Here is a 56,106-nt window from a genome sequence, read left to right as displayed (position 1 = left end):
GGTACGTTGCGTGTGCAGAGCGCACCCATTGACGCAAAATGAAGCTGTGTGAAAAGTGTGGTTGCCTATTTTTGCATCAACTGTTGGCGATGCTAAGAATTTCGGCACATAAGTGTCAAACGAGTATTTTCACGCGTTTGCATTAGCGCTACTAATGCAGGCATGCGTGTACCGCCCCTGCATCTGCTGCGCTCCTTCTCCGAGGCCGCCCGTCTCGGTAGCTTTTCGCGTGCCGCGGAAGGGCTGAATGTCACGCAATCCGCCATTAGCCAGCAGATTCGCCAGCTCGAGCAGGAGGTGGGGACCCCGCTATTCCAACGGGTCGGACGCCAGATTTCGCTCACTGACTTCGGCCGGGTTTATCTACGACTAATTGGGGGCCCCCTCGCAGCGCTGGAGGAAGGGCATACGGCGCTACAGGCCATGACGGGGCGCAGTTCCCTCGTGCTGCGGTTGTCGCGATCGTTCGGCTCGCAGTGGCTTGCGCCCCGGTTGCCCGACCTGGCGCGCCGTCACCCCGAGATTTCGGTGACCTGCATGTTCCTCAACCCTGGCGATATACCGTCGATGAGCAGCGGCGATGCCATCGTTCTGGGCACCAACCGGCAGGGCGAACTGTCCGATTTCATCGTCGAGCCACTGTTCACCACCACCTTGTGCCCAGTGGTTTCGCCGGCTTTCGGGTCGGTCGATGTGGCCAAACTGTCCGAGTATCCGATCATCCATACCCTGCGCCGGCATGATGACTGGCAGACCTGGTGCCTCGCGGCAGACCTGCCCTATGTACCGCGCGACCAAGGCTGGTCGTTCGAAAGCTCCAGCATGTCCTATAGCGCTGCCGAGCATGGGCTGGGCATTGTCATGGCCGAACTCGAATTCATCGCCGACAACCTGGCGCAAGACCGGTTGCGGCAAATCTCGCCGATCACCGCCATGTCGGGGCACCATTTCCAGATCGCTTATTCCCGCAGCCGCTATACGCGCCCGGCATTGCGGAAATTCCGCGATTGGATGGCTGAGCAGGCGCCATCAAACCGGCAGCTTTAGGTTTCCAGGTGATGGATGGCAGCGAACACCGGCGGTGTGGGCAGGCAAAAGCCTATGAAGCCAATTCCTTGGCCAAAAGGTCGAACACCAGTCGCACGCGACGGCTGGTGTTCAATTCGCGATGCGAGACCAGCCAGATCGGAAAAAGCAAGGGCTCAAGGTCCGGTAGGACCCGTCGCACCAACGGCTCAGCGTCGCCGATATTGCCATCCTGGATGCCGATGGCGATGCCGCGTTTCACATATTCCCACATCACCAGATAGTTTTCGGTGAGGATGGGGAAATTGCGCTCGGTCAGGCCGAGCCCCATGGCGTTGAGCCCCTTGAGGAACATCCCGGTGCCATCGATGCTGATAAAATCGGCATGCCGCAGGTCGTAAGGCAGCTTGGGATTGCCGATGCTTTCGAGATAGGCGGGCGTGGCGTAGAGGCGCGCCGGGACGTCACGGATTTTCCTGGCGATAAGATCCGGCTCCGTCGGGGCGAAGTTGCGCAGCGCGATATCGGCCTCCCGTCGCCGCAGATTGCTGGCGCTGGACGAGGCGACGATCTCGATATGAATGCCCGGATGCATGGTCCGCAGCTTGGCGATGACCGGCGGCAGCAGCATCGCCGCATGGGTCTCGCTCGCCGCGATGCAGATTGTACCCTCGATCGACTGGGAGTGGCCGGCGGCAACCAGGGAGACCTGGCTGGCCGCAACGCCCATGGCACGGACGTGATCGAGCAAGTCGAGGCCGCTGGGAGTCAGGGCAAAGCCACGCCCGACCCGTTCGAACAGGATGACGCCGAGTTCTTCCTCCAACGCATCGACCTGACGGCCCAGAGTTGGTTGGGCCATGCCGAGCGCCCGCGCCGCCGCCGATAGCGAGCCTTCCTCCGCGGTGACAAGGAAGGCCCGCGCCCGGTTCCAGTCGAATTTCACTGATCGCCAATCCATGCACAAATGCATATCAGAAGGACGCATCTCGTCAATTTATCTATGGCTCGGACAGGCGTAGAAGGTCCGTCATGTGCTGCAGCGTGCAGCCAAATTCAACACTGAAACATCTCGATTGTATCCACCCCACGCGAAATCTCGCGGCAGGGAACGCTTGGGCTTTGGCCCGGAAGTCAGGACAAAAAATGAAAGCCATGGTCTACAATAGCTACGGCCCGCCAGACGTCGTGCACCTCGCCGAAGTGGCCAAGCCGGTGCCGCGCGACACCGAAATCCTCATTCGCATCCGCGCCACGAGCGTCACATCAGGCGATTGGCGGGCGCGCAGTCTTGAGATGCCCAAGGGTTTTGGTCTGCTGGGCCGGCTGGTGTTCGGAATTTTCGGCCCGCGGCAGCCGATCCTGGGCACCGAACTGGCAGGGGTTGTCGAGACGGTGGGAAGTGCCGTGACGCGTTTCGCGGCCGGCGACGAAGTCTTCGCCTTCCCGGGCGCAGCTTTTGGATCGCACGCTGAATACCGGACAATGCCGGAGGATGGTCTTGTTGCGCTCAAGCCCGCCAATCTGTCATTCGAGGAAGCGGCGGCGCTTTCGTTCGGCGGCACCACCGTGCTTGGTTCGCTCCGAGACAAGATCGGCATCAAGGCTGGCGATAAGGTCCTCGTTGTTGGCGCGTCGGGCGGCGTCGGGACTGCCGCCGTCCAGATCGCAAAACACCTCGGCGCCGAAGTCACCGGCGTCACCAGCACCGCCAATCTCGAACTGGTCCGTTCGATCGGCGCCAGCAGGGCGATCGATTACACGTTGGAGGATTTCGCCATGTCGGGTGAAAGCTGGGACGTCATCGTGGATACCACGGGAACCGCGCCTTTTTCGCGGTGCGAGCCCGTGCTGGCGCCGGGTGGACGTCTGCTCGTCATCCTCGGGTCGTTCGCGCAGGTCGCGGGGATAGGCCGTCCCTCCAAGGCAAGTGGAAAGTCGGTTATTGCGGGCGTCGTCAAGATCAGCGCGGCGGATTTGCACGATCTCGCCGAGATGGCCACGACGGGCGCCTATCGGCCGGTTATCGATCGAAGCTATCCGCTGGAGCATGCGGCCGAGGCGCACGCTTACGTCGATACCGGCCGGAAACGCGGCAATGTCATTCTCACCGTTGATTGAACATGCGGCTCATACGCCGAGGCGCGTTGCGGAAGTTGCCAACTACGGGCTACTTTTGACGCTGCTTTGCTAACAGAGGCCGACGCGATGCCTGTTTCCGTTTCCTGTCACTGCGGAAGAGTGAGGTTCGAGGTCGATGCTGACCTGGGCGAGGTGGTTGAGTGCAATTGCTCGATGTGCGTTCGATCCGGTTTCTTGCACTGGTACGTCGACCCGGATCGCATACGATTTCTCACTGAGAGCAGGGCGTAAGCACATACTGGTGGCGTGCGATCACTGGAGGACAACACTTCTGCGCTAATTGCGGCACAGCGCTGCTGCGCACCTCTACGATGTTCCCGCCACCCATATCCGTGAACGCGCGATGCATCGAGGGTGTCGATCTCACCAAATTGGACATCCGACAGTTCGACGGTAAGCATGCATATCCTTAGGCACCAGATTAGGTCGTAAGGGGCCTGGCGGTAAGCAATGTCCGCTTCCCTGGCAGCGCTTTGATGGCCCACGCCTATCCAGATATCAATCTGGCGGCGCGGCGGAACTCGGCTTCAGCATCAGCGGAGAACCGGAACGTGTCGAGGAAATCGGCGATGCTGTAGCTGGGCAAGGTCGCGTGTATCCCCGCCATGATAACCCGCGCCTCTGGGAGTCGGCCGGCAAGGGCCAGGCAATGCGCCGCAATGGCCATGATGGTGGGGTGGGCGTTCGGCCGGGCAGCAGCTTTGAGCGCCCATTGTGCCGCTTCTTCGAACTGACCCAGGCGGACATGAGCCATGGCGCGGGCGCCGAGCATGCCGAAGAGCAGCGGATCGAACGGGCTGAGCTGGCGGGAGTGATCCGCTGCCGAAATCGCGGCCTGCGGATCGCCCGATTGCGACAGTACGAATGACAAGGCGTAATGGCCCAGGGCAAAATTGGGGCTGAGATCGATTGCCTGTTCCAGCTCGACCAGCGACTGATCCTCCTGGCCGCGCATCCAGAGGGCCCGCCCCATGGCCCAATGCGCCGCGGGATCATGATCATCGGCAATCATCGCCTCGCCGGCAGCGGCATAGGCCTGGTCGCGGTCCTCGGCCCGGTCGCCCCAGTGCTGGAAGCCGCTCTGCCAATGCGTGAACGAAAGGCCGGCATAGGCGCGCGCAAAGGTGGGGTCGAGCCCGACCGACTGCTGGAAGAAATGCCGTGCGGTCTCGTTCTCGGTCTTGGTGAAGCGATACATATGCCAAAGACCGCGGTGATAGGCCTCCCAGGCGTTGAGTGAGCTGGGCGGCTTGAGGATTGCCAGATTGCGCTCCACGGTTTCGATTTCGCTGGCTATCGAGGCGACGATTTGGTTGCCGACCTCGTCCAGCACCGCCAGCGCGTCGCGAGCGACCCGCTCGAAGCGTTCGCTCCACACAATCCGTCCAGAGCGAACCTCGATCAGCTCGATCGTCAGGCTCAAGCTGTCGGACCGAACCTCGATCGCGCCACTGGTGACATAGTCCACGTTGAGCTTTTGAGCGGCTTCGATCGGTCCCAGCCCGCTTTCCGCCAGGGCGTAAACCGATCCTCGTGCGATCACGAACAGGCTGCGCAGCCGCGCCAGCCGGGTGATGATGTCCTGGGTCAAACCATCCGCCAGCCCGCCTCCGGGCGGGCCGTGGTGGGTACGTTGGACGAAAGGCATGATGGCGAGCGAGGCACGGTGGCGCCGGCCGATCTGTTCGATCGTTAGGGTCTCTTTGGGGGACGGGTCTGCATCGGCTATCGAGGCAACAACCGTGCCTTGCATGTCCCGCCAGGCGGTCCGCAGCCGGCTGGTATCAAGCCCCTCTGCTTCAAGTACATTCACCGTCGTGCGCAAATGGGCCTCGGCCGCGTCGGGCGTACCGGACTGCCGGAGGTGCGCAAGCAGCAGGACATGCGCACGCTCGTCGAATGGCGAGAGCGCCACCCAGCGCTCGATCAGGGCCAGCCGGTGGGATGCGGGCCGGCTGGGTTCCGCGATGGCCCGTTCCAGCAGGCTGATATGGGCCCGGCGCCAATGCCGCCTTTGGCCGGTCAGCCAGGCCTGGAAGCCGGGGCTGCGATCGAGCGCCAGGCCGTCGAGAAACTCGCCGGCCCATAGCTCGATCACCTCCTGAGCGGGACGTTGCGCTGTTGTTTCGGATAGTGCTCCAAGCGCGGCCACATCAAGGCTGCACCCCGCCATATCCAGCCAGACTCGATCCTCCGCCGTCCGCACGCGCACATGCCCTGGCTCGTCGAGCAGCCCACGCAGCTTGCTCAGGCACCAGCGCAATTCTCCGCGCGGATCATTGGGCACCTCCCACAACAGTTCGCAGAGATGACTGCGGCTAACCGGGCGAGGCGACAACGCCAGATAGGCGAGCAGCGCGCGGGTCTTGCGTGAAGCGGGCAGGTCGGCGGCGACGCCGCCGCGCAATAGGGTCAGGGGCCCGAGCATGGTTATGGCAATGCTCGTGGTTGTTTCCAGGCGATCCGATGCGGCGGTTTCCATGCGCGTTTCCACGCCTGCTCCCACGATAGTCGGCTATAGTTCATCCTAGCATTGATTCAGCAAAGGCGCATCCGGCCTCATCCGGCTGCCGAAAGGGAGAAAGCAACATGCAAGATACAAAGATTCGAACCACCAAGGGACGTGGACGGTTATTCGACAGCATTCTCGAAACGGTGGGTGATACTCCCGCGATCCGTGTCAATAACCTGGCCGTTCCGGGCGTCTCGCTCTACGTGAAGGCCGAGTTCTTCAATCCCGCCGGATCGGTCAAGGATCGGCTTGCCCTCAACATTATCGAGGCGGCCGAGCGCAGCGGTGCCCTCAAGCCGGGCCAGACCGTGGTTGAGGCCACCAGTGGCAACACCGGCATCGGGCTCGCCATGGTCTGCGCCCAGAAGGGTTATCCGCTGGTCGTCACCATGGCCGACAGCTTTTCCATAGAGCGTCGCAGGCTGATGCGCATGTTTGGCGCCAAGGTGGTGCTGACGCCCCGGGCCCAGAAAGGGTTGGGCATGTACAACAAGGCGGTCGAATTGGCCGAGGCCAATGGCTGGTTCCTGGCACGGCAATTCGAGACCAGCGCCAATGCCGATATCCATGAGGCTACTACGGCGCGCGAGATCATCAATGATTTCGCCGGCTCAAGGCTCGATTATGTCGTCACCGGCTATGGCACTGGCGGTACGGTTGCGGGCATTGGCCGGGTGCTTCGCCGCGAACGCCCCGAGACCAGGATCGTTCTGGTCGAACCCGATATCGCCCAATTGCTGGGCAGCGGCGAACCCCAGGCCCGTGGCGTCGGCGGCGCGCCAGCGACAAGCCACCCCGCCTTCACCCCGCACCCGATCCAGGGCTGGACGCCCGACTTCATCCCGCAGGTTTTGCAGGAAGCGGTCGATCGCAAGGGGTATGACGAGCTCATCCCAGTCGCGGGCGTCGACGGCATGCATTGGGCGAGGCAGTTGGCCCAGAAGGAAGGCATTCTGACCGGCATCTCGGGCGGGGCAAGCTTTGCCGTGGCCCACCAGGTGGCCGAGCGGGCCGAGCCGGGCTCCGTCATCCTGTGCATGCTGCCCGATACCGGGGAGCGTTACATGACGACGCCATTGTTCGAGGCGATCCCGACCGAGATGGACGAAGAGGAACTCGCTCTGTCCCGCTCGACCCCCGGCTACCAATTGGCCGCTGCGTGATGGACGGGTTGTTGGAACGGATCGAGGAGACTCTCGATCCCGAGGATTGGGGTGCGACAGAGGCTCTGTCGCACCAGATTGTCAGCGACGCCGTGAGCTATCTGCGCGACATACGCGAGCGGCCGCCGTGGCAGCCCATGCCAGCCGAGGTTCGGGAGGTCTTTGCCGAGCCGCTGCCACGCGGGCCTTCTCCGCTTGCGGTGGTCTATCGTTCGGTGACGGAAAACCTGATGCCCTATCCGATGGGCAATGTGCATCCGCGCTTCTGGTCCTGGTATATGGGGTCATCCAACATTGCCGGTGCTCTGGGAGATTTCCTGGCGGCAGTGCAGGGGTCCAATCTTGGTGGCGGCAACCACGCCGCGGCCCTGATGGACCAGCAAGTCGTGGGCTGGTGCAAGCAGATGGTCGGCTTTCCGGCCAGCGCCAGCGGTACTCTGGAAAGCGGTGGCTCGATGGCCAATCTCATCGGGCTGACCGTCGCGCGCAACGTCAAGGCCGACGTCGACGTTCGTGAGTGCGGGGTTGCCGCCATGCCCCGGCAACTGCGCTTCTACGCTTCCGATCAGGTGCATTCCTGCCACCGCAAGGCCTTGGAGGCATTGGGGTTGGGCAACCAGGCCCTGCGCCGCATTCCCAGCGACGATGCCATGCGCATCGACCTTGCCGCCCTCCGCATGGCGATTTGGGAGGACCGGGTCGCCGGCTTTCGTCCGGCATGCATCATCGGCACGGCCGGCACCGTCAATTCGGGCGCCATCGATGATCTGGACGCGCTGGCTTCGCTGGCGGTCGAGGAAGAATTGTGGTTCCACGTCGATGGCTGCATCGGCGCGCTGGCGGCCATTGCCCCAGCCAATCGGCATCTGGTGGCCGGCATAGAGCGTGCCGATTCTGTGGCGCTCGATCCACACAAGTGGTTGCATGCCCCGTTCGAGGTGGGCTGCGCCCTGGTCCGCGATCCACAGGCGCATCACGGCACGTTCGCGGTCACGCCCGAATATCTGGAATCCTCGCCGCGGGGCCTGGCTGCCGGAGCTTGGCTGCACGAATATGGTCTGCAAACCACACGCGGTTTTCGCGCGCTCAAGGTTTGGATGGCGATCAAGCAGCATGGCATTGAAAAGTTCGGCCGGCTGATCGACCAGAACATTGCCCAGGCCCACTATCTGAGTGACCTCATCGATGCCGAACCCACGCTGGAGCGTCTGACGCCAACGACGCTCAACATTGTCTGCTTTGCCTGCCGGACCGATAATCCTGATCCGGAAGCCATCAAGACCCTGAACGTGGAGATCATGCTGCGGCTCCAGGAGGAGGGCATCGCCGTACTGTCTGACACGACCATCAAGGGACAGCATTGCCTGCGGGTCGCAATCACGAACCACCGGACCCGGTGCACCGATCTCGATGTTCTTGTACGAGAGGTCGTGCGGCTCCAGTCAGAGGTCTCGACCTCGCCTTGACCGAAATGCGGTCCAACAGAGCTGGTCGCGAAGACGTTAGTGAATCCTGATCCGGCCGGATCCTCGTATCGGCGATTCAGTGAACCCGCTGAACGCTCATTTGCAAGATGCGCTCTGTAAGCAAGGCCCGAACAATGTCGGCCGCCGGCACACCCAGGCAGATTGTTGCCTGGAGCTTTCCAGCCAAGTCGGCATGTATTACCCCGTCCTCGACATAGTAAAAGGCCTTGTAAGTTTGACCATGGTCTCGAACTTTCAGGATTTCTACTGTGACGTCCCTCATTTTTAAACTCCCTACCGAGAGATACTTGCGCGCCACAGAGTGGGGGAATGCAAGTCTTGGTCCGCCATCGGACTAAAGCAAAGACCAGCGGCTTCAATGCGGCCGTGTCATAGCGGCCCGTTGGAACCGTCGCCGATCGCCGATGTGGTGACGAGATGGGCGGGCTGCCTGGGTTCGCAATTCGAGGAGCAGAAAACGGCCCTGCTTGCCGTCGCCTAGGCGCGCAGCACGATCACCTTGGTGTTTACCGGCGTCCGCGAATAGAGGTCGATCATGTCCTGCGTGAGAAGGCCGATACAACCGCTTGAAATGCCTTTCCCAATCGTTTCCGCCACCCGTGTGCTGTAGAGCGTGTAAAGCGTGTAAACGCCGTTCTGATAGAGATACAGCGTGCGGGCGCCGAGCGGATTGTCGAGGCCCGGCGGCATGCCGCCGGCATATTTGGCGGCTTCCGGTTGCCGCAGGATCATCTCCCTGGGCGGCGTCCAGACGGGCCATTCGGCTTTGCGCCCGATATAGGCGTCGCCGTTCCACAGGAACCCGGCCCGGCCAACGCTGGCGCCATAACGTGTCGCGTTTCCGCCGTCTTCGATGCGGTAAACGTAGTGGTTGCGGGGATCGACGATAATTGTGCCGGCTGCTTCCTTGCTGTCGTAGCGCACTGTCCGGCGAAGGTATTTCGGGTTGATCTTATTGACAGCGACGGCCGGGATCGGGAATCGCTCGTCAGGCACGGGTCCGTAGACCCGCTCCGCCTCGGCAAGGCTCATATCGCTGCCGGATGTCGCGCAACCGGCAAGTGCCAGCGCGCTAATACCGACAGCAGAGCCGAGCAGAAACGACCGGCGGCTGAGAGCTCCCGCCCAAAGCCCGGGCCGAGCTACCTCGCCCACGTCGCCGGCATCGGCAATCCCATTATCCACGATCATGACCTGAACTCCCCATTCCTGACCAAAGAATACCGGCGTGTGTACCCACTGAACGTTGCCGGCTGAGACTGACCCCACACGGCTCAATTGGCAAGCTTGGCTTTCGCCGAGCGGGGCCGAAATCAACCACCGTGCGGCAGTCGAAAATGAACTTGATTGTAGAAGTCATATTATCTATAGGGGGACTTATTCGCGCGGGCTCCGCCGCGCGATCCAGAGATAGATCGATATGAACAAGACCCTTGGCGCGATGGCGCTTTTGGCCACGCTTTCGTTTGCCCCGGCTGCCGCCGCGAAAGAAGTGACGGCGCAAATCCAGATGGTCAATTACGATGGCCATGAGGCTTATCTGGCGGTCTATCTGGTCAATGCCGAGGGCCGCTACGAGACCACGCTATGGGTCTCGGGCAAGGATCCCAAATATCATTCCTATCTCCCCCGCTGGTGGCGCTATCTGTCGCGCGCGCCCCAGGAACTGGATGCCATTACGGGCGCCAGTGCCGGCGGCGGCGACCGTGTCGCCCTCAAGCTCGACCTCAAGGACGAGTGGTTCAATGCCGACTATGCCATCCGCGTTGAGTCGGCGGTAGAGGCGGGCGCGGCGCACGAGGAAGACGTGCTGTTCGACCTCAAGGACACCAACAACGGCGAACGCATCGACGGCACCGGCTACGTTCGCGTCATGCGCGCCGGCTGGGAATAAGCGGGGCGGACGCGCGCCATGTGGCGCTGGCTGCATTCCCTGTTCGGCATTGGCGGCATGCTGCTGGTGGCCCTGCTGGCGCTGACCGGCGCTATCATGTCGGTGGTGCCGGCGGTGGATGCGCTGGGCCCTTATGTGCGGCCGGCAGGTGACCTCAGCGTTGCCCAGGCGCTAGCAGTATTGACCCCGAAGTTCGACGAAATCGAAAAGCTGCAACGCACCCCAGCGGGCGCTTTCGTGCTCACGCACCGCCAAGACGGCACGGTCCTGCGCGACTATGTCGACGTCAGCACCGGCGCCGTGCTGGGGCCGCAGCAGGACAGCGCGTTCTTTGAATTCGTGAAGGACCTGCACCGCTCGCTGCGACTTGGCAATGCCGGACGCCTCGTGGCCGGGATCGGCGCCGGTCTGATGACGCTGCTCTGCGTTACCGGGGCAACGCTGCTGATCAAGCGTTTTGGCGGCATCCGCGCCGTCTTCGGCCCGGTGCGTGGCAAGCCGATGGAAAAGCTCCATGCCACCAGCGGGCGCATCGCCCTGGTACCGCTGCTGCTGACCGGCCTGACCGGACTCTACCTGACGCTGGTGACGTTCCTCATCATTCCGAGCGGCAACGAGACCCCGCCGCGCTATCCCGAAAGCCTTGAGGAACTCGATCCCGTGCCGGCCAGCGATCTGGCCGGCTTACAGCAGATCGCCTTGTCCGACCTCCGCCAGGTGACCTATCCGATCCCGGGCGACTGGTTCGATGTCTATGCGCTCAAGACCAGCTCGGGCTTCGTCTTCGTCGATCAGTTCAGCGGCGAGACGCTCGACACCCAGCCGTATCATCCAGCGACCGTCGGGCTGGAATGGGTAACCTTGCTGCACACCGGCGAGGGCGCCTGGCTCTGGGGCCTCATCCTCGGCCTGACGGCATTGAGCGTGCCGATCTTCGCGGTGAGCGGCTTCACCATCTGGCTCGCCCGTCTGCGCCAGGGCGGCGCTCGCGTGCCTGACAATGCAACGGCAACGAACGCCGACATGATCGTACTGGTCGGCTCGGAGACAGGAACGACCTGGGGCTTCGCACGCCACCTGCATGAAAAGCTGAGTACCGCCGGACGCCGCGTGCACCTCGCCGCGCTCAACGATTTGCGGCCGGCCTATCCGAAGGCGCAGGGTCTGCTGGTGCTCACCGGCACCTATGGCGATGGGCACGCGCCCAAATCGGCCAATCGGTTCAAGCCAAAACTGTCGTCGTTCGGTGGCCACTTGCCGGCCTTTGCCGTGCTGGGTTTTGGCGACAAGTCGTTCGAGCACTATTGCCGCTTCTCGCTCGATGCCGATGCGGCGATTGCTGCGAGTGGTGCCCAGCGCCTGTTGCCGCCCGCCCAGGTCGATCGTGGGTCCGCTCACGCCTTCGCACAATGGGGTCAGGACCTCGGCGCGGTGCTCGAACTGCCACTGGCGCTGAGCTACGTGCCGCCTCGGCCGGCAACCCAGCCGCTGATGCTGGTCGAGCGCATCGACTACGGCACCAGCGTCGACGCGCCCACCGCCATCCTGCGTTTCAAGTCCGAGAGCAATGGCGTGCCCCATCACGTGGCCGGCGACCTGATCGGCGTCATCGCGCCCGGCACGCAGGTCGCGCGGTATTACTCCCTCGCCTCCAACGCTGCCGATGGCTGCGTCGAAATCTGCGTCCGCCATATGCAAGCCGGCCTCTGCTCTGGCTTCCTGCATGGCCTGACCGTGGGCGCGCAGATCGACGCCTATGTGCGCACCAATCCCGAATTCCACCTGCCGCGCCGCAAAAGCCCCGTCGTCATGGTGGGCGCCGGAACCGGCATAGCGCCATTTATCGGCATGATCCGCAGCGAACGCGGCACCAGGCCCATCGAACTCTATTGGGGCGGGCGCAAGCCGGACTCCGATTTTCTCTACGAAACCACGACACGGCAAATGCTGGAGACGGGCCGCCTGGCCCGCTTCGACGCGGCGTTCTCGCGCGGTGCCAGTCCCGCCTACGTGCAGGACCGCATCCGCGCCAACGCCGCGGGCCTGCTCGAACGGCTGCATGCCGGCGCCACCATCATGGTCTGCGGCAGCAGCGCCATGGCGGCGGGGGTGCGCGCCGAATTCGACATCATTCTGGCGGGCCTCGACAGCGACGTCGCGACCCTGCGGCGGCAGCGCCGCTACCTCGAAGATATCTACTGACCAGTTTTCAACGGCACCGCAGAGGGCGGGCCGCAACCAAGGGGGATAATCCCATGACGAACCTCAAGACCCTGCTCGGCGCCATCGTGCTGAGCGCCGGCCTGATGACCAGTGTGGCCGCTTTTGCCGCCGACAACGTGCTGGTCGACGCCGAATGGTGGAAAACCGCCACGCTCGCCGACGTTGCCGCGGCAATCGGTGGCGGCGCCGACGTCAATGAAGTCGATTCCGATGCCTATACGCCCCTGCACATGGCCGCGCGCCAGGGCGTCGACGGCGATGTCATCAAGGCGCTGGTCGATGCCGGCGCCAATGTGAACTTCGTCGGCCACGACGCGCGCGTGCCCCTGTTCTATGCGCTGGGCAGCGGCTCGCTTGAAACCGCCAATGCCTTCTTCGCCTATAATCCCGACCTGAACGTCAAGGACGAGTCGGGCAATACGCTGCTGACCTACACGGCACGCGCCACCAAGAGCACCGAACTGATGGACCTCCTCATCGCGAAGGGCCTCGACCTGCAGGCGCTCAACATCAACGAGGCGAACGCCGCATTGGCCGCCGCCGAACGCAATCCCAACCTCAACGTCGTTGAATACGTCGTGGGCCTCGGCGTCGATCCGCTGCTGGTGGATAATCGCGGCTGGAATGGCGTGCTCAACGCCTCGTTCCGCAACCCCAACCTCGATGTGCTGAAATTCTTCGAAGCCAAGGGCGCCGCTGTCGACGCCGTTGCCAAGGATGGCCGCAACGCCGCCCTGATCGCCTCCGAGCGCAACACGCTTGAAGTGCTCGAATATGTCGTCGGCAAGGGCGTGGACGTGAAGGCTGTCGATGCCAAGGGCCGCAATGCCCTTAACATCGCCGCCACCATGAACAAGCCCGACGTGATCGAGTACCTGGTTGCCCAGGGTGTCGACGTCAACGCGGCTGATGCCGAAGGCAAGACCGCGCTGATCCATGCGGCCGAAAGCAACAGCCTCGACGCCGTCAAGGCGCTGATCGCTGCCGGTGCCGACGCCAAGGTTGCCGATGCCGATGGTAATACCGCGGTCATCGCCGCCGCCGCCCGCGAAGAGGACACGCTGCCCGTGCTCGAAGCGCTGGTTGCGGCCGGTGGCGATATCAAGGCCGCCAATGCCGATGGCGCCACCACGCTCATTGCCGCCGCTGGCTCGAACCAGAGCGTCGACGTGCTCAAGTACCTCGTCGACGCCGGTGTCGATGTGAATGCGGTCGATGGCGAAAAGCTGTCGGCACTGCTGCATGCCGCCTCCAAGGCCAAGGACACCGCCGCGATCGAGTTCCTGATCGCCAGCAAGGCCGACAAGTCGCTTGCCGACGATTTCGGTGATACCGCTGCCGATTACGTGGCGGACAACGAAGCCCTCGCCGGCACCAACGCCGCCGACCTGCTGAAGTAAGCTCTGACGAGGCGACCTCCGGGTCGCCTCGTTTCCCAAGGATTGTGCATGACGATCTGGCGACGACTGCTTGGACTGAGGCGCCGACCAGCCGCGCCACCACGATTGGTGACATTCGGCGGCGACACCATGGGCACGCGCTACAGCGTCAAGATCGTCGCACCTGCGGAGTTGATCGCGGCGATCGAGATAGAGGCACACGCTGCCGTCGCCGCAGTCGACGCGCAAATGTCGACCTGGAAGCCGCAGTCCGATCTCAGCCGGTTCAACGCAAGCGAGCCGGGAAATTGGTTTTCGGTGTCGCCCGATCTAGCCAAGGTCGTTGCCCTTGGTCTCGAAATCAGCTCTTTTACGGATGGCGCCTTCGACATGTGCGTCGGCAGCGCCGTCAACCATTGGGGTTTTGGCCCCGACGCCGCACCGGTCAACGTCCTGGCGCCCCCGACCGCTCTGCCGGGTTTCGGCAGCATCGCGGTTCGGCTCGATCCGCCCGCATTGCGCAAATCCGCGCCCGTCTATCTTGACCCGTCCGGCATCGCCAAGGGTTTCGGCGTCGATGCGATTGCCACGGTGCTCGAGCGGCACGGCATCCCCGCCTACATGATCGAGATCGACGGCGAACTACGGGCCAAGGGCACGAGGCCCGACGGCACGCCATGGCGCGTCGGCATCAGCCAGCCGGAACCGGGTGCAACGGGCGTCCATCATATCCTTGCCCTGTCCACGACCGCGATGGCCACATCTGGCGACTATCGCCGCTATTTCGACGTGGCGGGCCAGCGCTATTCCCACACCATCGACCCACGCACGGGTCGCCCGACAACCAGCACGGTGGCCTCGGTCACCGTGGCGGACGCCGATTGCGCCCGCGCCGACGCGCTGGCCACGGCCCTGCTGGTGCTTGGCGCGGAGAAGGGCCCCGAAATGGCCCAGCGTCTCAAGCTCGATGCCCTCTTTCTGATCCGCCATGAAGGCGGGCTCATTGAAAAGATGACGGGCCGTTTCGATCGGTTCTTTGGCTGAACCGCGACGTGATCAGAGCCGACACACCACCAACCATGGAGCGTGCCTGCTGCGGTCTTCATCCATCTTTGGTCTTCCGTCGAAAGAATTTCTCCGTCTCGCCTGTTCCCCGGAACGGCGAGACAGGATCGTCGGGGAAAACGCAATCGACAATCTCTATTGATTGAGTAGACTTAGATCACTTCAGAGGTGATCTATGACTTTCGTCGAGCCTGCCAACCCACGTATGGCGATCAATCCGCGCCGAACCCGGCATCGCCGGACCATCGACGTGCTCGCCCTGGCCGGCACCAGCCTGGCTTTCCTGTTCGTTCTCGCCATCGCCTTTGGCGCCATCGGCGCCTAAGCGCCAGAGGAGACCAGCATGGCATCCGAGTTCATCGGCCATACCTCGAACCGCGAAGGTTCTGACATCGTTCCGGCTTCGGGGCCGGTCATCGACAAGGCCTATATCCGCAGCCACGTGCAGGCAGCGGAGGCGGCGGGCATAGACCGGCTGTTGATCGGCCAGTTCGCGCAATGGCCGGATAATAACCAGATCGCCGCTTATGTGTTCAGCCAGACCGAACGTATCGGCGCTCTGCTCGCCCATCGGCCCGGCCTGATGACGCCGACTTTGGGCGCGTGCCAACTGGCGACGCTGGACCAGTTTTCCGAAGGTCGCGTCTGGGTTCACATCATCACCGGCGGCTCCGATGCCGATCAGGTCCGCGACGGCGATTTCGAGGATCACGATACGCGCTACGCCCGCACCGACGAGTATATCGAGGTGCTCAAGAAGGTCTGGGAAAGCGATGCCCCGTTCGACCACCAGGGCCGCTTCTACAAATTCCAGGGCGCTTTCAGCCAGGTCAAACCGTTTCAGAAGCCGCGCATTCCGATTTCGTTCGGCGGCTCTTCCGACGCAGCCATCATGGTGGCCGGCAAGCATGCCGATATCTATGCGCTCTGGGGCGAGCCGCTCGACGGCGCGCGCGAGACCATCGCCAAGGTCCGCGCCGCTGCCGCAGCCAATGGCCGTTCGCCCGACGCCGTAAAGTACACCATTGCCTTCCGCACCATCGTCGCCGAGACCGAGGACCAGGCTTGGTCCGACGCCGCCGATATCCTTGAGAAGGTGAAGGCCGGCGTTGCGCGACAGGCCGGCGGCAATGGGGAGAAATTGCCCTCCAACACCGGGTCGGTTCGCCTGCGCGAGGCCGCCAAACGCGGCAAGGTGCTCGACAAGCGGCTCTGGACCGAGGTGGCTGAAGCCAGCGGCGCGGGCGGCAATTCCACCGCCTTGGTCGGCACGCCCGAACAGGTCGCCGAGGCCATCCTCGATTATTACGACGCCGGAATTTCCAATTTCCTCGTCCGCGGCTTCTACCCAACCCAGGACACCGTGGCCTATGGCCGCGATGTTGTTCCGCTGGTCAAAGCTGGAATTGCCGAACGTGAAGCGCGAAAGGTTGCTGCAGAATGAGCGCCCCCCTCGATATCGTCGATGTCCACATGCACCTTTGGCCGCCGGCCTGGGGGCCGGGTGGCAAATATGCCAAGCCGGCCGGCTCGTTTGCGCCGGAGATTTACCGCAAGATCACGACGCCCGCGGCGCTGGTCGATGAGTTCAAGGCGGCCGGTGTCTCGCTCGCCGTGGTCACCGCCACGATCGAGAGCCTGTTCGGCGCCGAAGGCCCCGTGGATTTCGCCGCCATCGCCGAGGCCAATGATTGGCTGGCCGAACTTGCCGCCGCCGAACCATCGCTTGCAAGCTTTGGCGTGACCGACGTGTTTGGCGGTGAGCAGGGCGCTCGCGAAGCTGAGCGTGCCATCGTCGAACTGGGCCTGTCTGGCCTCGTCATCGATTCTTCGCGCGGTGGCAAATTCCTGGCCGATCCGTCAGCCCGTCCCACGCTGGAAGTGGCCGCCCGTCATCGCGTGCCGGTCTTCGTGCATCCGGTCGCCCATCCCAATTCCGATGTGCTGATTGCCGGCGCCGGCATGCTCGGCAATTCACTGGGCCGCGGGTTGATGAATGGCGTCGCGTTCCTGTCGATTATCCAGTCGTCCATTCTGACCGAACTGCCCGACCTGCAGCTGATTTTCGCCACGCTCGGTCTGGGCGGCATCGTGCAGGCGGCGCGCGGCGGCATTTATGGACGTGCCGAACGCCAGCAGCAGCCACGGCCGAACATCTATTTCGACACCATGGGCGCTGATCCGGCGATCGTGCGTACGCTGGTTGGCTTTTTCGGTGCCGAGCGGGTTGTGGCCGGCACCGACTGGCCGATCCTGCCGGCGCTGAGCCAGAGCAGTCTGGCCGCCAGTCTTGCCGAAGCCGGCCTGAACGAGGCCGAGCAACGCCTCGTGGCGGGCGGCAACGCGCGACGGCTGCTGGGTCTGCGCTTCGCTGATGGGGCCAGTAGCGGTTAGCTGCGCAGCAGCGGCAGCAATTGATCGCCTTGCCGCTTGATCTCGGCCAGGTAGGGTGTGTCGGAGAGCACGAAGTGCGTGATGCCCAGCGCCTCGTATTTGCGCAGTGATCGCGCAACATCCTCGGCCGAACCGACCAGCCAGGTGGTGCCGGCACCGCCGCCGCCGAACTTGCCCGGCGCGGTATAGAGATTGTCGTCGAGCACATCGCCCTGGTTTTGCAGATCGAGCAGCCGCTGCTGACCCACCGCGATTACCCGCTTGTGGTCGTTCCAACCCGCACCCTGGCCCTTGGCCATTTCGGCCACCTTGGCTTCGGCATCAGCCCAAGCCTGTTCCGTGGTATCGCGCACCAGCGTGGTGATCCGCAGCCCGAATTGCAGTGGCGGTAGGTCGCGATCCAGCGTCTCGCTCAAGGCCTTGAGGCGCGCGATGCGCTCGCGAACACCGTCAAGCGGTTCGCCCCAGAAGAGCTGTACATCGGCTTCGGTGGCGGAAACCTGCTCGGCCGCTTCCGATGCGCCGCCGAAATAGAGCCGGGGATGCCGGCGGTCGCCGCGCACCACGATGGGCGGCACCACGGTGGAATCGGTGACGCCGAAATGCTCGCCCGCCGAGGTCACATTTTTCTCGGTCCAAAGCCGGCGCACCAGCCGCATGAACTCCTTGGTGCGGGCATAGCGGTGGGCCTGGTCGCCCTCACTGTCGCCATAGGCCGCGAGGTTATCCTTGCCCGAGACGATGTTGATGCGGACGCGACCGCCGCTCAGATGGTCTAGCGTTGCCGCCGCGGAGGCGAAATGCGCCGGACGCCAATAGCCGGGACGGATCGCGATCAGCGGCTCGAACGTGGTGGTGCGCGCAGCCAGCGCGGTCGCCACCGTGAATGTGTCGGGCCGGCCCCAGCCGGTGCCGAGCAGGGCGCCGGTCCAGCCGTGATCTTCGAGCGCTTTGGCGTGGCTGGTCAGCGTGTCGAAACTGTTGTGGTTTTCGCTCGTAGCGTCGCCGCGGTGGCCGGGCTCCACCACATTGGGGATGTACCAGAGGAATTCGGAATTGGTGCTCATGCCGTGGCTTCGCGCTCCGCGTCGGCTCGATTGCGCTCGACAAAGCTGTTGCCGGGGCGCTTGAGGCCCAGGTTTTCGCGCAGCGTCCGCCCTTCATATTCGGTGCGGAACAAGCCGCGCTTTTGCAGGATCGGCACCACCTGGTCGACGAAATCGGTGAGCGCGGTGGGTAGCACCGGCGGCATGATGTTGAAGGCATCGGCCCCGCCATTGTCGAACCACAGCTGCATGGCGTCGGCAACCTGTTCGGGCGTGCCGACCACGGTGCGGTGGCCGCGCGCCGTAGCGACGGCGAGATAGAATTGCCGCAGGGTCAGGTCATTGCGCGACACCAGGTCGCTGACCAGTTTCAGCCGGCTCTTGTTGAGCTCGGTGCTTTGGGGCAGGGGCGGCGCGATATCATCCAGCGAGTAGCCAGACAGGTCCATGCCCTGATAGTGCCGCTTGAGGATGTTCCAGGCCACGGAGGGATGCACCAGCGACTGGATGTAGTCGTAATTGTCCTGTGCCTCTTTCTCGGTGCCGCCCAATACCGGGAAGATACCAGGCGCCACCAGCACATCGCCAGCCTCGCGGCCATAGCGGCCCAGCCGGCTCTTGATGTCGCCGTAGAATTCCTGGGCATCCTCCAGGGTCTGGTTGGCGGTGAAGATCATTTCGGCCGTGCGCGCCGCCAGTTCGCGGCCGGCCTCGGAGGCGCCGGCCTGCACGATGACCGGATAGCCCTGGATCGGCCGACCGACGTTGAGCGGTCCGGCAACGGTGAAGTGCGCGCCCTTGTGGTTGAGCTGGTGCACCTTGTCGGGGTCGACATAGATGCCGCTTTCCTTGTCGCGGATGAAGGCGTCGTCCTCGTAGGAATCCCACAGGCCCTTGACCAGATCGACAAATTCCTCGGCCCGCGCATAGCGATCGGCATGGGCCGGGTGGCCGGGGATGGAGAAGTTCTTGGAGACATCGGAGCCCGTCGTCACCACGTTCCAGCCGGCGCGGCCCTTGGAGATGTAGTCGAGGGACGCGAAGCGCCGGGCCAGCAGATAAGGGTCCTCGTATGTGGTCGAGGCGGTGGAGACGAAGCCGATATGCTGGGTCACCTGGGACAGCGCTGCCCACAGTGTCACCGGCTCGAAATGGGCGCCGGTGCTCTGGCGGCGGATGGCTTCGACATCCTTGCCGCGCTCCCAGCCGGCCGGGCTATCGGCGACGAAGACGAGGTCGAACAGCCCGCGTTCGGCGGTCTGCGCCAGCTCGCGGTAATGATCGATATTGAGCCCGGCGTCGGCCTGGGAATCGGGGTGACGCCAGGCGGCCACGTGATGACCGGTGGCCATGATGAAGGCGCCAAGGCGCATCTTGCGGGTATTGCTCATGACAAATGCCTCTTCCGATAAGGTTCAGTGGACGCCAAGTCGCGCAAGCAGGTCGGCCCGGATGCGGGCGAATTGCGGATCGCCATGGTCGCGCGGCTCAGGCAGTTCGATGGCGATGTCGGAGATGATGCGGCCCTCTTCGAGCACCAGCACCCGGTCGGCCAGGCTGATCGCCTCGTCGACATCGTGCGTCACCAGCAGCACCGCCGGTTGATGCCGGGCGCAGAGCTGACGCAGCAGGTCGTGCATCCGCAAGCGGGTCAGGGCGTCGAGTGCTCCGAACGGTTCGTCCGCCAAAAGTAGCGCCGGATCGCGTACCAGCGAGCGGGCCAGGGCGACGCGCTGCTGTTCGCCGCCGGAGAGCTCCACCGGCCAGGCAGTCTCGCGGCCGGCAAGACCCACTTCGGCCAGCGCGGAGGTGCCGCGGGCGGCTGCACCGGCGTCCGAAAGGCCCAGGATCACATTGTCGAGCACTCGTTTCCACGGCAGGAGCCTGGCGTCCTGGAACACTACCGACTTGTTCACTGGCGCTTCCAGCCGGCCGGTGCCGACCACGTCGTGGTCGAGATCGGCGAGTGCCCGCAGCAGGGTGCTCTTGCCCGAGCCGCTGCGGCCGAGCAGCGCGACGAACTCGCCGCGCCTTATGTCGAGATCGATGCCGTCCAATACGGTGCGGCCATTGAAGCCGCGAACCAGGTCGCGGATGGCGACGGCGTTGTCGGTCAGTCGGCTAGCGTGCGGCGCCATGACAGGGTCCTCTTCGCAATCAGTTTGACGATGCCATCGGAGGCCAGGCCCAGGATGGCGTAGACCACGAGGCCCACCAGGATGATGCTGGTCTGCCCATAGGTGCGCGCCAACTCGATCATGTAGCCGAGCCCGCTGGTGGCGTTGATCTGTTCCACCACGACCAGCGACAGATAGGCGGCGGTAACGGCGAAGCGCAGGCCGAGCAGGAAGCCGGGCAGGGCGCCCGGAAGCACCACCTGCCGGATGAATTCGGTGTGACCCATGCGCAGGGTTTCGGCCAGTTCGACGTAACGGTTGTCGATGCTGCGCAAGCCGTTGTGGGTGTGGATATAGATGGGAATGATGACGCTGAGGGTGATGACGGTGACCTTCATGCCCTCGCCGATACCGAACCACAGGATCAGTAGTGGAATGAGCGCGAGGGTCGGCACGGCGCGCTTGATCTGGATCGGCCCGTCGATGATCGCTTCGCCCCAGCGCGACAGTCCCGAGACCAGCGCCAGTACCGTGCCGATGACAATGCCGAAAGCCAGGCCCTGAATGGCGCGCCAGGCCGAGGTGATGAGGTTGGACTGCAGCCGGCCGTCCGCAATCAGATCGACCGCGGTTACCCCCACCGTCCACGGCGCGGAAAGCGTGCGCTGGTCGATGAAGCCTGTTGCCGATCCTAGGGTCCAGAAGGCGATCAGTAGCGCCGGCCCGAGCAGGCCCGCATAGGGGATTTCCTTGCCGGGGCCGAGCCGCCGGGAGCGGGCGCGCTGGTCGACGAGTGCGCCTGACGCAATGGGTTTGCGGGCTATTCTGGCGGTCTTTGGGGCCGTACCCGTATCGGCATAGAATGCACTCATGGCTGAACCTCCTCTGGTTTTAGAGTAAGCGGCGAAAAGGTGGGAACCGGCTTTTCGCCTAAAAGCTTGCGACAACAAGGATCTAGAGTGGGCGATTTGATGCGATCAAATCGCCCACTCTAGGTGTCAGGGCGCTTTCAGCGCGTCGGCGGCGATATGCTCGAAGCGGCGGTCGAAATTCAGTTCCGCATCGAACACCGGATTGCCGGTGGCGGCCGCGAGCAGTTCAATCGTACCCTGATGGCGCTTGATCACGTCGTCCCAGCTCTCGGGGATGTCGTATTCACCAGCGAGATCGACGAGATACTGCCCGTCCTCAGGCGTCAGCCCCTGGTCGGCGACGTAGTATTTGGCGATCCATTCCTCGGGATGCTCGTAGATCCATTTCTGCGCCAGCGCCCAGACCCGCACATATTGTGCCAGCGCCGCGGCCTTGGCCGGATCGTCCAGCACCCATTGCGGCGCATAAAGGTGGCCTGGATCGTCACGTAGCCCGTGCTTGATGGTTGTCGCGCCGTCCGCGCCGTACTGGGCTAGATAGCGCTTGATATAGACCCCGCCGATCGGGGCCACATCGATCTGCTTGCTGGCGAGGGATACGGGATAGACGTCGCCGGTGCTCGGCAGTTCGATAAGCTGGACGTCGTCCTTGGTCAGGCCCGCGGCTTGCAGCGCTCGCAGCACCAGCACGCCCTGGGCCTGCCCGGGTGAGTAAGCGATCTTTTTGCCCCGGAAATCTGCCAAGGTCTTGACCTCGACGCCCGGGGCTATGCCGAACTCGTAGATCGGATGATCGAGGAAATCCTTGCGGAATTTGGACGCGATGATGCGCACGCGCAGGTTGGTCCACGTCGCGTGGATTGCCGGGATTTCCGCCACCGAACTTACGTCAAGCGCCTGGGCCCGGAACGCCTCGGTCGATTGCGGCCCGCCGCTGATATTGGCCCATTCGACCTTGAAGGTGAGCTGGTCGATCAGCCCCGAAATTTCCAGGGCCTTCTGGGTTTGCGGATCGCCCACCCGCAGGACAGTGCCCTCGGGCACGGTTTGGAGCAATGGGGCCGGCGCAGGCTGGGCGATAGCTGGCTGCAACGCCGCCGATGCGAGCAGAGCAAGCAGCGCGGCCGGCACGATGCGACGAAGTCGGAGAGTAAGTTTCATCAGGTGACACGTCCCGTTCAAAAGCGACGGTCAACATTCACCTGTTTAGTCCACTTAATCTATAGACATTAAAGATATAGATTGTCGAATTCGGCCCCTGTGCCGTAGTGCGGGTTCTACAGTTCACCCGCTGAAGGAAAAAACCTGGTCATGACGCTTCCGCAATGGCCCGCTCCCAATAGGGCGGTGATCCGAATGCTTTGCGTAGATGGGCGACAAATAGCCTGACTTTGGCGGTGTGCGAGCGGCCCGGCATGTGGATCGCATGCACGGATGCGGCCTGCCTGGCTGGTTGGGCAGCATTGGGCAATATTTCGACCAGCTGCCCCGCGGCAATGGCATCGCTCACCAGCCAACTGGCAAAGTGCACGATCCCGAGGCCAGCCACCGCGGCCTGGATCAGCGCGCCAGTGTCATCGGAGCGGAACGATCCGTGTACGGACAGCGCCTGCTCGCGATTGACCCCGGAAAAAATCCACCATCCCGTAGGATTACGCTGCGATGCCACGGTGAGGCATTGGTGGTTGAGTAGGTCGGTGACCTGCTCGGGACGACCGGCGCTGGCCAGATAATCGGGGCTCGCGCACAGCATCCGCCGTACTGGCGCAATCGATGTCGCCACCAGATCGCTATCCGGCAACACCCCGAGACGGATCGCCACATCCACCCGATGCTCGGACAGGTCCACGATCTCGTCGCCGGTATGCAACTCGACTTCCAGCAAGGGGTACTGTTTCAGAAAGCTGATTACCGCAGGCGCAACGTGTTGACGGCCGAACATGGCCGGCGCCGTCACCGTCAAAACCCCGCGTGGCTCGCCGTCCAGCGCCGCGAGCCCGTCCCTGGCATCCGCCATTTCCGCCAGAATATGCAGAGCCCGTGGCAAAAACTGCTGTCCGGCATCGGTCAGCGTCAGCCGGCGGGAGCTGCGGTTGAACAACCTGGCCTGGAGCTCTCCCTCCAGGAGTTCGATACGGCGCGTTATGGTCGAAACGGCAATGCCTTGAGCCTTTGCCACGCCGGAAAAGCTGCCGGCCTCTGCCACCGCGGCAAATGTCATCAAGGTTTCCAGCATCGGCTATCCTTTGCGTAATTCGCAAAATGTCTTTGCTTTCTAGATGATTGTTCAACATCACGCAATTGGTGACATTGGCCGGGCACATCGAGCCGCCCGTTGGCGGTTCCCGGAGATTTGACAATGCCCCGCCAATCCACCCGACTTTCCTTCGCCGCGCTGGCTCTCGCGAGCATTACGCTCGCCACCGCCCCGAGCTTTGCTGCCGGCCCGCTGCAGACGACCTCGGCCCCCGGCTACTACCGCATCATGGTCGGCGCCTATGAAGTCACCGCGCTTTCAGATGGCACCGTCGACCTTCCCGTCGATCAGTTGCTGACCAATATCACCCCCGATGCCGTCAAAGCCGATCTGGCCGCTTCGTTTGAAACGACACCGCTGGAAACCTCCGACAATGCATTTCTGATCAATACCGGCGACAAACTGATCCTGGTCGATAGCGGCGCTGGCGGCCTTTTCGGACCAACGCTGGGGAAGCTTTTGTCCAATCTGGAGGCTTCAGGCTACCGGCCGGGCCAAGTCGATGAAGTGCTTCTCACGCACCTGCATCCTGACCACGTCGGCGGTCTTGTGGCCGAGGGCAAAGCTGCCTTCCCCAATGCCACAGTCTATGCCGCCAAGGCCGATGCCGACTATTGGCTGAGCCAGGCCAATCTCGACGCCGCTCCTGACGAGCAGAAAGGCTTTTTCCAGGGCGCTATCGCCTCGCTTCAGCCTTACGTTGACGCCGGACGCTTGCAGACCTTCGAGGGGTCCGCCGAGATCGCGCCAGGCGTGCATTCGATGGCCTTGCCTGGCCATACCGCCGGCCATAGCGGCTATCTGGTGGAAAGCGAGGGTCAGAGTCTGCTGATCTGGGGCGATGTGGTCCATGTCGAAGCCATCCAGTTCGCCCATCCGGACGTCACCATCGGGTTTGATAGCGACGCCGGAGAAGCTGCCGGCGAGCGGGCCAAGGCGTTCGCCGATGTGGTCGAGCACGGCTATCTCGTCGCCGGCGCCCATTTGTCCTTCCCCGGTCTCGGTCACGTCCGCAAACAGGGCGACGCCTATCAGTGGGTACCGGCCAACTATTCGGTCATGCGCTAGTCCCGCCGCAAACCTCCGGCCGCCGCGGCGGCCGATCCCCCCATTCGCACTCGAAGGCTTTGCCATGCTCAAATTCTACTATCACCCCACTCCGAATTCGATGAAAGTCGCGCTGTTGCTCGAAGAACTCGGCCTGCAATACGAGGCCATTTCGGTCGACATCTTCAAGGGCGAACGGCACGATCCCGCCTTCCGTCAGATCAACCCCAATGGCAAGGTCCCGGCCATCGTCGATGACGGCATTGCCGTCTTCGACTCCCATGCCATCCTGCTATATCTGGCGCAAAAGCACGGGCGGTTTCTGCCGGCCGATATTGCCGCAAACGCCGCCGCTCTATCCTGGCTGCAGTTCGTGGCGACTGGCCTGTCGCCGTTCTCGGGCCAGGCGGTGCACTTCCTCCATTACGCGCCCGAGGTGCTGCCCTACGCGCAAAACCGTTACGTCAGGGAAGTCGAACGGCACTATCAGGTCCTAGACGATCATCTGGCGGCGTCTAAATTTCTGGCCGGCGCCGACTATTCCGTCGCCGACATGGCCCTGTGGGGCTGGGCCAATTCCGCCGGCTTCATCCTCGGCGACAAGGGCCTGACCGATTATCCGAAACTCAAGGACTTCGTCGACCGCGTCGCCGCGCGTCCGGCCATGGCCGGCGTCGTCGCCTTGCGAACCAAGCATCAGTTCAAGAGCGAACTCGACGCCGAGTCCCGCAAGGCGATGTTCCCGCAAAACTCAACCATTGCGGTCTGATATCCAACTCCTGCTGGCCGGTCACCTGGCCAGCAGGATGACACTTGATCTGTCGCGATCCGCGGCGGCATGAGTGCCCGCCAGGCGCTGGAGACGTTCGGGGTTTTCTGATCGGATCGAATCGATCCCCGGCCGCCGCTGCTTGGAGCGACCGCTGCGGGCATCGGGCCCGACGTCGATTGCAGCATCGCTGCGGCGGGCGTACAAATTGCCAGATGCGGGCTGCCAACGCGGCGGTTCGCATGGAACTGCGCCTACGGAGACGGGGAAGGATCGCTCCCAAGGCGCCACGACAGGACCATGACAGGTAAGCGCTCTAGGGTGCTCGCCGGACGCAACGACGTCAAACTCATTGGGAGGTTCTATGAATAAGCTGTTTCTCGCGGCGCTGGTTTCCGGCGCCCTGGCGTTTCCCGCCTATGCAACCGACTACACCATCATGGCACCGGCGGCTCCTGGCGGCGGCTGGGACTCGACGGCGCGCACCATGCAGGAAGCGCTGCAGGCCGACGCCATCTCGCCCAGCGTACAGGTGACCAATGTCGCCGGCGCCGGCGGCACGATCGGGCTGGCCCAGTTCGTCAGCCAGGCCAATGGCGATCCGAGCCAGTTGATGGTCACCGGCTATGTGATGGTCGGCGCGATCCTCGCCAACCAGTCCCCGATCAGCCTTGCCGACGTGACCCCGATTGCCCGCCTCACCGCCGAGGCCGACGTCATCGTCGTTCCCGCCAATTCCCCGATCAAGACGCTCGATGATCTGGTCGCCCAGCTCAAGGCCAATACCGGCGCGGTGTCCTGGGCCGGCGGTTCGGCCGGCGGCGCTGACCACATCGCTGCGGGCCTCATCGTCAAGGCCGTCGGCCTCGACCCAACGCAGGTCAACTACATCGCCTATTCGGGCGGCGGCGAGGCTTTGGCCGCGATCCTGGGCGGCCAGGTCACGGTCGGCATTTCCGGCGCCAGCGAATTCCTGCCCCAGGTCGATGCCGGCGCGCTACGCGTGATCGCTGTTACCGGTGAAAACCGCATCGCCGGCTATGACGCTCCAACCCTCAAGGAAGGCGGCGTCGACGTCGCCATGGAAAACTGGCGCATGGTTGCGGCAGCCCCCGGCATCACCGCCGAGCAGAAGGCCGCGATCTCGGGCGATATCGAAAAGATGGTCAATGGCCCGGCCTGGCAGGCAGCGCTGACCACCCGTGGCTGGACCAATGCCTATCTCAGCGGTGACGCTTTCGATACGCAATTGCAGGCCGATATCGCTGCCACCAGCGGCATCCTGAAAGAAATCGGCTTGGTGCAATGAGCACTGGCGATTCCAGCCTGAAGCGCCGCCCCGATGGGGCGGCGCTTGTCATCGCAGCGGTGCTGGCGGCAATTGCCGCCATCGTCGTTTGGCAAACCATGCAGATGCGGGTGATGCCGATCCAGGCCAAGATCGGCCCGACGGTGTTCCCCTATATCATCGCCGGCGGCCTTGCCGTGCTGGCGGTGGGCACGGCCATTTCGGCTTTTCGCGGCAGTTTTCCGGAACGGACGCCGGACAATTATCGCCCCATGCTGTGGATCGTGGGCGGATTGGTGGCGCAGATGCTGCTGCTGTCCACGGCCGGATTTTCTATCGCCACCGGCCTGCTGTTCGCGCTGACGGCCAAGGGCTTTGGCCGTGGGCCGCTGTGGCAGACCGTGCCGATCGGCGTGGTCTTTGCCTTTGTCATCTGGTTCATCTTCTCGCACGGCCTGCAGCTGTCGCTGCCCAAAGGTCCGCTCGAGCGTCTCATTCCCTGATCGGAAAGCGGCACCATGGATACCTTCGGATTGCTCCTGCAGGGCATGCAGGGCGCGTTGCAGTGGCAGAACCTGATCTATGGGTTCATCGGCGTGACCCTGGGCACCGCCGTCGGCGTGCTGCCCGGCATTGGGCCGGCGCTGACCGTGGCCCTGCTGCTGCCGGTAACCTATCGGCTCGATCCGACCGGATCGCTGATCATGTTCGCCGGCATTTATTACGGCGGCATGTATGGGGGCTCGACCACCTCGATCCTGCTCAATACGCCGGGCGAAAGTGCCTCGATCGTCACCGCGCTCGAGGGCAACAAGATGGCCCGCGCGGGGCGGGGCGGTCCGGCGCTGGCAACCGCGGCCATCGGCTCGTTCGTCGCCGGCCTGATCGCCACGCTGGCGCTGGCTTTCGTCGCGCCCTGGATGGTCAAGGTCGCCCTGTCGTTCGGGCCGGCGGACTATTTTGCGCTGATGGTGCTGGCCTTCATCACCGTCTCGGCAGCGTTCGGCAATAGCGCCCTGCGCGGCATCACCGCCTTGTTCATCGGGCTGGGCCTGGGCGTGATCGGCATCGATCTGCAAAGCGGGCAGGCGCGGCTGGCCTTTGGGGTGCCCGACCTGCTCGACGGCATAGAGGTGACCACGCTGGCGGTGGCGCTGTTCGCCATCGGCGAAACGCTGTCCATCGCCGCCACGCCCAACCAGATCAAGGAAGAGGTGCTGGCGGTCAAGGGCTCGGTGTGGATGACGGCGCAGGACTGGAAGCGCTCCTGGGGCGCCTGGCTGCGCGGCACGCTGATCGGCTTTCCGGTCGGCGCCATGCCGGCGGGCGGCGCCGAGATCGGCACCTTCTTCTCCTATGGGGCGGAAAAGCGGCTGTCCAAGCATCCCGAGGAATTCGGACACGGCGCCATCGAGGGCGTGGCCGGGCCGGAAGCGGCCAACAATGCATCGGCGGCCGGCACGCTGGTGCCGCTGCTGACGCTGGGCCTGCCCACCTCGGCGACCGCAGCCATCATGCTGGCCGGTTTCCAGCAGTTCGGCCTGCAACCGGGGCCGCTGCTGTTCGCCAACAACGCGCCGCTGGTGTGGTCGCTGATCGCGAGCCTGCTGGTGGCCAATTTCATGCTGCTGGTGCTGAACCTGCCGCTGATCGGCATCTGGGTGCGCCTGCTGTCCATTCCCAAGCCGTGGCTCTATGGCGGCATCCTGGTATTCGCCACGCTCGGCACGATCGGCGCCAATGGCGCCATGTCGGGGCGGCTGGGGCCAATTCCGTTCTCGTTCGAACTCGGCCTGCTGCTGCTGTTCGGGCTGCTCGGCTATGTGCTGCGGCGTTTCGACTATCCGATTGCGCCCGTCGTCGTCGGGCTGATCCTGGGGCCGATGGCGGAGCAGCAATTGCGCCGGGCGCTGGCCATCAGCCAGGGCGATCCGATCATCCTGGTGCATTCGCCCTACGCCATTGTGCTCTATTCAATCGCCGCGATAGCGCTGATCCTGCCGATCATCCTGCGCATGCGGGGCCGGGGCCAGATGCTCGGTCAACTGGCGGCCAACGAGGATTGATCTTTCCCACCTCTCCCTCGAAAGGGCAGAATAGAACCCGTGGCGTCGGGCAGGAAACGTCCCACCCACCGACCTTCCCGCGGACTTGATCCGCGGGCCCCTGGCAGCTCGGCACATGTGGAGAAAGGCCCACGGGTCAACCGCGGGGGGAGGTGAAGCGCCCTAGCTCAGTCTCTTCCCGGCGTCGGCCAGTAATTTGTTGACGGCGCTGCGGCCTACGACCGGCAGTTCGATCAACACATCCAATCCGCCACCGGGACGATCCTGCAGCGCCAGCGAGCCGCCATGGGCTTCGGTCACGCGCTTGACGATCGACAGGCCAAGGCCCGATCCCACCTTGGCAGCGCTATTGGCGCCCCGCTTGAACCGCTCCTGGACCATATCCTTATCGTCATCGGCAATGCCCGGCCCGCGGTCGGCGATCGACAGGGACAGGCGTGCCATTCTGACCGACGCCGTGATCTCGATGGGTCCATCGGAATAGACCAGCGCGTTATCCACGACATTGCGCAGCATTTCGCGCAGCGCGAGGCGATCGCCGCGGATTTCGGCGTCAGAGCCGTCGCTGTCGATCGCGACACGGACGCGGCGGGCCTGCTCAGGATCGAGGCGCTGCAAGACATCGTCCAGGATGGCCGAAAACGGCGTGGTATCGGTCTCCTCATTGTCGAGGCGATGGGAGATCGTGGCGTCCATCAGCAGTTGCGAGACCAGTTGGCTGGCCTGCACCGCCCCGAGGTGGATTTTCGAGATCCGGCGCCGCAGCGCTTCGGGGTCTCGCTCATCCATGGCGACCTCGGCCTGGGCGCGCAGCGAGGCCAGGGGCGTGCGCACCTCATGAGCCGCCTCCGCGACGAGCCCGGTAACCCGGTCCACCGCATTGCCCAGGCGCGTCATGAAGGCGTTGAGGGCTGCGACGAGATGGCTGACTTCGATCGGCACAGGGATGTCGAGCGGCGAGAGATCGTGCGGCGCCCGGCCGCGCAGTTCGGTTTCCAACTGCTGGAGCGGCGCGAACATGCGGCCAATGCCATACCAGACCAGCGCCACCGCCAGCAGCGTCAGGGCAATGACGGGGATGATGGCGTTGCGCAGGATTTCGGCGGCCAGCGCGTCGCGCTCGTTGCGGGTTTCTGCAACGCGAATGGTCACCCAGCCGGTGGCGCTGGCCGAGGAAACCAGGCGGCCGAGGCTGACGACGCGAACGGCCTCGTCATGGAACACGGCATCGATGAATTCGGGTTCGGCCGAATGCGTTTCGGGTAGGTCGTCGGTGAGGTCGCTATAACCGGTGACCGGCTTTCCGCTTGGGTCCTCGATGACATAAAACACGCGGTCGCGGCCGGAAAACATGGCGAAGGAGGCGAACGGCATTTCCACGATCACCGCGTCGCCCTCGAGCTGGACGGCGCCCGCTATGGTCAGCGCCGAAGCCGTCAGCAGCCGGTCGAAGGCCTGGTTGGAGGCGCGCTGGGCATAGTCCCAGATGAAGACGATGAGCACCATGGCGGCGACCGGCAGGAGCAGCAGCGCCAGGGTCAGGATGCGGCGGCGGATCGAGAATGTGCCGAGGCCGGCAGTGGCGGCGCCGCTCATGGCTTTTCCAGCGGCACAGTGGCGCTACCGGGCGCAACGATTTCGCGCCAGGTGGCGAGAAAGCGGTCGCGGCGCTGCTGGTCGAGCGAGACCAAAAGGCTGGGGCCAATGGCGATCGGCTGCAGTGCGCCCCGGCCGCGCGCCGAGATGGTGGCGCTGGTGAAGCCATCGGGGAAGGCGCCGGCCAGCGCGCCCAGCGCCGTGGGGCCTGCGGCGATCGCCTGCCCGGCGGGCGACAGGGCAAAATCCACGAAGGCCTTGCCCAGGTCGGCTCGCGGCGCCGAACGGGGAATGAGCATGGAGCGGGTCAGCACCAGCACATAATCGTCGGGCACCACGACCTGGATATTCTGGCTCTCCGCGCGCCGCGCGAAGGCATAGGAGCCGAGCACGTTATAGGCGAGGGCCAGTTCCCCCGAGTCGACGGCGTCGAGAATGCGCGGGCTGGAGCCGCTCAGGCGCACTTTGGCGCGTCCGAAGGCGCTGGCGAGGCGCCAGAAGTTGGAGGAAATGAACTGGTCGTTCGCCGCCAGCAGGTAGCCGACGCCGCTTTCGCCGATGTCGTAGGTGGCGATCTTGCCGGCGAAGCGCGCCGTCTGCGTTTCCAGCAGTTCGGCCAGGCCAAGATGAGTACGCGGCACGTCCTCGGCCGAAATCAGGGCCGGATTATAGACGATTACGGCCGGCTCGAAGGTGAACCCGAAAACCTCGTTGCGCCACCGCGCCCAGGTGGGCAGGGCATCGAGCCAGGGAGAGTCATAGGCCAGCGCGTAGCCGTCATTGGCGAGCTTCATCTGCAGGTCGGCGGCGGACGACACGATCAGGTCGGGATCGAGCGCCAGCGTCCCCGCGACCAGTCCCTGAAACAGCGGCAGCGTATCGGTCTCGTCATAGACCACCGCGATATCGGCATGCTCGCGCTGAAAACCCTCGATGAAATGGCGGAACAAGGGTTCGTCCGTCGTGCCCACGATGGTCAGGGTGGCGGAAGGCTGGCCGTTGGGAGCGGGGTAGGTGCTGGCCGCCATGACGGGGGCAACAGAGAGCATCGCGATGACAATGGCACCGCGCCACAGGCGGGCGCTATCCATGGCGATTGATCGCCTTGTAGCCAACGCCGCGCGCCGTGCTGATCTCCAGTTCCGCATCGCCCAGTTTGCGGCGCAGGCGCGAGATGTAGAGTTCCAGCGCATTGGTGGATACGTCGTTGTCGAGATTGAACAGCTGGTTCATCAGGCGCTCCTTCGGCACCACCCGGCCGAGGCTGGATACCAGGATTTCCAGCAGCCGGAATTCGCGCCGGCCGATCTCGATGGCCTTGCCGTCGATGGTGACGACGCGCCCGGCGACATCGATGGCGACATTGCCCACATTGACGATGCTGCTGGTCATCCCTCCAGTCCGACGCATCAGGGCGCGCAGCCGTGCCTCCAGCTCGCGCAGGTCGAAGGGTTTTACGAGATAATCGTCAGCGCCAAGGTCGAGCAGGCTGACCTTGTCGTCGATTTCGGAGCGGGCGGTCATGACCAGGATGGGGGCATCGAACCCCGCCTTGCGCAGCAGGTTGATCAGCTCGAAACCGCTGCGGTTGGGCAGCATCAGATCGAGCGCCATCGCGTCGAAATTCTCTCCGCGCACCGCGGGCAGCACGTCGTTGCCATCCTTGACCCAGGTCACGGCGTGCCCGGCCTGGGTGAGCCGGCTTTCGACGGCGTCGCCCAGGTCGTCGTTGTCCTCGACGAGCAGTATCTGCATTTCCGACCTCCCGGCGACGGCGCTTTGGCTCTGCCGCTGACCGAGATTATCGCCTTATGCCGCCAGAGTGTCAGTGTTCTTTAGCATGGTGTCGAGGGGCAGGGGCGGGCCGCGTTCGGCCCATCCACAGGCGCTGCCTTCAGCGGCGTGCCGCGCGCAGGACGCTGGCGGTGAGGATCACGATGCAGCCGAGGGCCAGCGCGATGCCGCCCCATAGGCCCGGAAATCCGAGCCAGAGCACGGCGGCGGTGACGATGGCGATGAGCACTACGGACCACAGGGCCAGGCTGCCGTCATCGATGAACATGCCGATCAGTTCTTCGGCGGCGATGCGCAGGAATTTCATTGAACTGCTCCCTTGGCGCGGGTCTGGTGCGCGGCTTGCAGGATTACCCAGGAGGCGATGGCAAAGACGGCGAAGATGGCAAGCAAGGCGAGGTCCGCGCCCGGCCACTCGGCGCCAAGGCCCTCACCGGTCCAGAACACGCCAAAGCTGGTCAGCATCAGGCCGACGACGAATTTGAGGGTGTTTTCGGGTACCTGCGACAGTGGCTTGTGCAAAGCGAGGCCAATGGCCATCACCACGACAACGGCGGCGAGTGCGCCCAGGCCCGCATAAAGCGTCAGCCCGCGCGTAGTGCCGACGGCAATGACAATGAAGATCACCTCGATGCCTTCGAGCAGCACGGCCTTGAAGGCGGCGAGCCCAGCCAGGTAGTTGGCGCGGCGATCGCTTGCCTGTTGGGCCAGAGCGGCGGTTTCGGCGGCGAAGGCTTTCTCCTCGTCATGCAGGGCGATGACGCCGGTGGAGCGCAGGATGGCCTTGCGCAGCCATCGCATGCCGAACAGGATCAGCAGCACGCCGACCACGAACTGCACATAGGCGATGGGGATCAGCGCCAGCAACGGCCCGAACACCAGCACCAGCGCGATCAGCACCAGCAGGGCCAGCCCCGTGCCGATAAAGGCGGGACGCCAGCCGCGGGTCAGGCCGACAGCGAGGACGATGGTGAATGCCTCCACCACTTCCACGAAGGAAGCGAGGAAGGCGGCGGTCACCGTGGAAAAGACGGTAGCGGTCATGCAAAATTCCGATCCATGCGTGAAGCTAAGCGGCGAGAACGAGGCAGCGATTGGGTGGCAGGGAGAACGCGAAGCTGGAGCCAATCTCCGGCGCTTCCGGCCAGTCCAGCCGGACCCGGGCGGGTCCGAGATCGACCGACAGGCGCCAGCAGCGGCCCTGGAAGGCGCGCGACAGCACCTTGCCCTGAAACTGCGAATTGGGATGATCGTTGGCCGGCCGCGCATCTTCCGGGCGGATCACCAGCACACCGGCGCCGTCCCTGGCGCTCGAGGTCTGAACCGCTTTGGCGCCGGCATCGGCCAGCATGAACTGGCCAGCCTGCACGGCGCCGCGCACCAGGGAAAACCCGCCGATGAAACTGGCGACGAAACTGCTGGCCGGCGTCTCGTAGATGGCCTGCGGTGTATCGAGCTGGGCGATGACGCCCTCGCGCATCACTGCGATCCGGTCCGACACCGCCATGGCCTCGGCCTGGTCGTGGGTGACATAGAGCACGGTGACGCCCTCGCGCCGCACCAGTTCCATCATTTCCACGCGCATGTCTTCGCGCAAAGCGGCATCGAGGTTGCTCAGCGGTTCATCGAACAGCATCAGCGCCGGTCGCGCGGCGAGGCACCGGGCGATAGCCACGCGCTGCTGCTGGCCGCCCGAGAGATCGCTCGGATAACGGTCGCGGAACGCCGATAGCCGCGTCACCTCCAGCGCATGCTCGACCCGCGCCTTGGCGTCGGTGGCCGACAGGCGCAGGGCTTCGAGGCCGAAGGCCAGATTGCCCGCGACGGTCATATGCGGCCACAGCGCATAGTCCTGGAACACCATGCCGATGCGCCGCTTCTCCGGCGGCTCGGCACTGGTGCGGTCCCAGACCGTGCGATCATTGATGGCGACGCGGCCGCTATCGGGATTGAGCAGGCCGGCGACGATGCGCAGCAGCGTGGTCTTGCCCGAGCCGCTGGCGCCGAGCAGCGACACGACTTCGCCGGCACGGACCTCAAGATCAAGATCGTGCAGCACGATGCGCCCGCCGAGCGACTTTCGAATACCCGAACAGCTCAGGGATGACGTCATGACGTGGCCTCCAATGCCAGGTGCAGGCGCGCGGGATCGGCCTTGGGGACTGGCGCGACACGGCGTACCATCAGGCGTCGGAACACCAGCCAGGCGATCGCCGCGATGCTCCCAGCAGCGATCATCGCCACCAGCGCGATCGAGGCCGCCAGCCCGTCCTTGTCGTGGCTGAACAGCTTGAGGATTACCGTCGGCGCCGGTGGTCCACTGACCGGGATCAACATTTGCGAGATCGGCAACTCGAAAACGGTGCGGATGAAGGTCAGCACGAAGGCGGTCAATACACTGAGCGATACCAGCGGCAGGGTGATGGCAAGCAAGCGCCGCACCGGGCCGATGCCATGCAGCCGCGCCGCATCGCCCAGGGTGGGAGTGAGCTGGCCGACGGCGGTCATGATGACGACGAGGCAATAAGGCAGGGCCGCCGCCACATAGCCGGTGATCAGCAGCGAGGCATCGCCGTAACGCGGCATGGCCCAATCGCGGAAGCCGGGCAGGCGGTTCCACACCAGGATATAGCCGAAGCCGAGCACGATGCCGGGAATGGCGACGGCGCCGAGCGACAGGCCGATGACGGCGGAGCGCGCATTGGCGGTGCCCCGATCGAGTTGGGCGGCCAGCACGAAGCTGATGGCGGCTGCGACCAGCGCGCTCATCGCCGCCCACAGCAGCGAGCGCAGGATGGCGTCGCTGGCGGTGGTGCCCAGCGACAGGGCCTCGGCGATGTTGGCGAAGGTCAGATTGTCCAATGACAGGCCGCGGCCCAGCGTGCGGCTGGCGGCGCGGATGGTGATGGCGGCGAGCGGCAGGATGAGTGCCAAGAGGGCAACCAGCAGGCCGCCCGCGGTGGCCACCCAGCGCCAGGCGCCCAATTCATAGAGCGGCGCGGGCTTTGAGCGGCCCGAGATCAGGCGGGCTCCAGCGCGGCGGCGCAATAGGCGATCGGCCAGCACGACGAGGAAGACCAGGCTCATCAGCACCAGCGCCTGCGCGCCGGCCATCGGGAAATCGACCGGATAATCGCTGGCCGCGACGTAGATGCCATAGGTGAGCACGCCAAAACTCGACAGGCGGGCAATGGTCGAAGCGAGGCCGAAATCGCTCAACACCTCGGCAAAGATCGCCATGGCGCTGAGCGCGATGGCCGGCATCAGCAAGGGGCCATTGACGCGCAGCCACACCTTGAGCGGGCCGGCACCAGCGAGCCGCGCCGCATCCTCATACTCGCGGCCAAGGCCCATCAGGGCGGCGCCGATGATGAAGCTGGCGAGGGGGAAAAGGCTCAGCGTATGCACGAACACCAATCCGCCCAGCCCGAAGAAGGCTTGGCCCAGTGCTGGCGGCAGCAGGCCGATCTGCGCCAGATAGCCGCCAGGCGACATCAGCAGAACCCAGGCCAGCGCCTTGAGATAGGACGGCGTGAGGAACACGAGCCACGGCACCGCCGCGACCAGCGGGCGCAGCGGCAGGTTGCAGCGTACCACCAGCACGGCGAAGGCGCCGCCCAGCATGGTTGTCGTGACCGCTACAGTGGCGGCCAGTTCGAGCGAATTGACGATCGATTGTGCTGCCCGCGGCGAGGAAAATGTGCGCAGCAGCGGATCGAGGCTGAAAGCGATGCCGGTGGCACGCGGATCGAACAGTGCCGGCAATACGGCCTGCAGCAGCACGGTCGCCAACGGCAGGCCGACCAGCAGCGCGAACAGGCCATAGACCAGCAGATTTGGCGAGCCGGAGACGAAGTCGCGGACGAATGCCGCGACCCCGCTGGTTCTGGTGGTGGGCAGGGACAGGCTCACGGAACGAAATTGTCCCGGTACCACGACTTCCACTCTTCCTCATGTGCAGAGGCCACGGCGTCGTCGAGGTGGATGAAGGCGATATCGGTCTTGCGGCCCGGCTTGGCGGCGACGCCATCGATGATCGGGATGAAGAAGAAATCGGTGTCGTCACCGTCCTGCATCGCCGCCTGGCCTTCGGCGCTGGTGGCGAAGGTGATGAACTTGGTGGCGGCGTCGAGATGCTGGGTATTGGCGGCGATGCCCAGGCTTTCCGGCAGGGCAACGGCGCCCTCGCTGGCGTAGACGGCAATCACCGGCTCGCCGGCAGCGATCTTGGCGAAGATGGCGCTGTCCTGGTTGATGCCGACGCTGGCGTCGCCGGTCAGGACGGCCGAATTGACCTTGCCGCCGCTGGAGAGGCCCGATAGCGCCTTGTTGGTCAGCATGCTGGTCAGCAGGGTTTTGCCTGCATCGATGCCATTGGTCTGGAAGAAGCCGGCGAGCCACTGATAGGCCGGGCCCGACAGGTTGGGGTCCTTGGCGGCGACGGAGCCCGCGAAGGTGATGAGGTCCTTCCAGCTTTCGGGCGTCTGCTCGGCGGGGACCTTGGTGGTATTGACTTCGATCGCGGTGGCACTGGCGCCCGTCGGCAGATAGGCGCGGCTGGCCGGGATCAGCGACTTGCCCAGATCGGTATACTTGGCATTGTCGAACAGGGCGGCCGGGATCGGCTGCAGTACGCCATCGGTGGCCATGCGTTCCATCACGGCCGAGCCATCGAGCCAGAGCACGTCGAATTGCGGATTGTCGCCTTCAGCGGCGATCTTACCCAGCGTCTCGCCGGTGCTGCCGGGTTCGACCACATCGACCGTCAGGCCGGTCTTGGCCTGGAAGGCCTCGACGACCTTGGCCGAGAAATCGAGTGCATCATACAGTACCAGATCGGCGGCCATGGCGGGCATGGCAATGGAAACGACAGTCAACGCCGTCACAATACCAATAGAATTTCGGAGTTTCATGTTAATTGTCCTGCGTATCTATTTTTTGCGCAGAATTAGCGCCAGTATACCATAGTCACGCAGTTTGAATGTTTTGTGTCGATCAAGGTTATTTCTTTCGCGTGCCGCGTTTGATCCAGCTCTTGTCGATGGCGCCGCGTAGAGCGCTCAGGCGGTCCAGGCTATCGATTGCGGCCTCGCTGGCCCGCGCCGCCAGGCTGATGATCATGGCGTCGAGCAGCACCATGGTGCCGCCATGCATGGCCAGATGGTCGGCCTTGCCGCGGGGCACCGGCAGCACCTCGGCGATACGGCCGCGCACCAGCGGTTCCAGATCGTCGCTGATCAGCACGACCGGCACGCCCTGGCGTTGTGCTTCGTCCAGCGTCACCGAGGCCTCGCGATAGAGCGGCGCATAGGCCAGCATCAGCACGGCGTCGCCCGGGCGCAGGTCCAGCAGTCCATCGGCGAGAGCAATGCCGGAAGAGGACAGGGCGCTGGTCGGCAGCCCAATGCGGTTGAACTGGAGCGTGGCATAATTGGCCATGGCGCCGGACGGGCCGATGCCGAACACATGCCGCCGCCGGGCCGCCGCCAGAATGTCGACAGCGCGCGACAGGCTCTGCCCCATTGCTGGGGTCTTGAGCAGGTCGAGCACATCGTGATGAATGCCGATGACATGGTGCAGCGCCGAGCCGGCATCGACGCCGGCTTCTTCCAGCGTGTGGGCCAAACGAGAGCCCGGCGTGGTGCCGGTCAATTCGGTCAGTAGCACCTCGCGCAATTCGGAGAGGCCACCGAAGCCCAGCGAGCGCGCCGTACGCACCACCGTCGCGTCGCTCGATCCCGCCATTTCGGCGATCTGGGCGGCTGAATTCAGCAGCACTGCCTGCTTGCGGTCGACAAAGAACCGGGCGACCTGCCGCTCGGCCGGCGATAGCCGCTCCATGGCGTCTGCCACTTTGACGTCGAATTCGGCCTGTGCTGGCTGCGCCGCGCTGGAGGACATCAAACCGGTTTCCTGGGTTCTGTAGTGAACACTTCACATGGTCGTACTAGGAAACATTTATTACAGCAACATGACGGTTTGGACCGCCGGCCAGCGAGGCCTGTCACCTTACAAATTTGTAAACTGCGCGTCCTGCCGAGGCTGGCCGCACCTTCCGATGTTCTTGCGGTTGATCCGCAAGCGCTACAAGATCGAGACGGATGGCCGATAGCGGCCCGTAGCGAACATTGGAGGACGAAGTGGAAGTATACGCATTGAGCATTGTCGGCGTCTTGGTGGTCTGCCTGGTGTCGCTAGGTCTGGCAAGCTATAGCGGGATGTCCAAGGGCAAGGCGGGCCTGCTTGGCGGCACGGTGTTCGATGCGCGCGACGAGAACCCGCTCTATCGCATCGACCGGGTGCATATGAACTCGGTGGAGGCGCTTGGGCCGTTCGCGATCGCGACCGTGCTGGCCATTCTGGCCGGCGTGGGCGCCGTGTTGCTCGCCGTGCTGGTGTGGCTGCATGTGGCGATCCGGCTGGCCCATGCCGTGGTCTACCTGCGCGGCGGTGAGCCGGCCAAGGGCGGGAAACTGCGGACGATCCTCTATGTGCTGGCGGCACTGGTAACGTTCGTGATCATCCTGGTGGCGGCCTGGGCCGCCCTCACCTGACGGGTCAGGCACGCCGAGGGTCAAAAAAGTATCAGTTGCGGCGGCGTCCTGTGGTGGCGCGGGGGATTTAACAGGTCTACTTTCAGGGCAATGCAGAGAACCGGATTACCGGCCTGCAGGCAGAGACGGGGTCGAACGACCTCGTCGGTAGGGGAGCAGGACCATGGAGCCAGACCTAGAGGTCGTCCAGATTCGCCGCGGCGAGTCTTTCAAGGCGTGGTCGCACGGCTATCCGTTCCACACGGTGCGCTGGCACTTTCATCCCGAATACGAGCTGCACCATGTCGTGGCCACGCGCGGCCGCTATTTCGTCGGCGACTTTATCGGCGAGTTCGAGCCCGGCAACCTGGTGCTGACCGGCCCGAACCTGCCGCACAACTGGGTCAGCGAATTGCCCGAAGGCGTCGTGGTGCCGTTGCGTTGCCGCATCGTGCAGTTCTCCGAGGATTTCATCGGCAATGCCATGAAGGTGCTGCCGGAGCTGGGCGCCTTCGGGCGGGTGCTCGAACAGAGCCGCCACGGCGCGCTGTTTTCGCCTCGTACTGCCGAGGGCATCGCGGCGGAGTTGGAGGAGCTGATCGAGGCGCAGGGCGTGCGCCGGATCGAGCTGTTCATGCACATCATGGGCAACCTGTGCCGCGCCGGCGATGTGAAGACGCTCGCCAGTTCCACTTATCTGCCGGACCCATCGGGCTATATGTCGATCGGGATCAACAAGGTGCTGGCCCATATCGGTTGCCACCTGACCGAGCCGTTCAACGAGGGCGACCTCGCGGCCATCGCCGGGCAGAGCCCGAGCGCTTTCTCGCGCAGCTTCCGCAAGCATACCGGCATGGCGCTGGTGCAATATGTGAACCGGCTGCGCATCAATCTGGCCTGCCAGTTGCTGATGAGCGACGACGCCATGCCGATCATCGAGATCTGCTACGCGGTGGGCTTCAACAACCTGTCCAATTTCAATCGCCAGTTCCTGACGCAGAAAGGCATGCCGCCAAGCCGCTTCAGGACGCTTTTGATCGAGAACACAAGAGCGGCCGAAGCCGCCTAACAGCAAAGGAGTAGGGAGGAAAAGGACATCGCCGAAAGACGAACGCGGGCGCGCTGGTGGCGGCCCGCGATCGAATGATCACGTCCAGACTTCGACATCCGGGAGGAGCCAAACAGCACTGGCGCGTCAACGCCGCTGTCCGAACCCTCTCGCAAATCTGTAGCGCAGCCCAAGGCTGCAATCCACATCAATGGGAGAAGATCGCATGACTAAATTTTTGAGCGCCCGCATCGGCATGGCGGCTCTGGGCATGGTGTTGCTCAGCGGCACCGCCGCCATCGCGCAGGCCGATATCGCCAATTCCACCGTCGCCTTCCTGATGCCCGACCAGGCATCGACCCGCTATGAAGAGCACGACTTCCCCGGCTTCGAAGCCGAGATGAAGAAGCTCTGCGAGACCTGCAAGGTGCTCTACCTGAACGCCGATGCCGATGCGACCAAGCAGAGCCAGCAGTTCAACTCGGTCATCACGCAGGGCGCCAAGGTCATCGTGCTCGATCCGGTGGACTCTTCCGCTGCGGCGGGGATGGTGCAGGCGGCGCAGAGCCAGGGCGTCAAGGTCATCGCCTATGACCGCCCCATTCCCGGCGCCAAGGCCGACTTCTACGTGTCGTTCGACAACCAGGGCATCGGCAAGGCCATCGCGGAATCGCTGGTCGGGCACCTGACCGCCGAGGGCGTTGCCACCGATGGCGTCGGCATCCTGCAGATCAACGGTTCGCCCACCGACGCGGCCGCCGGCCTGATCAAGGACGGTATCCACGAAGGCATCGCCACGGCCGGCTACAAGACGCTGGCCGAGTTCGACACGCCGGACTGGGCTCCGCCCAAGGCGCAGGAATGGGCCAGCGGCCAGATCGCGCGCTTCGGCACACAGATCGTGGGCGTGGTGGCGGCCAATGATGGCACCGGCGGTGGCGCCATCGCGGCCTTCAAGGCGGCCGGTGTGAACCCGGTGCCGCCGGTTTCAGGCAATGACGCGACGATTGCGGCTCTCCAGCTCATCATCGCCGGCGACCAGTACAACACTATCTCCAAGCCCAGCGAGATCGTGGCCGCCGCCGCCGCCAATGTCGCCGTGACCCTGCTGAAGGGCGAGACGCCCAAGGCCGAGACGACGCTTTACGACACGCCCAGCCAGCTCTTCGTGCCGGCCGTGGTGACCGCCGAAAACCTCAAGGCCGAGATCATCGACAAGGGCATTGTCGGCGCCGACGTCCTTTGCGTCGACCGCTATGTCGATGGCTGCAAGGCCCTCGGCATCACGCCGTAAACTTCTCCGCCTGGCCCCCACACGGGGCCAGGCGACCCCTCCAGCACAAGGCTCGCCCCGATGACTGACCCATCCAGCAACACTGCCGCGACCGGCGAGCTCCTGCTGAGCCTGCGCGGCATCTGCAAGAACTTTGGCGCCGTTTCCGCACTGACCGATATCGACCTCGATGTGCATGCCGGCGAAGTGGTGGCCCTGGTGGGCGACAATGGCGCGGGCAAGTCGACGCTGGTCAAGATCCTCTCGGGCGTGCATCGGCCGACTTCGGGCACGATCCAGGTCCGCGGCCAGGAGGTGAGCCTTCCCAATCCGTCCGCCTCGCTGGCCATCGGCATCGCCACCGTGTTCCAGGACTTGGCACTATGCGAAAACCTCGACGTGGTGGCCAATATCTTCCTCGGCAAGGAGCTCAATCCGCTCCAGCTCGACGAAGTGGGCATGGAAATCCGTTCCTGGAAGCTGCTCAACGAATTGTCGGCCCGCATTCCCAGCGTGCGCGAAGCGGTGGCCTCGCTATCCGGCGGGCAACGCCAGACCGTGGCCATTGCCCGGTCCTTGCTGCTCGATCCGAGGATCATCCTGCTCGATGAGCCCACCGCCGCGCTCGGCGTGGCCCAGACAGCCGAAGTGCTCAACCTGATCGAACGGGTACGCGATCGCGGGCTCGGCGTGGTCATGATCAGCCATAATATGGAGGACGTGCGCGCCGTCGCCGACCGTATCGTGGTGTTGCGGCTGGGCAAGAACAATGGGGTCTTCTACCCCGATGCGTCCAATGCCGAGCTGGTGGGCGCCATTACCGGCGCCTCCGACAATTCGGTATCGCGCCGCGCCGGCCGCAGGGCCGAAGCCAATCTCAGTGGAGACACGCAGCCATGAGCAACAATGCCGACAAACAGCAGCAATTGCTCGACCGCGCCGATGTTCGGGTGAAGCATGAAGCCGGCATCGGTGGCGCCATCAGCGCCTTCCTCGATCGCGTGCGGTCCGGCGATCTCGGCGCGCTGCCGGTGGTCGTAGGCCTCGTGGTGATCTGGACGGTGTTCGCGACGCTCAACCCGATTTTCCTGTCCAGCACGAACCTCGTCAACCTGCTGTTCGATTCATCGACGGTTGGCGTGATCGCGCTTGGCGTAGTGCTGATGCTGATGGTGGGCGAGATCGACCTGTCGATCGGCTCGGTCAGCGGCTTTGCCTCGGCGCTGCTGGGCGTGCTCTGGGTCAATCACGGCTGGCCGGTGCCCTTGGCCATCCTGGGCGCGCTCGCCGTGGGTGGGCTGATCGGCTATATCTATGCCCAGCTTTACAACCGCTTCGGCATGCCCAGTTTCGTGGCAACCCTGGCGGGGTTGCTCGCCGTGCTGGGCATGCAGCTCTACATTCTGGGCGGCACCGGCTCGATCAACCTGCCTTATGGCTCGCCCCTGGTCGACTTCGGCCAGTTGCTGACCATGCCGCAGCCCGTCGCATACGGCCTTGCCGCTCTCCCCGGCATTGCGATGCTCGTCACCGGATATCGCACGGCCGCTCGTCGCCGGGAGGCCGGACTGTCCTCCAAGTCTCTCGGCGGCGTCCTCTTTTTTGCGGTGGTGGTGACGCTCGGCCTTGAACTGGCGGTGGCCTATCTCAACACCTCGCGGGGCGTGCCGTGGATGTTCGCGCTGTTCGTGCTGCTCGTTGTCGGCATGAACTATGCGCTGACCCGCACCCAATGGGGCCGCTCCATGACCGCTGTCGGCGGCAATCGCGAGGCGGCCCGCCGCGCAGGCATCAACGTCAAGGCGATCTATACCAGCGCCTTCGTGTTCTGCGCCATGTTCGCCGCCTTGGGCGGCATGCTGGCGGCGGCGCGGCTGGCTTCGGCCAGCCAGCAGGCGGGCACCGGCGACGTCAATCTCAACGCCATCGCGGCAGCGGTGATTGGCGGCACGAGCCTGTTCGGCGGCCGGGGCAGCGCCTATTCGGCCCTGCTCGGCATCATCGTCATCCAGTCCATCGCTAATGGCCTGACCTTGCTCGATCTCAGTTCGTCGCTCCGCTACATGATCACCGGCGGCGTGCTTGCCGTGGCGGTCATCGTCGACTCCTTGGCGCGGCGCTCGCGCGTCATGCACGGCCGCGCCTGATCCATCTCGGCAGACGCCCGGGCGCCTGCCGGCTCGCGCCGTTCGCGGCATCTATCGACCCTATTGAAAGACCCACCATGGACCAGGATTTGTCAGATCGCGTTGCCGCCATTACCGGGGCGGCGTCGGGCATCGGCCTCGAATGTGCCAAGACCCTGCTGGACGCTGGCGCTCGCGTGGCGCTGGTGGACCGCGACGAGGCCAAGCTGCGCGATATCTGCGCGGGGCTGGGAGAGCGCGCCTTGCCGGTGGTGATCGACCTGACCAATGCGGCCAGCGTCGCCACCATGTTGCCAAAAATTCTGGACTGGGCGGGCCAGCTCGACATTTTTCACGCCAATGCCGGCTCCTACGTGGGCGGGCCAATTGCCGAGGGCGATCCGGACCAGTGGGACCGAATGCTCAACCTCAACATTAACGCGGCCTTCCGTTCGGTGCATGCAGTCTTGCCGCACATGATCGCGCGCAAGACCGGCGATATCATCATGACCAGTTCGATTGCCGGGCTGGTGCCGGTGGTGTGGGAGCCCATCTACACGGCCTCCAAGCACGCCATCCAGGCCTTCGTGCACACGGTGCGGCGGCAGATGGCGCCGCACGGGATACGGGTGGGGGCCGTAGCGCCCGGCCCGGTGGTGACGGCGTTGATCAGCGACTGGCCGAAGGATAAGCTCGACGCGGCGCTGGCCGCGGGGGACCTGATGGAGCCGACCGAGGTCGCCGCCGCGGTCAAGTTCATGCTGACGCGACCGCGCAACGTGACTATTCGGGACTTGGTGATCCTGCCACAGAGCAATGATCTTTAGATGAGCGGACCCTATTTCATCGGCGTGGATGTCGGCACTGGGAGCGCCCGCGCGGGCGTATTCGATGCCGCCGGCAGCATGCTCGGTTCGGGGAAGCACGATATCCTGCTGCATCAGGCGCCGGGAGACATTGCCGAGCAATCGAGCGAGGACATCTGGCAGGCAGTCGCCGCTAGCGTGCGGGCGGCGGTTGCTCAAAGCGCGGTCGATCCCGGCGCGATCAAGGGCATCGGGTTCGATGCGACCTGTTCGCTGGTGGTGGTCGATGCGCAAGGCGCGCCGCTGCCGGTGGGTGACGCGGCCGAACGCAACATTATCGTCTGGATGGATCATCGCGCGACCCGGCAGGCGGCCCGCATCAATGCGACGGGCCACAAGGTTCTGGCCTATGTGGGCGGGGTCATCTCCCCAGAAATGGAAACGCCGAAACTGCTTTGGCTCAAGGAGAACAAGCCGCAGACCTATGTGGGCGCGTGGCAGTTCTTCGATCTCGCCGATTACCTGACCTGGCGCGCCACCGGCAGTTTGGCGCGCTCAATCTGCACTCTGACCTGCAAATGGACCTACCTCGCTCATGAAAGCCGCTGGGACCCGAGCTACTTCGAGAGCATCGGGTTGGGCGATCTGGCGGCGCAGGGTTTTGCGCGGATCGGCACGGAGGTCGTGCCAGGCGGCACGTCCTTGGGGTCAGGGCTGAATGCCAGCGCCGCCGGCGATTTTGGCCTGCCGGCCGGCATTGCGGTTGGCGCCGGGTTGATCGATGCCCATGCGGGTGGTCTCGGCACGGTCGGGGCTCGCGGCGGGCAGGGGAGCGTCGAGTCCCGCATGGCCTATGTCTTTGGCACTTCGGCCTGTTCGATGTCGACGACCTGGGCCCCGGCTTTCGTGCCGGGCGTGTGGGGACCGTATTATTCGGCGATGATCCCTGGCCTCTGGTTGAACGAAGGCGGCCAATCCGCCGCCGGGGCGGCCATCGAGCAGTTGGTGCAGTATCACCCGGCCGCTGCCGCCACGCGGGAATTGGCCAGGTCTGAGGGGCTGTCATTGGTCGGCTGGCTGGCGCGCGAGGCCGAGCGGCGCGGCGGCGCGGCGCAATTGCCGCAACTGGTCGGCACCATTCACGTCGTGCCCGAATTTCTGGGCAACCGCTCGCCCTTCGCCGATCCCGATGCCAGGGCGCTGATCGCCGGCCTGGGCATGGATGGCGGCGTCGATACGCTGGTCGGCCTCTATCTGGCTGGACTGGCCGGCCTCGGCTATGGCCTCCGCCAAATCCTTACCGCCCAGACCACGGAGGGCATATCTATCGCCACTATCGTGGTCAGTGGCGGCGCCGCGCAAAGCCCGCTGGTGCGTCAAATTCTGGCCGACACGACCGGCCTCACCGTGGCCGCCACGGATGCGGAAGAGCCGGTTCTGGTGGGGGCGGCGATCCTCGGCGCACTGGCCTTCGGCAATTTCGCCGATGCCAACGCGGCCATGTCGGCCATGAGTGCCCTCAGCCAAACCTATCAACCGTCGGAGGCCGCTCGCGCCTGGCATGATAGCCGCAGCGCTGCCTACCGGGTGCTCCAGTATGCCGCGCGAGGCGTGCGCGACATGCGCTGAACTTCTATTGCAGCTCGGGCACCGGCTCCGCGTTCGCCGCAGGCTTGACCCGGAACCAGGTGACATAGAGCGCCGGCAGGAAAATCAACGTCAGCACGGTGCCGACCACGATGCCGCCGATCATGGCGAAGGCCATCGGTCCCCAGAAGATTTCGCCGGCAATCGGGATCAGGCCCAGGCTGGCGGCCAGGGCGGTCAGCAGGATCGGCCGCACGCGGTGCTGCGTGGCCTCCACGACAGCGTCCCAGGGCGGCCGGCCTTCGCTGCGCAAGTGCTCGATCTGCACGATCAGGATCACCGAATTGCGGATCAGGATGCCGATCAGCGCCAGAACACCCAGGATTGCCACGAAGCCGAGCGGCTTGCCGGTGGGCAAGAGCGCCGCGACCACACCGATCAGCGCCAGCGGCGCCACGGCCACGACCAGGAACAGACGTGAAAAGCTCTGCAATTGCAGCATCAAGATAGTCGCCATGGCGAACAGCATGAGTGGGGCAACCGCCAGAATGGGCGCGATCGATTCCGCGCTGCTTTCCGCCGTGCCCCCCTCGGCGATCGAGTAGCCGAGCGGCAGCTTGGCCTCAAGCTCGGCGACCACTGGCCCAAGCGCCGTGGCCACGGTCGCCGGCTGCACATCGCCATTCACGCCGGCACTGACTGTGAGTGTCGGAACTCGGTCGCGCCGGATGATGACCGGCTGTTCGAGCCGGTACTGGAAGGTCGCGACCGCAGCCAGCGGCACGGCGCGGCCGTCACCGGTCGAAAGCTGCAGGTTCTGCAGGGTTTCGATCGATCCGCGCTCGGAGCTTTCGGCCCGCCCGACGATGTTGACCAGATAAATGCTGTCCTGCACCTGCGTGATGGTCGTGCCGCTGGTGATGCCGTTGAGCGCCGAGGTGATGTCGGCCGTGGTGATGCCGAGCTGGCGCGCCTTGTCTTCCAGCACATTGACCTGGACCGTGCGCGAGGGCTCCATCCAGTCGAAGCCGACCTGGCCGAGATCGGGATTGGTCTGGATCGCCGCGGCCAGCGCATAGGCCTGGTCGCGCAGCACCTGGATGTCGGGGCCGCTGATGCGGTACTGGATCGGCCGTCCCACCGGCGGTCCCAGCGACAGCGTCTTGATCACTGCGTCGGTGCCGGGGAAAGTCTTGCGCAGATAGTCGCTAAGCTGGGCGGCGACGCCATCGCGCACGTCGATGCCCTTGGTGACGATGATGGTCTGGCCCGTCGAGGGCATCGCCGTGGGGGAGTCGAAGGCCAGCACGAAGCGCGGCGCGCCTTGGCCGACATAGCTGGTCCAATGCTCGATATCGGCATTGCCGGCCAGGGCCTCGGCTTCGAACTTGGCCATCTGCGCATTGGTATCGCCGATCGAGCTGTTCTGCGGCAGGCTCCAATCGACGATCAGTTCGGGGCGGTCGGAGGCTGGGAAGAACTGGCTTTGCACGAAGGTGACGCCATAGACGGAGGCTGCGAAGATCAGCACGGTCAGGCCGATGGTCACCCAGCGAAACCGCATGCAGGTTTCGAGGAACCTGGCGAACGCGCCCATCAGGCGGCCGCCGCCCTCCTGCTTGTGTTTGAGCGTCTCGGGCAGGATCGACACGCCGATCAGCGGCGTGAAAATCACCGCCACGACCCACGATACGCAAAGAGCAATGGCCAGCACCACGAATAGCGTGAAGGTGAATTCGCCGGCCGAGCTGGTATTGAGCCCGATCGGGATGAACCCGGCGACGGTCACCAGCGTACCGGTGAGCATCGGGAAGGCGGTCGAGGTATAAACCGCGGTGGCCGCCTTGCGCAGCGTGTCACCGGCTTCGAGGCGCGACACCATCATCTCGACCGCGATCATGGCGTCGTCGACCAAGAGGCCCAGCGCGATGATCAGCGCGCCCAGCGAGACGCGTTGCAGCGAAATGCCGAGATACGACATGGCGAGGAACACGATGGTCAAGACGATCGGGATGGAGAACGCCACCACCAGGCCCGCCCGGAAGCCCAGGCTCAGGAAGCAAACGAGCAGCACGATGCCGATGGCTTCGAACAGGGCGGTGGTAAAGCCGTTGACGGCCTCCTCCACCACTTTGGGCTGGTCCGACACCAGGTGGACGTCGACGCCGATGGGCAGGTCGCTGGTGATTTCGGCGACCTTTTCGTCAACCGCTGCGCCAAAGGTCAAGAGGTTCCCGCCGGCACGCATGCCGATCGCCAGCCCGATGGCGTTCACGCCGTTATAGCGAAACAGCGCCGTAGGCGGATCGACATAGCCCCGGGAAATATCGGCAACGTCCGCCAGCCGGAAGAACCGCCCGCCAACCCGCAGGTTTAATTGGCGCAGGCTTTCTTCGGAGGTGAACTGGCCGCCGACGCGGATATTGATCCGCTCAGGCCCGGCATCGATGACGCCGGATGGCGACACGGCGTTCTGGTCCTGCAAGGTCGCGATCACCGCCTGGGCGCTGATGCCGAGCGCCGCCAGCTTGCGCGTGGAAAATTCGAGGTGGATGACGTCGTTCTGCGCGCCGATCACATCGACGCGGCCGGCATTGGGGACCGAAAGGATGCGCGAGCGCGCATCCTCGACATAGTCGCGCAACTGGCGCTGGCTGAGGCCGTCGCCGGTGAAGGCATAGATATTGCCATAGACGTCGCCGAAGCGGTCGTTGAAGAACGGGCCGGTCACGCCCTGGGGGAACGAGGTGCGGATATCGTTGATCATCGCGCGCACCTGCAGCCAGATCGACGGCACGGTGGCGGCCGGCGTCGAGCTGCGCAGGTTGACGTAGACCGTGGTCTGCCCGGACGTGCTGATGGAGCGGCTATAGTCGAGGCTGGGCAGGTCCTGGAGCTGGCGTTCGATCCGTTCGGTCACCTGCAGCGCGACCTGTTCGGCATCGGCCCCCGGCCATTGCGCGGAGACCACCATGGTGCGGATGGTGAAGGCGGGGTCTTCCTCGCGGCCCAGGTTGAGGTAGGAGAAGAAGCCGGCCACGACCGCCACGATCATGAAATACCAGACGATGGCGCGGTGCTCGAGGGCCCAATCGGAAAGGTTGAAGCCCTTCATGGCAAAGCTCCTGTGTCGAACCTGACGCGCTGACCCTCGGCCAGGCTGTGAACGCCCGCAGTCACCACCCGCTCGCCCGGCTTGAGGCCGGAGAGGATCGGAACCAGTCCGCCGACAGGCGCCCCGGCCTCTACCGGGCGCGACGCTACGGTGCCGCCGGCTTCATCGACGATCCATACCGACGCGACGCCGCCCGTCATGTTCACCGCCGAGGCGGGCAGGGCGATTTGATCCGCCGCCGCGGTTGGGGCGGAGGCAACAGCGGTGGTGCCCAGCCAGAAGCTGGCCGGCGGCTGTTCGAGCCCGATCCGCAGCCGTCGCAGGCGCGTCACCGCATCGGCCTGCGGCGCGATTTCATGCAGCGTTCCGGTCGCGGTGATCTGGGGAGCAAGTTGCAGCGCCACCGTAAATTCCGCCCCGATGGCCACGCTTTGCGCGAAGGCATCCGGCACGTCGATGACGACATCGCGGGCGTCTGGCTGCGCCAGCGTGACAACCGCCTCTCCGGGCGTGACCACTTGCCCGCTTTCGGCTCCGACGGCGGTGACGATGCCATCGAAGCCGGCGATGAGCTGGGCATAGCCCAGCTGGTCATTCGCCTGGGCCAGGCCCGATTGTGCCTGCACGACGCCGGCCTGCGCCGCCTGGCGCTGTTGCCGGGCCTGTTCGAGATTGGCCTGGCTGATGGTGTCCGATTGCGCCAGGGCGGAATACCGGCTTTCGGCGGCCTGCGCATTCTGGAACTGCGCCTGGGCATTGGCGAGGCTGGCCTCGGCCGATTTCACCGCGAGGCCAAGGGTGGTGGATTCGAGGCTGGCCAGCACGTCGCCGGCCTTGACCGACGCGCCGACATCGACATTGCGGTTCACCAGCGTGCCGCCCAGCCGGAAGGCCATGGCGGCGGTCACGCGGGGTTCCACCGTACCGACAAAGCTCGGCCCGGCCTGGCTTTGCGGCTCGACGGCGATGGACAGCACCGGCCGGATCGGCGCCGGCGCTTCGGGGGTTTTCTGGCAACCGGCCAATGCCAGCGCAGCCAGAGGGAGCATGAATGTCCAGCCCTTCATTGGCTCGCCCCCTGCGCTATCGCCACGGTTTGACCGGGCACCAGCAGCTTGCCACCCTGGGTGACCACCACTTGCCCCGGTTGCAGGCCGGCCTCGATGACCACGCTGCCGGTCTGATAGGTTTTCACCGTGACGGGCTGCAGCGAGACGGTGTCGTTCTGCGGATCGATCACCCAGACTGAGGGTTCGCCCTCGCGCGACCACAGGGCGCTCCACGGCAATATGGTCTCTTTCGTGGGGCTTGCCGCCACGGTGCCGGTTACCGAGCCGCCCAGCGTCATGCCGGCGGGGGGATTGTCGATCGCGACCTTGACCAGCACCGTTCCGGTCTCGGGATCGAGCACGGGAGAAATCTCGCGCAGGCTGCCCTTGGCGGTGATAGTGGGGTCGGCGGTAAGCGCCAGCGTGATGCTGACATCGCCTGCCTGGCCCAGAAACGCCGATTCCTGGACATTGAAGAGCGCATCGCGCGGACCGTCTTCTGCCATCACGAAAATGGGGGAAGCCGCCTGTGCGACCTCGCCGACCTCCAGGTTGCGTTTGGTGATCACGCCCGCCGCTGGCGCCGTCAGCGTGCTGTAGGTCAGTGCTTCCCTGGCGGTATCGAGTTGGGCCTGGGCGCCGTCGCTCGAGCCCTGGGCAGTCTGCAGCGCCGTCTGCGCCGCATCAAAACTGCTGCGAGTGGTCACGCCCTGCGCCAGCAGCGAATTTTGCCGGTCGAAGCTGGCCTGGGCCACGTCCACCTGGGCCTTGGCGGCATCGAGTGTTGCCTGCGCGGCCGCCAGGTCCGCTTGTTGGCCGGCGTCGTCGATTTTGGCCAGCACCTCGCCGGCGTCGACATGGTCGCCGACATCGACCAGCCGTTGCGTGACTTGACCGGTGACCCGGAAGGCCAGTTGGGTTTCGTTGCGTGCCTCGATGACGCCAGTCAGCGAGAGCTGGGGTGCAAAATCCTCAAGGGCTATCGTTTGGGCGTTCACGATCGTAGCCGTCTTCGGAACCGCCTCGGGCGCAGCGCCGCAAGCGGCGACACCAAGCCCCAACGCGACCGACACCAGTGCCTTGCCGGCAAATGGCCCGCCCCTCATCTGACCGCTCCCCAAGCTCTGTCCAAATCGTTCAGAAGGCACTTTGCGCTTAGGCGCTCAGGTTGGCCTACTCCGACCCATTGGGAAAGGCCCTTTTTGACGGGCGAAGGAGATCGCCTGTTTCGTTGAGAAATCAGGCCTCGCCGACATGCTCGATCATGTCGAGCAGCATGTGGCGGATATGCTCGTCGTCGGCCTCATAGAGCACCTGGCGATTTTGCCGTGTGCCGCGCACCAGGCGGGCGGCGCGCAGCAGCCGCAAATGGTGGCTGACCAGCGATTGGGAAGCATCGACGCGGCGGGCGATTTCGTTGACGGGGCAGGGGGTGTCGAGGCAGGCGAGCAGGATGCGCAGGCGCGTGGTATCGCCCAGCAGACGGTAGGTCTGGGCGATGGCGGCAATCTGCTCGCTGGTTGGCTCGGTCACGAAATCACTGGCTTTCCTGTCGCAGCAATCAAAACTTGGCCACGGGCCGCGACGATTCGCCAGTGCTGCCGGCGCGGAGACGATGATCTTTGTTGCTCCGCCTGCGTTGCGCAGGCATTGAGGCGGCCAGCGAGCCGCGAGGGGTAGAGTTAAGTCGATGTTGTTGATTATTTTTCTGGTGCTCATTTTGCTGCTGGTCCAGGTGATGCTGCCTGGGCGCTATTTGACCGAGCAGGTTGGCTCGGAGGTTCAAATCGGTCCGCGCGACGACCTGCCCGAGCCGACCCGCGAATTGGCCCGGTCGCAGCGGGCACTGGCCAACCTGCAGGAAACCCTGCCGGTGTTCCTCACTTTGGCCATCCTGTCGATCGTCCTGGGCGAGCAGGGCTGGCTGTCCCTTGCCGGCGGCGCGGTCTATTTCCTGGCGCGGGCGGGCCACGTCATCTGCTATATGCGCGGCCTCAGCCCCTGGCGGTCGATCTGTTTCCTGCTTGGCGTGCTGGGCGCGCTGGCAATGGCCATTCCGCTGGTTCCACATATCTGGAGCTAACGCGTCGCAGGGTCTTGCATGGCAGCGGCTTTGCCTTTAGACACTGCCTCGCCTGAAGGGGTGTAGCTCAGTTGGTAGAGCATCGGTCTCCAAAACCGAGGGTCGCGGGTTCAAGTCCTGCTGCCCCTGCCACCTGCCAAAGGCGCTGAACGCAGGCTCCTCAGCCCGCCCGTTCCCCGCATCTTCCACAGGGTTCGCACCCGGCAGCGGCACTAGTATCGCGCGTGTTGGGGCAGCGGTCCCGAATTCGATAGGTGAGACGGCGGCGCGGGCGTACAGTGCAGCGGCGCACCCATGCGCCTGTTCACCGAAAGCGATCCCATGCCAGTCGATGTTCCCGCCATTGTGCCGGGAGCGGTTCGCCGCGCTCACGGTCGAAAGCTCACGGTCGCGTTGAGCTTCCTGCTGACGCTGGGGGCGCTGCTTGCCCTGGCGCCGTTCCTGCGCTTCAGCGAGTTCCTCTCCTGAGCTGAGCGTTCTCCCGACAGCGGCGACGCCTGAATGGAGCCATACGCCATGTTCGACATTCGTTTAGCGGGCTTGCCCCGCTTCCTGGTTGGCTTTGGGCCCACCCTCCTGCCGGATAATTTCGACGAGCCGCAGCTGGGCGAAGCCATGGCGGTGGGCACGCTGCCGGCATTTCCGGTAACCGGAATCAGCTGGACCCGCCCGATCCGGCCCCAGCCGCCACGCCGCCCAAAGGCGTCGCGCTCGTACCTGAAGGTCGTGAAATGAGCGACCCCGTAGAGACCGTGCAGGGCGATCAGGTAGCGCCCTTCGACTACGACGAGCCGGCGGATCTCTATTTTCCGGCGCAGGTTGGACGAAAGGGTGGCCTCGGCTACCAGCGCTTCCCCTCGGCGGCGCTGGCACTGCTCTACGCGATTGAGACCCTGGCGGTAGCAAAGCTGGGGTCGGCGACGCTAGAGGTCGATGGGGAGCGATATGACGGCGCGGCGATGAAACGGCTCTACGCCTCGCCGGACTTCCCGCTTCGGTGAACTCAGGTCGCCGGCAACTCGACGTCGGCCGCCTGCAGGCCAATCAGCTGGAAAGCCGCCGTGGGATTCGGGCTGCGTGCTCTACTACGGCTCGATCGGCAGCCGAGACTAGCGCCTGGCGGTTTGGAGGCGTGTTGCATGCCGCCTTGCCCCGGAATCGCGCTGCCGATCGGTGCACCATGCGTAGCGGTGGCAAGCTGACCGATGGCTGACAGCATCCGTGCCGGCCGATCGCGGCGAGTTGACATGCGGCCGTCATTGGGACTTGCAATAGCTGAGGCAAGCCATTAGATACCGCTTCCCAAGCCGCCCGGGGTGACTCGCGCGGTTCTTCGTTTTTGGCCTCACGGCCCCGACGGAAAGTAGAGCTGATGGCTGCGCTGAACCCGCTTAAGTTTTTCCAGGAGGTTCGCCAGGAAGTCGGCAAGGTCACATGGCCCACACGTAACGAGACGCTGGTTTCGACCGTGATGGTGCTGGTGATGGTTGTCATCGCGAGTTTCTTTTTCCTCGCGGCGGACCAGATCATCTCCTGGCTCGTGCAGCTGATGCTGTCGATCCGCTGAGCGGCAACGGATTATTAGGAGCGACGACGCGGCATGGCCAAACGCTGGTACATCGTTCAGGCGTACTCGAATTTCGAGCGCAAGGTGGCGGAGGACATCCGCCAGAAGGTTGCGCAGAAGAAGCTCGAAGAGCTGTTCGATGACGTGATCGTGCCGACCGAAAAGGTCGTCGAGATGCGCCGCGGCCGCAAGGTCGACGCCGAGCGCAAGTTTTTCCCGGGCTATGTCCTGGTGAAGATGAAGCTGACCGACGAAGCCTTTCATCTCATCAAGAACACCCCGAAGGTCACGGGCTTCCTCGGCGCCGAAAACAAGCCGATGCCGATCTCGGAAGCCGAAGCCATGCGGATCCTGCACCAGGTGCAGGAAGGCGTCGAACGCCCGAAGGCGTCGGTCTCGTTCGAGATTGGCGAGAATGTGCGCGTGGCCGACGGCCCGTTCGCGTCGTTCTCCGGTGTGGTCGAGGAAATCGACGAGGCGCGCAGCCGCGTAAAGGTCGCAGTGTCGATCTTCGGCCGCGCCACGCCGGTCGAACTGGAATTCGGTCAGGTCGAGAAGGTCTGATCGCACTTTTTTGCCTCTCCCCGCTTGCGGGGCGAGGTCGGATCATCGCTTGGCGATGATCCGGGTGAGGGGGGCTCTCCGCGCGTTCCGTGCGTGAATTGCCCCTTACCCCAACCCTCTCCCCACAAGTGCGGGGCGAGGGGGAAGGGAAGAAGAAGCCGTGGGAGGAGAGGGATGATCGCCAGTCATCCATCGAACCGCACCACGGTCCTGTGAAGCTTCCGGGTGGTCCGGAAACAGCATGAGGAGTGATAAATGGCGAAGAAAGTGACCGGATACCTGAAATTGCAGGTGCCGGCCGGGTCGGCGAATCCTTCGCCCCCGATCGGACCCGCGCTTGGTCAGCGCGGCCTCAACATCATGGAATTCTGCAAGGCGTTCAACGCGCAGACGCAGAAGGACGAAAAGGGTACCCCGATTCCGGTGGTGATCACGATCTACGCCGATCGTTCGTTCACCTTCGAGATGAAGACTCCGCCGATGTCCCATTTTCTGAAGCAGGCGGCCAAAATCCAGTCCGGGTCGAAAGCCCCGGGCCGCGACAAGGCCGGCGCGGTGACCAAAGCGCAGGTGCGCGAGATCGCCGAGAAGAAGATGAAGGATCTCAATTGTGACTCCATCGAGTCGGCCATGAAGATGGTCGAGGGCTCTGCCCGTTCGATGGGTCTCGAAGTGGCGGGGTAACGGGTCATGGCAATTGGAAAACGCTTGAAGAAGGCCCGCGAGGGCGTTGATCGCGAGAAGCTTTATCCGCTCGCGGACGCCATCAAGATGGTCAAGGAACGCGCCACGTCGAAGTTCGACGAGACGGTCGAGATCGCGATCAATCTCGGCGTCGATCCGCGTCACGCCGACCAGATGGTGCGTGGCGTGGTGACCCTGCCGAACGGCACCGGCCGCACCTTGCGCGTCGGCGTGTTCGCGCGCGGCGCCAAGGCCGACGAAGCCAGGGCCGCGGGTGCCGACGTCGTCGGCGCCGAGGACCTGGTCGAGAAGGTGCAGGGCGGTCAGATCGATTTCGACCGCTGTATCGCCACTCCCGACATGATGCCGCTGGTCGGACGCCTCGGTAAGGTGCTCGGACCGCGCGGCATGATGCCGAACCCGAAGATCGGCACCGTCACGATGGACATCACCAACGCCGTCAAGGGCGCCAAGGGTGGTTCGGTCGAGTTCCGGGTCGAGAAGGCCGGCATCGTGCAGGCCGGTATCGGCAAGGCGTCGTTCACGGCAGACAAGCTGGTGGAGAACGTCAAGGCGCTGGCGGATGCCGTCGCCAAGGCCAAGCCCGCCGGTGCCAAGGGCACCTACATCCAGCGCGTCGCGGTTTCCTCCTCGATGGGACCGGGCGTCAAGGTTGAGCCGGCGAGCCTCGTCGGCAATGCCGGCGGGACCTGAGCCCGTACATCTATTGAGTGTTTGAATACGAACAGGGGCGAAATCGGACAACCGGTTTCGCCCTTTATCTTTGAGCTCTTACTTCAACGCGCTTTCTCTTGACGCGAGCCGGTATCCATCTCGCTCGACGCTGTAGGAATTCAGCCGATGTCCAACAAAGTCCTGATCTATTCGCGTTTCCCCAAGGCGATGATGGTGCGCTTCGGGCAAAGCTTCGAACTGATGGAAACGGCCGGTAAGCCGCTCGGCGAAGCGTTCGCGGCGGACCAGCTTTCGGAGGTGACGGCGATGGTAACCGCGGGCGGCACGCCGCTGGGCGCAGCTCAGATGGACCTGATGCCGAAGCTCGGCGCCATCGTCTGTTACGGCACCGGCTATGACGGCGTCGATCTGGCCGCCGCGGCGCAGCGCAAGATTGCGGTCGCCCACAGTCCGGGCGCCAATGCCTCCTCGGTCGCCGATATCGCTGTCATCCTGATGCTGACGGTGACGCGGCGGCTGCTGCCGGCGGACGATTATGTCCGAAGCGGCGGCTGGTCGTCGGCAAAGCCGTCGCCGATGATGCGGCCGCAGGCCGGCATGCGTGGCCGCCGCATCGGCGTCTACGGCATGGGCGAGATCGGCCGCAAGATCGCGGCGCGGGTGGCGGCATTCGAGACCGAAGTCGGCTATTTCAGCCGCACCAAGCACGATGTGCCCTATCAATACTTCCCCAGCCTCGAGGCGCTGGCAGAATGGTGCAGCGTGCTGATGATCGCGGTTCGCGCTGGCGCCGACACCCAGCACGCCGTCGATGCCGGGATCCTGAAAAAGCTCGGTT

At 64.3% G+C, this 56,106-nt stretch carries 55 protein-coding genes and 1 tRNA gene; 33 read left to right on the top strand and 23 right to left on the bottom strand.

The features are described 5' to 3' along the window. Positions 1–162: 162 nt before the first annotated feature. Positions 163–1,047 (top strand): LysR substrate-binding domain-containing protein, encoded by an 885-nt coding sequence (locus tag JWR51_RS07790; protein ID WP_299745962.1) that lies wholly within the window; start codon positions 163–165, stop codon positions 1,045–1,047. 52 nt (positions 1,048–1,099) lie between these two features. Here JWR51_RS07790 and JWR51_RS07785 read toward each other — a convergent pair whose 3' ends face one another. Then, positions 1,100–1,972, bottom strand: a complete 873-nt coding sequence (locus tag JWR51_RS07785) for a LysR family transcriptional regulator (protein WP_299745959.1) — start codon at positions 1,970–1,972, stop codon at positions 1,100–1,102. Between the two features lie 200 nt (positions 1,973–2,172). On the opposite strand from JWR51_RS07785, the gene JWR51_RS07780 reads away from it, so the two are divergent. Further along, positions 2,173–3,147 carry an NAD(P)-dependent alcohol dehydrogenase gene (locus tag JWR51_RS07780; protein WP_299745956.1) on the top strand — a complete coding sequence of 325 codons (975 nt, stop codon included), beginning with the start codon at positions 2,173–2,175 and terminating at the stop codon, positions 3,145–3,147. A gap of 508 nt (positions 3,148–3,655) precedes the next feature. On the opposite strand, the gene JWR51_RS07775 is transcribed toward JWR51_RS07780, so the two are convergent. After that, the gene (locus JWR51_RS07775) at positions 3,656–5,650 is read right to left on the bottom strand and encodes a BTAD domain-containing putative transcriptional regulator (protein ID WP_299745954.1); all 1,995 of its coding nucleotides are present in this window, start codon (positions 5,648–5,650) and stop codon (positions 3,656–3,658) included. Positions 5,651–5,757: 107 nt separating this feature from the next. Between JWR51_RS07775 and JWR51_RS07770 the strand changes: the two genes are divergently transcribed. Then, positions 5,758–6,843, top strand: a complete 1,086-nt coding sequence (locus JWR51_RS07770) for a pyridoxal-phosphate dependent enzyme (RefSeq protein ID WP_299745951.1) — start codon at positions 5,758–5,760, stop codon at positions 6,841–6,843. After that, entirely contained in the window at positions 6,843–8,309 is a 1,467-nt protein-coding gene (locus JWR51_RS07765; protein ID WP_299745948.1) for a pyridoxal-dependent decarboxylase, read from the top strand. The genes JWR51_RS07770 and JWR51_RS07765 overlap by 1 nt, the downstream gene beginning before the upstream one ends. A 76-nt stretch (positions 8,310–8,385) precedes the next feature. Here the strand turns inward: JWR51_RS07765 and JWR51_RS07760 are convergent, their stop codons facing one another. Together JWR51_RS07760 and JWR51_RS07755 are read right to left on the bottom strand one after the other, a co-directional pair. Continuing rightward, positions 8,386–8,592: a hypothetical protein gene (locus JWR51_RS07760; protein ID WP_299745945.1), complete on the bottom strand. Its 207-nt coding sequence runs from the start codon at positions 8,590–8,592 to the stop codon at positions 8,386–8,388. 215 nt (positions 8,593–8,807) lie between these two features. Then, positions 8,808–9,521, bottom strand: a complete 714-nt coding sequence (locus JWR51_RS07755) for a L,D-transpeptidase (RefSeq protein ID WP_299745942.1) — start codon at positions 9,519–9,521, stop codon at positions 8,808–8,810. Positions 9,522–9,750: 229 nt separating this feature from the next. Between JWR51_RS07755 and JWR51_RS07750 the strand changes: the two genes are divergently transcribed. From JWR51_RS07750 to JWR51_RS07720, 7 genes are all read left to right on the top strand, one after another. Further along, positions 9,751–10,224: a DUF2271 domain-containing protein gene (locus tag JWR51_RS07750; RefSeq protein ID WP_299745939.1), complete on the top strand. Its 474-nt coding sequence runs from the start codon at positions 9,751–9,753 to the stop codon at positions 10,222–10,224. A gap of 18 nt (positions 10,225–10,242) precedes the next feature. Next, positions 10,243–12,426 carry a PepSY domain-containing protein gene (locus JWR51_RS07745; RefSeq protein WP_299745936.1) on the top strand — a complete coding sequence of 728 codons (2,184 nt, stop codon included), beginning with the start codon at positions 10,243–10,245 and terminating at the stop codon, positions 12,424–12,426. Positions 12,427–12,479: 53 nt separating this feature from the next. Next, entirely contained in the window at positions 12,480–13,847 is a 1,368-nt protein-coding gene (locus tag JWR51_RS07740) for an ankyrin repeat domain-containing protein (protein WP_299745933.1), read from the top strand. A 48-nt stretch (positions 13,848–13,895) separates the two neighbouring features. Then, the gene (locus JWR51_RS07735) at positions 13,896–14,870 is read left to right on the top strand and encodes an FAD:protein FMN transferase (protein ID WP_299745931.1); all 975 of its coding nucleotides are present in this window, start codon (positions 13,896–13,898) and stop codon (positions 14,868–14,870) included. Positions 14,871–15,066: 196 nt separating this feature from the next. Beyond that, a complete protein-coding gene (locus JWR51_RS07730) occupies positions 15,067–15,216 on the top strand; it encodes a hypothetical protein (RefSeq protein ID WP_299745928.1) in 150 nt (49 codons plus the stop codon). A gap of 18 nt (positions 15,217–15,234) precedes the next feature. Next, complete coding sequence (locus tag JWR51_RS07725) at positions 15,235–16,335, top strand: LLM class flavin-dependent oxidoreductase (RefSeq protein WP_299745925.1); 1,101 nt, start codon at positions 15,235–15,237, stop codon at positions 16,333–16,335. Beyond that, on the top strand, positions 16,332–17,285 hold the full coding sequence (locus JWR51_RS07720; protein ID WP_299745922.1) for an amidohydrolase family protein: 954 nt from the start codon (positions 16,332–16,334) through the stop codon (positions 17,283–17,285). The genes JWR51_RS07725 and JWR51_RS07720 overlap by 4 nt, the downstream gene beginning before the upstream one ends. On the opposite strand, the gene JWR51_RS07715 is transcribed toward JWR51_RS07720, so the two are convergent. The 6 genes from JWR51_RS07715 to JWR51_RS07690 all read right to left on the bottom strand — a co-directional run bounded on the left by JWR51_RS07715 (position 17,282) and on the right by JWR51_RS07690 (position 23,556). Continuing rightward, complete coding sequence (locus tag JWR51_RS07715) at positions 17,282–18,352, bottom strand: LLM class flavin-dependent oxidoreductase (protein ID WP_299745919.1); 1,071 nt, start codon at positions 18,350–18,352, stop codon at positions 17,282–17,284. The genes JWR51_RS07720 and JWR51_RS07715 overlap by 4 nt on opposite strands. Next, positions 18,349–19,722, bottom strand: a complete 1,374-nt coding sequence (locus JWR51_RS07710) for an LLM class flavin-dependent oxidoreductase (protein WP_299745916.1) — start codon at positions 19,720–19,722, stop codon at positions 18,349–18,351. The genes JWR51_RS07715 and JWR51_RS07710 overlap by 4 nt, the downstream gene beginning before the upstream one ends. Positions 19,723–19,746: 24 nt before the next feature. Next, entirely contained in the window at positions 19,747–20,469 is a 723-nt protein-coding gene (locus JWR51_RS07705; RefSeq protein WP_299745914.1) for an ABC transporter ATP-binding protein, read from the bottom strand. Continuing rightward, positions 20,445–21,320, bottom strand: a complete 876-nt coding sequence (locus JWR51_RS07700) for an ABC transporter permease (protein WP_299745911.1) — start codon at positions 21,318–21,320, stop codon at positions 20,445–20,447. Before JWR51_RS07700 ends, JWR51_RS07705 begins: the two co-directional genes overlap by 25 nt. A 126-nt stretch (positions 21,321–21,446) precedes the next feature. Then, entirely contained in the window at positions 21,447–22,481 is a 1,035-nt protein-coding gene (locus tag JWR51_RS07695) for an ABC transporter substrate-binding protein (RefSeq protein ID WP_299745908.1), read from the bottom strand. A 148-nt stretch (positions 22,482–22,629) separates the two neighbouring features. Next, a complete protein-coding gene (locus JWR51_RS07690) occupies positions 22,630–23,556 on the bottom strand; it encodes a LysR family transcriptional regulator (protein ID WP_299745905.1) in 927 nt (308 codons plus the stop codon). A 123-nt stretch (positions 23,557–23,679) separates the two neighbouring features. Between JWR51_RS07690 and JWR51_RS07685 the strand changes: the two genes are divergently transcribed. From JWR51_RS07685 to JWR51_RS07665, 5 genes are all read left to right on the top strand, one after another. Then, entirely contained in the window at positions 23,680–24,645 is a 966-nt protein-coding gene (locus tag JWR51_RS07685) for an MBL fold metallo-hydrolase (protein ID WP_299745902.1), read from the top strand. Positions 24,646–24,709: 64 nt separating this feature from the next. Continuing rightward, on the top strand, positions 24,710–25,393 hold the full coding sequence (locus JWR51_RS07680) for a glutathione S-transferase N-terminal domain-containing protein (RefSeq protein WP_299745899.1): 684 nt from the start codon (positions 24,710–24,712) through the stop codon (positions 25,391–25,393). 364 nt (positions 25,394–25,757) lie between these two features. Then, positions 25,758–26,702, top strand: coding sequence for a tripartite tricarboxylate transporter substrate-binding protein (locus tag JWR51_RS07675; protein WP_299745896.1), 945 nt, complete (start codon positions 25,758–25,760; stop codon positions 26,700–26,702). Further along, positions 26,699–27,184 (top strand): tripartite tricarboxylate transporter TctB family protein, encoded by a 486-nt coding sequence (locus tag JWR51_RS07670; protein WP_299745893.1) that lies wholly within the window; start codon positions 26,699–26,701, stop codon positions 27,182–27,184. The genes JWR51_RS07675 and JWR51_RS07670 overlap by 4 nt, the downstream gene beginning before the upstream one ends. Before the next feature lie 15 nt (positions 27,185–27,199). Further along, on the top strand, positions 27,200–28,747 hold the full coding sequence (locus JWR51_RS07665; RefSeq protein ID WP_299745890.1) for a tripartite tricarboxylate transporter permease: 1,548 nt from the start codon (positions 27,200–27,202) through the stop codon (positions 28,745–28,747). Positions 28,748–28,909: 162 nt separating this feature from the next. Here the strand turns inward: JWR51_RS07665 and JWR51_RS07660 are convergent, their stop codons facing one another. From JWR51_RS07660 to JWR51_RS07620, 9 genes are all read right to left on the bottom strand, one after another. Beyond that, on the bottom strand, positions 28,910–30,343 hold the full coding sequence (locus JWR51_RS07660) for a sensor histidine kinase (protein ID WP_299745888.1): 1,434 nt from the start codon (positions 30,341–30,343) through the stop codon (positions 28,910–28,912). Continuing rightward, the gene (locus JWR51_RS07655) at positions 30,340–31,434 is read right to left on the bottom strand and encodes an ABC transporter substrate-binding protein (protein WP_299745885.1); all 1,095 of its coding nucleotides are present in this window, start codon (positions 31,432–31,434) and stop codon (positions 30,340–30,342) included. Before JWR51_RS07655 ends, JWR51_RS07660 begins: the two co-directional genes overlap by 4 nt. Next, on the bottom strand, positions 31,427–32,098 hold the full coding sequence (locus JWR51_RS07650) for a response regulator transcription factor (RefSeq protein WP_299745882.1): 672 nt from the start codon (positions 32,096–32,098) through the stop codon (positions 31,427–31,429). The genes JWR51_RS07655 and JWR51_RS07650 overlap by 8 nt, the downstream gene beginning before the upstream one ends. A gap of 139 nt (positions 32,099–32,237) precedes the next feature. Next, the gene (locus JWR51_RS07645; protein WP_299745879.1) at positions 32,238–32,444 is read right to left on the bottom strand and encodes a hypothetical protein; all 207 of its coding nucleotides are present in this window, start codon (positions 32,442–32,444) and stop codon (positions 32,238–32,240) included. Beyond that, entirely contained in the window at positions 32,441–33,181 is a 741-nt protein-coding gene (locus JWR51_RS07640) for a COG4280 domain-containing protein (protein ID WP_299745876.1), read from the bottom strand. Before JWR51_RS07640 ends, JWR51_RS07645 begins: the two co-directional genes overlap by 4 nt. Before the next feature lie 25 nt (positions 33,182–33,206). After that, the gene (locus tag JWR51_RS07635; RefSeq protein ID WP_299745873.1) at positions 33,207–34,250 is read right to left on the bottom strand and encodes an ABC transporter ATP-binding protein; all 1,044 of its coding nucleotides are present in this window, start codon (positions 34,248–34,250) and stop codon (positions 33,207–33,209) included. Continuing rightward, complete coding sequence (locus JWR51_RS07630) at positions 34,247–36,049, bottom strand: hypothetical protein (protein WP_299745870.1); 1,803 nt, start codon at positions 36,047–36,049, stop codon at positions 34,247–34,249. The genes JWR51_RS07635 and JWR51_RS07630 overlap by 4 nt, the downstream gene beginning before the upstream one ends. Next, entirely contained in the window at positions 36,046–37,050 is a 1,005-nt protein-coding gene (locus JWR51_RS07625; RefSeq protein WP_299745865.1) for an extracellular solute-binding protein, read from the bottom strand. Before JWR51_RS07625 ends, JWR51_RS07630 begins: the two co-directional genes overlap by 4 nt. 88 nt (positions 37,051–37,138) lie before the next feature. Further along, positions 37,139–38,038, bottom strand: a complete 900-nt coding sequence (locus JWR51_RS07620; RefSeq protein WP_299745862.1) for a MurR/RpiR family transcriptional regulator — start codon at positions 38,036–38,038, stop codon at positions 37,139–37,141. A 239-nt stretch (positions 38,039–38,277) separates the two neighbouring features. Between JWR51_RS07620 and JWR51_RS07615 the strand changes: the two genes are divergently transcribed. The 7 genes from JWR51_RS07615 (at position 38,278) to JWR51_RS07585 (ending at position 45,552) form a co-directional block, all read left to right on the top strand. Then, positions 38,278–38,691 (top strand): MAPEG family protein, encoded by a 414-nt coding sequence (locus tag JWR51_RS07615; protein ID WP_299745859.1) that lies wholly within the window; start codon positions 38,278–38,280, stop codon positions 38,689–38,691. A 163-nt stretch (positions 38,692–38,854) separates the two neighbouring features. Then, positions 38,855–39,739: an AraC family transcriptional regulator gene (locus tag JWR51_RS07610; protein WP_299745857.1), complete on the top strand. Its 885-nt coding sequence runs from the start codon at positions 38,855–38,857 to the stop codon at positions 39,737–39,739. Positions 39,740–39,944: 205 nt separating this feature from the next. Next, the gene (locus JWR51_RS07605; protein ID WP_299745855.1) at positions 39,945–41,012 is read left to right on the top strand and encodes a sugar ABC transporter substrate-binding protein; all 1,068 of its coding nucleotides are present in this window, start codon (positions 39,945–39,947) and stop codon (positions 41,010–41,012) included. 60 nt (positions 41,013–41,072) lie between these two features. Then, positions 41,073–41,891 carry an ATP-binding cassette domain-containing protein gene (locus tag JWR51_RS07600; protein WP_299745853.1) on the top strand — a complete coding sequence of 273 codons (819 nt, stop codon included), beginning with the start codon at positions 41,073–41,075 and terminating at the stop codon, positions 41,889–41,891. Further along, a complete protein-coding gene (locus tag JWR51_RS07595) occupies positions 41,888–43,138 on the top strand; it encodes a sugar ABC transporter permease (RefSeq protein ID WP_299745850.1) in 1,251 nt (416 codons plus the stop codon). Before JWR51_RS07600 ends, JWR51_RS07595 begins: the two co-directional genes overlap by 4 nt. A 77-nt stretch (positions 43,139–43,215) precedes the next feature. Next, the gene (locus JWR51_RS07590; protein WP_299745847.1) at positions 43,216–43,944 is read left to right on the top strand and encodes an SDR family oxidoreductase; all 729 of its coding nucleotides are present in this window, start codon (positions 43,216–43,218) and stop codon (positions 43,942–43,944) included. Continuing rightward, positions 43,945–45,552 carry an FGGY-family carbohydrate kinase gene (locus tag JWR51_RS07585; protein WP_299745844.1) on the top strand — a complete coding sequence of 536 codons (1,608 nt, stop codon included), beginning with the start codon at positions 43,945–43,947 and terminating at the stop codon, positions 45,550–45,552. Between the two features lie 4 nt (positions 45,553–45,556). Here JWR51_RS07585 and JWR51_RS07580 read toward each other — a convergent pair whose 3' ends face one another. From JWR51_RS07580 to JWR51_RS07565, 4 genes are all read right to left on the bottom strand, one after another. Beyond that, complete coding sequence (locus JWR51_RS07580) at positions 45,557–48,625, bottom strand: efflux RND transporter permease subunit (protein ID WP_299745841.1); 3,069 nt, start codon at positions 48,623–48,625, stop codon at positions 45,557–45,559. Then, positions 48,622–49,692: an efflux RND transporter periplasmic adaptor subunit gene (locus tag JWR51_RS07575; RefSeq protein ID WP_299745838.1), complete on the bottom strand. Its 1,071-nt coding sequence runs from the start codon at positions 49,690–49,692 to the stop codon at positions 48,622–48,624. The genes JWR51_RS07580 and JWR51_RS07575 overlap by 4 nt, the downstream gene beginning before the upstream one ends. After that, positions 49,689–50,780 carry an efflux RND transporter periplasmic adaptor subunit gene (locus JWR51_RS07570; RefSeq protein ID WP_299745835.1) on the bottom strand — a complete coding sequence of 364 codons (1,092 nt, stop codon included), beginning with the start codon at positions 50,778–50,780 and terminating at the stop codon, positions 49,689–49,691. The genes JWR51_RS07575 and JWR51_RS07570 overlap by 4 nt, the downstream gene beginning before the upstream one ends. 133 nt (positions 50,781–50,913) lie before the next feature. Beyond that, the gene (locus tag JWR51_RS07565) at positions 50,914–51,207 is read right to left on the bottom strand and encodes a metalloregulator ArsR/SmtB family transcription factor (RefSeq protein ID WP_299745833.1); all 294 of its coding nucleotides are present in this window, start codon (positions 51,205–51,207) and stop codon (positions 50,914–50,916) included. 157 nt (positions 51,208–51,364) lie between these two features. Here JWR51_RS07565 and JWR51_RS07560 point away from each other — a divergent pair, with 157 nt between their 5' ends. The 10 genes from JWR51_RS07560 to JWR51_RS07515 all read left to right on the top strand — a co-directional run. Next, the gene (locus JWR51_RS07560; RefSeq protein ID WP_299745831.1) at positions 51,365–51,757 is read left to right on the top strand and encodes an MAPEG family protein; all 393 of its coding nucleotides are present in this window, start codon (positions 51,365–51,367) and stop codon (positions 51,755–51,757) included. 56 nt (positions 51,758–51,813) lie between these two features. Beyond that, positions 51,814–51,889 (top strand) — tRNA-Trp (locus JWR51_RS07555). A gap of 162 nt (positions 51,890–52,051) precedes the next feature. After that, complete coding sequence (locus tag JWR51_RS07550) at positions 52,052–52,225, top strand: hypothetical protein (protein ID WP_299745829.1); 174 nt, start codon at positions 52,052–52,054, stop codon at positions 52,223–52,225. Positions 52,226–52,273: 48 nt separating this feature from the next. Beyond that, entirely contained in the window at positions 52,274–52,492 is a 219-nt protein-coding gene (locus tag JWR51_RS07545; RefSeq protein ID WP_299745826.1) for a hypothetical protein, read from the top strand. Further along, a complete protein-coding gene (locus JWR51_RS07540) occupies positions 52,489–52,758 on the top strand; it encodes a hypothetical protein (protein WP_299745824.1) in 270 nt (89 codons plus the stop codon). The genes JWR51_RS07545 and JWR51_RS07540 overlap by 4 nt, the downstream gene beginning before the upstream one ends. Before the next feature lie 371 nt (positions 52,759–53,129). Beyond that, entirely contained in the window at positions 53,130–53,324 is a 195-nt protein-coding gene (secE, locus tag JWR51_RS07535) for a preprotein translocase subunit SecE (protein ID WP_299745821.1), read from the top strand. 33 nt (positions 53,325–53,357) lie between these two features. Continuing rightward, positions 53,358–53,888: a transcription termination/antitermination protein NusG gene (gene nusG / locus JWR51_RS07530; RefSeq protein WP_299745818.1), complete on the top strand. Its 531-nt coding sequence runs from the start codon at positions 53,358–53,360 to the stop codon at positions 53,886–53,888. Positions 53,889–54,143: 255 nt separating this feature from the next. Beyond that, entirely contained in the window at positions 54,144–54,572 is a 429-nt protein-coding gene (gene rplK / locus JWR51_RS07525; RefSeq protein ID WP_299745815.1) for a 50S ribosomal protein L11, read from the top strand. Positions 54,573–54,578: 6 nt separating this feature from the next. Further along, positions 54,579–55,286, top strand: a complete 708-nt coding sequence (gene rplA / locus JWR51_RS07520; RefSeq protein ID WP_299745812.1) for a 50S ribosomal protein L1 — start codon at positions 54,579–54,581, stop codon at positions 55,284–55,286. A gap of 147 nt (positions 55,287–55,433) precedes the next feature. Next, positions 55,434–56,106 (top strand): NAD(P)-dependent oxidoreductase (locus tag JWR51_RS07515; protein WP_299745809.1); only part of this gene is annotated, 673 nt, incomplete at its 3' end.

Source organism: Devosia sp., from assembly GCF_028290625.1.
GTDB lineage: Bacteria > Pseudomonadota > Alphaproteobacteria > Rhizobiales > Devosiaceae > Devosia.
This window is presented reverse-complemented; position numbering and strand designations above follow the sequence as displayed.

Coding starts and splice junctions, on each gene's coding strand:
- JWR51_RS07595 (WP_299745850.1), top strand. CDS start 41,888: ATGAGCAACAATGCCGACAAACAGCAGCAATTGCTCGACCGCGCCGAT.
- JWR51_RS07725 (WP_299745925.1), top strand. CDS start 15,235: ATGGCATCCGAGTTCATCGGCCATACCTCGAACCGCGAAGGTTCTGAC.
- JWR51_RS07730 (WP_299745928.1), top strand. CDS start 15,067: ATGACTTTCGTCGAGCCTGCCAACCCACGTATGGCGATCAATCCGCGC.
- JWR51_RS07705 (WP_299745914.1), bottom strand. CDS start 20,469: ATGGCGCCGCACGCTAGCCGACTGACCGACAACGCCGTCGCCATCCGC.
- JWR51_RS07590 (WP_299745847.1), top strand. CDS start 43,216: ATGGACCAGGATTTGTCAGATCGCGTTGCCGCCATTACCGGGGCGGCG.
- JWR51_RS07765 (WP_299745948.1), top strand. CDS start 6,843: ATGGACGGGTTGTTGGAACGGATCGAGGAGACTCTCGATCCCGAGGAT.
- JWR51_RS07775 (WP_299745954.1), bottom strand. CDS start 5,650: ATGGAAACCGCCGCATCGGATCGCCTGGAAACAACCACGAGCATTGCC.
- JWR51_RS07545 (WP_299745826.1), top strand. CDS start 52,274: ATGTTCGACATTCGTTTAGCGGGCTTGCCCCGCTTCCTGGTTGGCTTT.
- secE (WP_299745821.1), top strand. CDS start 53,130: ATGGCTGCGCTGAACCCGCTTAAGTTTTTCCAGGAGGTTCGCCAGGAA.
- JWR51_RS07610 (WP_299745857.1), top strand. CDS start 38,855: ATGGAGCCAGACCTAGAGGTCGTCCAGATTCGCCGCGGCGAGTCTTTC.
- JWR51_RS07755 (WP_299745942.1), bottom strand. CDS start 9,521: ATGATCGTGGATAATGGGATTGCCGATGCCGGCGACGTGGGCGAGGTA.
- JWR51_RS07690 (WP_299745905.1), bottom strand. CDS start 23,556: ATGCTGGAAACCTTGATGACATTTGCCGCGGTGGCAGAGGCCGGCAGC.
- JWR51_RS07745 (WP_299745936.1), top strand. CDS start 10,243: ATGTGGCGCTGGCTGCATTCCCTGTTCGGCATTGGCGGCATGCTGCTG.
- JWR51_RS07560 (WP_299745831.1), top strand. CDS start 51,365: ATGTTGTTGATTATTTTTCTGGTGCTCATTTTGCTGCTGGTCCAGGTG.
- JWR51_RS07550 (WP_299745829.1), top strand. CDS start 52,052: ATGCGCCTGTTCACCGAAAGCGATCCCATGCCAGTCGATGTTCCCGCC.
- JWR51_RS07655 (WP_299745885.1), bottom strand. CDS start 31,434: ATGGATAGCGCCCGCCTGTGGCGCGGTGCCATTGTCATCGCGATGCTC.
- JWR51_RS07750 (WP_299745939.1), top strand. CDS start 9,751: ATGAACAAGACCCTTGGCGCGATGGCGCTTTTGGCCACGCTTTCGTTT.
- JWR51_RS07650 (WP_299745882.1), bottom strand. CDS start 32,098: ATGCAGATACTGCTCGTCGAGGACAACGACGACCTGGGCGACGCCGTC.
- rplK (WP_299745815.1), top strand. CDS start 54,144: ATGGCGAAGAAAGTGACCGGATACCTGAAATTGCAGGTGCCGGCCGGG.
- JWR51_RS07735 (WP_299745931.1), top strand. CDS start 13,896: ATGACGATCTGGCGACGACTGCTTGGACTGAGGCGCCGACCAGCCGCG.
- JWR51_RS07685 (WP_299745902.1), top strand. CDS start 23,680: ATGCCCCGCCAATCCACCCGACTTTCCTTCGCCGCGCTGGCTCTCGCG.
- JWR51_RS07680 (WP_299745899.1), top strand. CDS start 24,710: ATGCTCAAATTCTACTATCACCCCACTCCGAATTCGATGAAAGTCGCG.
- JWR51_RS07570 (WP_299745835.1), bottom strand. CDS start 50,780: ATGAGGGGCGGGCCATTTGCCGGCAAGGCACTGGTGTCGGTCGCGTTG.
- JWR51_RS07695 (WP_299745908.1), bottom strand. CDS start 22,481: ATGAAACTTACTCTCCGACTTCGTCGCATCGTGCCGGCCGCGCTGCTT.
- JWR51_RS07585 (WP_299745844.1), top strand. CDS start 43,945: ATGAGCGGACCCTATTTCATCGGCGTGGATGTCGGCACTGGGAGCGCC.
- JWR51_RS07780 (WP_299745956.1), top strand. CDS start 2,173: ATGAAAGCCATGGTCTACAATAGCTACGGCCCGCCAGACGTCGTGCAC.
- JWR51_RS07580 (WP_299745841.1), bottom strand. CDS start 48,625: ATGAAGGGCTTCAACCTTTCCGATTGGGCCCTCGAGCACCGCGCCATC.
- JWR51_RS07600 (WP_299745853.1), top strand. CDS start 41,073: ATGACTGACCCATCCAGCAACACTGCCGCGACCGGCGAGCTCCTGCTG.
- JWR51_RS07700 (WP_299745911.1), bottom strand. CDS start 21,320: ATGAGTGCATTCTATGCCGATACGGGTACGGCCCCAAAGACCGCCAGA.
- JWR51_RS07710 (WP_299745916.1), bottom strand. CDS start 19,722: ATGAGCAATACCCGCAAGATGCGCCTTGGCGCCTTCATCATGGCCACC.
- JWR51_RS07770 (WP_299745951.1), top strand. CDS start 5,758: ATGCAAGATACAAAGATTCGAACCACCAAGGGACGTGGACGGTTATTC.
- JWR51_RS07665 (WP_299745890.1), top strand. CDS start 27,200: ATGGATACCTTCGGATTGCTCCTGCAGGGCATGCAGGGCGCGTTGCAG.
- nusG (WP_299745818.1), top strand. CDS start 53,358: ATGGCCAAACGCTGGTACATCGTTCAGGCGTACTCGAATTTCGAGCGC.
- JWR51_RS07625 (WP_299745865.1), bottom strand. CDS start 37,050: ATGAAACTCCGAAATTCTATTGGTATTGTGACGGCGTTGACTGTCGTT.
- JWR51_RS07675 (WP_299745896.1), top strand. CDS start 25,758: ATGAATAAGCTGTTTCTCGCGGCGCTGGTTTCCGGCGCCCTGGCGTTT.
- JWR51_RS07790 (WP_299745962.1), top strand. CDS start 163: ATGCGTGTACCGCCCCTGCATCTGCTGCGCTCCTTCTCCGAGGCCGCC.
- rplA (WP_299745812.1), top strand. CDS start 54,579: ATGGCAATTGGAAAACGCTTGAAGAAGGCCCGCGAGGGCGTTGATCGC.
- JWR51_RS07645 (WP_299745879.1), bottom strand. CDS start 32,444: ATGAAATTCCTGCGCATCGCCGCCGAAGAACTGATCGGCATGTTCATC.
- JWR51_RS07720 (WP_299745922.1), top strand. CDS start 16,332: ATGAGCGCCCCCCTCGATATCGTCGATGTCCACATGCACCTTTGGCCG.
- JWR51_RS07605 (WP_299745855.1), top strand. CDS start 39,945: ATGACTAAATTTTTGAGCGCCCGCATCGGCATGGCGGCTCTGGGCATG.
- JWR51_RS07640 (WP_299745876.1), bottom strand. CDS start 33,181: ATGACCGCTACCGTCTTTTCCACGGTGACCGCCGCCTTCCTCGCTTCC.
- JWR51_RS07660 (WP_299745888.1), bottom strand. CDS start 30,343: ATGAGCGGCGCCGCCACTGCCGGCCTCGGCACATTCTCGATCCGCCGC.
- JWR51_RS07575 (WP_299745838.1), bottom strand. CDS start 49,692: ATGAAGGGCTGGACATTCATGCTCCCTCTGGCTGCGCTGGCATTGGCC.
- JWR51_RS07715 (WP_299745919.1), bottom strand. CDS start 18,352: ATGAGCACCAATTCCGAATTCCTCTGGTACATCCCCAATGTGGTGGAG.
- JWR51_RS07760 (WP_299745945.1), bottom strand. CDS start 8,592: ATGAGGGACGTCACAGTAGAAATCCTGAAAGTTCGAGACCATGGTCAA.
- JWR51_RS07740 (WP_299745933.1), top strand. CDS start 12,480: ATGACGAACCTCAAGACCCTGCTCGGCGCCATCGTGCTGAGCGCCGGC.
- JWR51_RS07670 (WP_299745893.1), top strand. CDS start 26,699: ATGAGCACTGGCGATTCCAGCCTGAAGCGCCGCCCCGATGGGGCGGCG.
- JWR51_RS07620 (WP_299745862.1), bottom strand. CDS start 38,038: ATGTCCTCCAGCGCGGCGCAGCCAGCACAGGCCGAATTCGACGTCAAA.
- JWR51_RS07635 (WP_299745873.1), bottom strand. CDS start 34,250: ATGACGTCATCCCTGAGCTGTTCGGGTATTCGAAAGTCGCTCGGCGGG.
- JWR51_RS07540 (WP_299745824.1), top strand. CDS start 52,489: ATGAGCGACCCCGTAGAGACCGTGCAGGGCGATCAGGTAGCGCCCTTC.